The following is a 57,671-nucleotide window of genomic DNA, read 5'->3' as shown; positions in this document are numbered from 1 at the left end:
ATGCGGGCGGCGTGGCAACGCTCGATTGGGACGCGCTCCATGCGCGCGTGTCGGCATGCGAGCGCTGTCGGCTGTGCGAACAGCGCACGAACACCGTGTTCGGCGTCGGCGACCGCGAGGCCGATTGGATGCTGATCGGCGAGGCGCCTGGAGAAAACGAGGACAAGCTGGGCGAGCCGTTCGTCGGCCAGGCGGGCAAACTGCTCGACAGCATGCTGCGCGCGCTCTCGCTCGCGCGGGGCGAGAACGTCTATATCGCGAACGTCGTCAAATGCCGGCCGCCCGGCAATCGGAATCCCGAGCCCGACGAAGTCGCCCGTTGCGAGCCGTATTTGCAGCGGCAGGTGGCGTTGCTCAAGCCGAAGCTCATCGTCGCGCTCGGGCGCGTCGCCGCGCAAAACCTGCTCAAGACCGACGCCAGCATTTCGTCGCTGCGAGGCCGCGTGCATCGCTATGAAGAGGTGCCCGTCATCGTGACCTACCATCCCGCATACTTGTTGCGCAGCTTGCCGGATAAGGCAAAGGCCTGGGTCGATCTGTGCCTGGCCCACGATACGTACCGGCAAGTACTGGCCGAGACCCAGGCATCGCGATGAGCGCGCTCGAGCCGGCCGCCGATCCCGCTGCCGCGCTCGCCGCGCTGCAAGGCGCGCTGCTCGATCCCATCGTTCGCGACTTGGCCTGGCTGCTATTGAGCGTCCCGTTGCTCCGTGCCCAGCTGCCCGGCGGCGAACTTGCGGATCCATTCGAGACGGTGCAGCAAGAGGCCGCCACGTTGGATTGGCTGCGCGAACTCGACCGCGATCCGGCTGCATTGCACCAAGCGATCGCAGCGACGCGCATCGTGCGGCTAGGTCGCTACGCCGAGTGTTTGCTCGGCTTTTTCTTGCAGCACGGCCCGGCCGGTCGGCTTGTCGCCGCGAACGTCGCGCTTCGGCTCGCGGGCCGGACGATCGGCGAGTGCGATTTTCTCATCGAAAGCGCGAGCGGGCGGCGGCTGCATTGGGAACTGGCCGTCAAATGCTATCTGCATGCGGGCGGCGAGCGGGCCGAGTTGGCCGATTATGTCGGCCCCAATCTACAAGATCGTTTCGACTTGAAACTCGCGCATTTGCTCGGGCATCAATTACCGTTGTCGTCGCGCGAGGAGTTCGGCGCCTTGGGGCATGCCGGTCCGTGGCAGCCGCAGATGTTCGTCAAAGGCTGGCTGTTCTACCGGTGGGGCGAAGCCCCGCCGGTCGCACCGTCGATCGAGCCGGCGCATCATCGCGGCTTTTGGGTTACCCGCGGCGATTGGCCCGCCCTGCGCGCGAGTCGCGACGAGGCCCGCTGGGCCGTCTTACCGCGCCTCGCCTGGCTCGCGCCGCGGGCCGGCATTGCGGATCATGAGGTTGACGTGGCCGGCTTGGCGACCGCGCAGGCATTGGCCGAGCGGCTAGAGCAGCTTGGGATCGGGCAGATTGGGCAGCCCACCGGCCCGGCGATGATTGCGGTATTCGAGCGCGATCCGCTAGCGCCTGAGTGCTGGCGCGAGACCGAGCGCGGATTCGTCGTACCCGACGAATGGCCCGAGCAGGCTAGCGCGTATGCATTGGAAACCGCGTGAGCGCGCTTGCGAGCCGTAGCGGGCAATTTATCGGCATGATCGGCCCGACCGGCCTTGCCGGTGCGCTCGTCACCACCACCGATAAAAATGATGGAGCGGGCCGATGCCCGTGCCGACCGCAAGGCGTGGGCTTTCGCGTAATGCGCCGACTAGATACGTTTTCGCATCGGTCACGGCGCCGAGCCAGTCGGGCCGCTGCACGATGAGCGCCGCGATGGCCGCCGAGAGCGTGCAGCCGGTGCCGTGGGTCTGCTTGACCTCGACGCGCGCGGCGCCGAGACGGTAGGCACCCGTTTCGTCGATGAGCCAATCGGGGCTCTCGGCGCCGCCCAGATGCCCCCCCTTGATGAGAACGGCACGCGCGCCGAGCGAGCGCAGCGCTTCCCCTTGTTGCCGCATGGCGGTTTCGTCGGCAGCCGGTGCGTCTGCGCCGACGAGTGCGGCCGCTTCGTCGAGGTTCGGCGTGACGAGCCCCGCCAGCGGCAGCAGTTCCTCGCGCAGCGCCGCGACGGCGTCGGGAGCGAGCAACGCGTGGCCGTTCTTCGAGAGCATGACGGTATCGAGCACGACGCGCGCGGGCCGATAGCGCCGCAGCGCCGCGGCCACCGCGCGCACGATGTCGGCGTTCGCCAGCATCCCGATCTTCACGGCGTCGATACGGACATCGTCGAATACGGCATCGAGCTGCGCCGCGACGAACGCGCCGTCGGGCGCGTGCACGGCGCGCACGCCATGCGTGTTTTGTGCCGTCAACGCCGTGACGACGCTCGCTCCATAGACGCCGAGCGCCGAGAACGTCTTCAGATCCGCCTGAATCCCGGCGCCGCCGCTGGAATCGGAGCCGGCGATCGTCAAAACGTTATGGATGGGGCTTTGCATGGCGAGCGGCCGCGCAGCGGCCGTGGGATTCAGTGTTTGACTTCGCCGATCAGCGCGACGGAATCGAACGCGCGTTGATTGGCTTGGTGGCGCCGCATGACGAGCCACATCATGAGGCAAACGAAGGTGCCGAATAGGACGATGACGATGGAAACGGGCACGTCCAACCAGACCAGTACGGCATACAGACACAGCATGACGAGCACTGACAGGTTCTCGTTGAAATTTTGCACGGCGATCGAATGGCCGGCCGAGAGCAAGACGTGCCCGCGATGCTGCAGCAGCGCGTTCATCGGCACGACGAAGAAACCCGATAGGGCGCCCACGAACATCAAGAACAAGTAGGCAATGATCAGATAGCCGGGCACGTGCAAGCGACCGAAGTAAAAGCCCCAGTTGGCGGGCACGAGCTGGCGCGAATAAAACGCCATGGCCATGACGGCCAATCCCATGACGATGCCGACGGGCAGGACCGACAGCGATTTCTTGAGCGGCACGCGCGCCGCCGCGAACATCGCCCCGCCGGCCACGCCGACCGCGACGATCGCCTGCAGGATCGCGCCTTCGGACAACGACATGCCGAGCGACACCTCGGCCCATTTGAGCACGATGAACTGCAACGTGGCGCCGGCGCCCCAGAACAACGTCGTGACGGCGAGCGAAATCTGGCCGAGCTTGTCGCGCCACAAGGTCACGAAGCAATCGGCGAAATCGGTGATGAGCCTGATCGGCCCGTGTTGCTGCTTCGGGTAGCGGGCGCCCGTATCCGGAATGCTCAGGTTGAACAGCGCGGCGGCGACATAGATGCCCATGATGACGAGCATCGCCGCTTCGGCCGGGGTATGGACGAGGGGCACGTGGTGCTTGAGCACGTGCGCGGCGATATGAGGGCTGATCAAGGCGCCGCCGAGCACCGTCCCCAAGATGATCGATGCGACGGTCGTGCCTTCGATCCAGCCGTTGGCCGCCACGAGCCGCTCCGGCGGTAGAAGTTCGGTCAAGATGCCGTATTTGGCGGGCGAGTAAGCGGCAGCGCCGAAGCCCACGACCCCATACGCGGCAAGCGGGTGCGCGCCGACCATCATGAAGAAGCAGCCCACGATCTTGATCGTATTCGTTGCGAACATGACGCGCCCTTTGGGCCGCGAATCCGCGAACGCGCCGACGAAAGCGGCCAGCACGACGTACGACAGGACGAAGAACAGCTTGAGCAGCGGTGTCATCCAGTTCGGGGCATGGAGATCTTTGAGCAGTGCAATGGCGGCAATCAGAAGGGCGCTATCGGCCAGCGACGAGAAAAACTGCGCGGCCATGATGGAGTAAAAACCTTTTTTCATCTGATGCGGTGCGGTCCTTTGCGGCGCGTCCTCCCCGGGCGCGAGTGACGCGTTAGGACTTAGGCCGTTCGAAATGGGTTGTGCGCACGGCTTTATATCACGAAAATAGGTGGCTTCGGACGGCTGGCGCGCCGGCCGAACGGCGCACGGCTACCCGCCGCGCGTTGGATCATGCGCCATCCCATCCCGATATGGCCCTGTGCCTCTAAAGAAAACGTCATGCCGCGCCCGCTTCTCGCCACCATTCATACCGCCGCCCTGGCCAACAATCTCGCTGTTGCCCGGCGCCACGCCCCGAAGGCCAAAGTATGGGCCGTCGTCAAGGCCAACGCCTATGGGCACGGGCTTGCCCGCGCGTTTCCCGGCTTGCGGGCGACGGACGGCTTCGGCTTGCTCGACCTCGAAGAGGCCGTCAAATTGCGGGAGCTGGGATGGGCCGGCCCGATTCTTCTGCTGGAAGGTTTTTTCCGTCCCACCGATATCGACGTCATCGACCGCTACAGCCTGACCACCACCGTGCACAGCGACGAGCAACTGCGCATGCTGGAAATGGCGCGCTTGTCCAAGCCCGTCAACGTTCAGTTGAAGATGAACAGCGGCATGAACCGGCTCGGCTACACGCCCGAGAAGTTCCGCGCGGCGTGGGAACGGGCCCGCGCGTGCCCCGGTGTCGGGCAGATCGTGCTCATGACCCATTTTTCGGATGCCGACGGCGAACGGGGGATCGAGCACCAGATCGACGCCTTCGAGCGGGGCGCCGAGGGCATCGCCGGTGCGCGCAGCCTATCGAACTCGGCGGCCACGCTGTGGCATCCCCGAGCGCATTTCGATTGGGTACGGCCGGGGATCATTCTCTACGGCGCATCGCCCACCGGGGTGACGGCCGACGTCGACGGGGTCGGGTTGCAGCCCGCCATGACGCTCGCATCCGAGCTGATTGCCGTGCAAACGCTCGCAAAGGGACAGACCGTTGGCTACGGATCGGCCTTCACGGCGCCGGGGCCGATGCGGATCGGCGTCGTGGCGTGCGGCTATGCGGACGGCTATCTGCGCTGTGCGCCCGAGGGCACGCCCATCATCGTCGACGGCGTCCGTACGCGTCTGATCGGGCGCGTGTCGATGGATATGCTCACGGTCGATCTCACGCCTTGCCCGGCCGCGAATGTCGGCTCGCGCGTTGAACTGTGGGGAGCGCAGTTGCCGGTCGACGACGTGGCCCGCGCGTGCGGCACGATCGGCTACGAGCTGACCTGCGCGGTGGCGCAGCGTGTGCCCGTGCTGGCCGAATGAGCGATCCGGCGTCTCGCTTTTCCTCCTCTCTTCGCGATCGATGAAAAAGAACGGCTAAGGACCGCGCGTGGCAAAACAGAAGACGACGTACACCTGTACCGAATGCGGCGGTCAATCGCCGAAGTGGCAAGGGCAATGCCCTGCTTGCAGCGCTTGGAATACCCTCGTCGAGACGGTCGCGCCGAGCCCCGGCGCGCATCGCTTTCAGTCGCTTGCCAAGAGCGCTCCCGTGCAGCGGCTTGCCGACATCGAAGCGGCCGACGTGCCGCGCTTCTCGACGGGCATCGGCGAGTTCGACCGCGTGCTCGGCGGCGGCTTCGTCGCGGGCGGCGTGGTGCTGATCGGTGGCGATCCGGGCATCGGCAAGTCCACCTTGCTGCTGCAATCGCTGGCGTCGCTGTCGGAGGAGCGCAGCGCGCTCTACATCAGCGGCGAGGAATCGGCGGCCCAAATCGGGTTGCGCGCGCAGCGCCTGGCGCTGCTCGAGCCGGGCTCGCGGGCGGCCGATCTGAAATTGCTGGCCGAGATTCAGCTCGAAAAGATTCAAGCGGCAATCGAAGCCGAACAACCCGACGTCGCCGTCGTCGATTCGATCCAAACGATCTATTCGGAAGCGCTCACCTCGGCACCCGGGTCGGTGGCACAGGTGCGCGAATGCGCGGCGCAGCTCACGCGCATCGCGAAACAGTCGGGTACCACCATTGTCATGGTCGGGCATGTGACGAAGGAAGGCAGCCTGGCGGGGCCGCGCGTGCTCGAACACATCGTGGATACGGTGCTGTATTTCGAGGGCGATACGCACTCGTCGTTCCGGCTCGTGCGCGCGTTCAAGAACCGGTTCGGCGCCGTGAACGAACTCGGCGTATTCGCGATGACCGAACGCGGGCTGCGAGGCGTCGCCAATCCATCGGCCTTGTTCTTGTCGCAACACGAGCAGATCGTCCCCGGCTCTTGCGTGCTCGTCACGCAAGAAGGTTCACGTCCGTTGCTCGTGGAGATCCAAGCGCTGGTGGATACGGCGCAAGTGCCCAATCCGCGCAGGCTGGCAGTCGGGCTCGAGCAGAACCGGCTGGCGATGCTGCTGGCCGTGCTGCATCGCCACGCCGGCATCGCGTGTTTCGACCAAGACGTGTTCCTCAATGCGGTGGGCGGCGTGAAGATCGCGGAGCCCGCTGCCGATCTGGCCGTATTGCTCGCGATTCATTCGTCGATGCGCAATAAGCCGCTGCCGAAAGGCTTGATCGTGTTCGGCGAAGTGGGTCTTGCCGGCGAAATCCGGCCGTCGCCGCGCGGTCAGGAGCGGTTGAAAGAGGCGGCCAAGCTTGGCTTCACGGCGGCATTGATTCCGAAGGCGAATGCGCCGAAGCAAGCAATCGATGGGTTGCAGGTGTTGGCCGTCGATCGAATCGAGCAGGCGATCGACCGGATCAAGGAACTCGAATAAGCCGCGCAGCGCCGGGCTTGGGCTCCGAGTCCGGCGCACGTTTCACCGATCGTCGTCAGGCTTGCTCGGTCGCGCGGACGTCGCCGGTCGGGCCGGAGGGGCCGCTTGAGCCGCTTGAGCCGCTTGAGCCGCTTGGGCCGGTTGGAACAGCACATGTGCGCGGGCTTCCTCGACCGTCAGCACGGGCGACACGCAGCAATCGCGCGGCTCGAGCAATTCGATCCACGTCTTGAGCCTATGCGTGGCGATGTGGCGGGCCAATTCCTGCGTCAGCGCAATGGCATCGGGGCCGCCGATGACCTGGCCCAAGCTCCAATGCCGCGAGGCCCAATCGGGCCGGCCCAAGGCGCGGCACAGCCGCTCCCAGAACTTCAATTCGAGTGCGCCCACGGCGAGCCACCGGTCGTCGGCCGTCCGGTAGACGTTGTAGCAGGGCACGCCGCCGTTGAGTAGCCCGTGGCCCGCCTGCAATTCGTCGAGGCTGGACGGGGCGGCCCGATCGGCATTCTCGAGCGTGGCCCTGGCGGCGATGTTGTGGGCATGGATCGAATGCGTCATCGAGACATCGACGAACGCGCCGTCGCCGCCGCGCGAAACGCGCCACAGCGCCGCAAGGATACGCGTGACGGCCGGCAGCGCGCCGCCGAGCAAATCGGCGATCTGAATGTTCGGAACGATGGGGGTGCCGTCCGGCGCCGATAGTTGGTCGAGCACCCCGGCGTAGGCCAGATAGTTCAGGTCGTGCCCGGGCCGCTGCGAGAACGGGCCGGCCGCCCCGTAGCCGGTGATCGAGCAATAGACGAGCTTGGGGTTGACCTTGGCCAGACTCCGGTAATCGAGCCCGAGTTTGTCCATGACCCCAGGCCGGAAGCTTTCCACGAGCACGTGCGATTCGCGCACGAGCGCGCGTAAGACCGTGCGGCCCGTTTCGGACTTCAAGTCGAGCCGCGTCTCGCGCTTGCCTCGATTGACGAGACGATAAAACGCGCTCGGCACGCCGCTCGCACGGTCGGCCGGCGCTTGCATCATGGCGCGCGCCGGATCGCCGGTGCCGGGTTCCTCGATCTTGAGGACGTCGGCGCCAAGTTCCGCTAGCCGCAGCGTGGCAAGCGGGCCAGGCAGCAGGCGGGTGAGATCGAGTACACGCAAACCTTGCAGCGGAGCATCGGTCGTCAACGTAGACCTCCTGTCGGTTCTTGCCCGGCCCGATTCTCGGGCGAACGGGCCGAGCACGCCGCCGGCCGCGGCGGGCCTCAGCCGATTTGTTCGAGTTCCTCCTGCGCCTCGAGCCATTCGGCTTCCAGCGCTTCTAGGCGAGCATGGACTTCGCCTTGGCGCTTGAGCGCGTCGGTCAACTTGGCTTTCATGGCAGGCTCGTAGCTCTCGGGCGCGGCGACGAACGCATCGAGCGTCGCCTTTTCCGTCCCCAGCGCATCCATCTCCTTTTCGAGCTTCGCGATACGCGTTTGCAGCGGCTTTTTCAGGTGAGCGAGCTTCTGGCGCGCTTCGGCTTCCTGCCGGCGCTGGTCCTTGCGGTTGCCGGCAGCCGTCTCGCTCGTGCGAGCGCTTTCGCCGGATCCGCTCGCTTGGCTTGCGGCCTTGGCCGCCGCACGCGTGTCGGCCGCGTGTTGCAGCAGCCAGTCGCGGTAGTCGTCGAGGTCGCCGTCGAACGGTTGCAAACGGTGCTTCGCCACGAGCATGAACTGATCCGTGCTCGCGCGCAGCAGATGTCGATCGTGCGAAACGAGGATCAGCGTGCCTTCGAATTGCGCGAGCGCCATGGTCAGTGCATGCCGCGTTTCGAGATCGAGGTGGTTCGTCGGTTCGTCGAGCAAGAGCAGATTCGGCTTTTGCCAGATGATCAGCGCCAGCGCAAGCCGCGCTTTCTCGCCGCCCGAAAACGGAGCGATCGGAGAGGAGGCCATATCGCCCGAGAAATTGAAGCCGCCGAGGAAATCGCGCAGCTCCTGCTCGCGCGTGTCGGGCGCGATGCGGGCCAGATGCGCGAGGGGGGAATCGTCGGGCCGCAAGGTTTCCAACTGGTGCTGAGCGAAGTAGCCGATCGCCAGGCCGCGGCCCGCGCGCATCGTGCCGCCGAGCGCGTCGAGCGTCCCCGCAAGCGTCTTGACGAGCGTCGACTTGCCCTGGCCGTTCGCGCCGAGCAGGCCGATACGCTGACCGTTCTGAACCGACAATGTCACGCCGTCGAGAATCGGAATGTCGAGGCCATCGTCCGTGCGATAGCCGCAGCGCACATCTTCCATGACCAGCATCGGATTGGGCGCGGAATCGGGCGTGCGGAACTCGAAGGTGAACGCAGAAGCCGCATGCGCGGGGGCGATCCGCTCCATCTTTTCGAGCGCCTTCATCCGGCTCTGCGCTTGGCGAGCTTTGGTCGCCTTCGCTTTGAAGCGATCGATGAAGCTTTGCAGGTGGGCGATCGTCTTTTGCTGCTTCTCGTAGGCGTTTTGCTGCAGAGCAAGCTGCTGCGCGCGCAGGATCTCGAACTGCGAGTAGTTGCCGCCGTAGCGCTTCACCTGGCGGTTCTCGAGATGCAGCGTGACGTTGCAGACCGAATCGAGGAATTCGCGATCGTGCGAAATGATCACGAGCGTGCCCGGGTAGCGGGCGAGCCAGTCTTCGAGCCAGACGATGGCGTCGAGATCCAAGTGGTTCGTGGGTTCGTCGAGCAGCAGCAGATCGGACCGGCACATGAGTGCTTGCGCCAGATTCAAGCGCATGCGCCACCCGCCCGAAAAGCTGGCCACCTGTTCTCGCGTTTGCGCAAGCGTGAAACCGAGGCCGAGCAACAACGCCTCGGCGCGGGCCGGGGCGGTGTAGCCGTCGGCGTCGGCGAAGGCCGCGTGCGCGTGTCCGAGCGCGTCGCCGTCGTGGTCGGCCTCGGCTTGGGCGATACGTGCTTCGATTTCGCGCAAGGCCGCATCGCCGTCGAGCGTGTACTCGAGCGCGGTTTTCTCGGCGGCGGGCGTCTCCTGGGCGACGTGCGCGATGCGCCAGGCGGGCGGCAGCGAGAAGTCGCCCGCGTCGGGATGGAGTTCGCCTCGCAGGACCGAGAACAAAGTGGACTTGCCCGCGCCGTTGGCGCCGACGAGTCCGGCCTTTTCGCCGGGATTCAGCGTGAACGAGGTGGCATCGAAAAGCGGCTTGACGCCGCGGGCGAGGCTGAATTGATTGAAACGGATCACGACGGGGCCGGCAGCTCGAAAAGCGCTATTTTAGACGCTCGCGCGCATCGTCTGTGCCAACCTTGCTTCGGGCGGCCGCGGGCGCTTTCGCATAGACTTGCGTTTTTCCTTTGGAGGCGACCTGGTGAGTACGCTTTATACGTTTTCCGCCCGGACGCTGGGCGGCGAGCCGGTTGGGCTGGACCGCTACCGCGGCAAGGTGCTGCTGATCGTCAATACGGCCAGCGAATGCGGGTTCACGCCGCAGTATGCTGGCTTGCAGCGGCTGCAGGAACGGTTCGGCGGACGCGGGTTCGAGGTGCTTGGGTTCCCGTGCAACCAATTCGGCAAGCAGGAGCCGGGCGATGCGGCCCAAATCGGCAGCTTCTGCGAAAAGAATTTCGGCGTGACGTTTCCGTTGTTCGAGAAGGTCGATGTGAAAGGGCCCGACGCGCACCCGTTGTTTCGCTACCTGACCGGCGAAGCGCGAGGGCTGCTGGGGACGAGGTGGATCAAGTGGAACTTCACGAAGTTTCTCGTCGACCGTCAAGGCAAGGTGCTGAAGCGATATGCGCCGAAAACGACGCCGGAGACGATCGCGGCGGATATCGAGGCGTTGCTTTGAGGGGGTGCCATTGCTGGCTGATTGGACCGTTTCGATTCTTCGAGTTCATCGGTGTTCGGTTGTATGCCTCGGCACCGGACGGACACGGGCAGAGTGGCATGCTGCCCGTGTTGGATATCTTGCCCCGTGCGTACTCGAGTAGGCGCGTGTGCGCTGCTTCGGCAGATGAGGCGCCGCGTTGCGCGGTCAAAGGTGCTGTCTTTCGTGAATATGTCGAAAAATAAACATTAAGACCACATAAATTGCAAACGCAGCGACTGCGCTCGTACATGAGCCGAAGGCAACATCGAAAAGCTCGATGTCACGAAAGCCAAGCGCCTCTGCGACGGTAAGGGAGTAATCCTGGTTCCATTTCTGCTTGAGCGACAATGGGCCATAAATATATCTTATCGATATAAATAGTAGCGAAGCAAAGAGAGCGGTTTTGGCAAATTTACGGGCAAGCATTGCCATAAGCCGTCACCTCGATCCAGCCGTACGCTTTTATTCCGGAGTTTCCCGCCGGGGTGGTGGTCGTGCTTAGCAGTGCTCGCCGAATGCTCTGGTAGTCGACATAGCTCGCCAAGGTAATACATCCTAGCGAGCGCCCTTGGCCTCCAGTTGGGTGTAGTCGGAAATTGCCACGTTTGACGAGATCCACCCAAGTGTGATCATCGACCAGGCCATCGTCGCGATACAACGCAAACCATTCGTCGCGATAGGAGGGAGTGCCACGCACTGAATTGAAGGCATCGCTTAACCAAGCCTGTGTTCTCGATCGGAGGCCACCTCTTGGACGATCGACAATCCAGTATTTCCCTGCGGGGATGGGGCCGTTGTTAGGGATCGCAGTGCAGCCGCCGCGATTTCGGTACGGGCCGTTCCCTGAAAAAGCCATGAAGGCGCCTACGCCAAACATCATGAGTGGTGCGAGGTGCTCGCTATTGACGATGAATTTTCCGTGTATCGGCATGGAGCTCGCCGCCATTTATCGATCAAGCCATGAATCGGTGAACCTAATATTGCCGTCCTTATAATGCCAGGTGATGCGTTCATAGAGCAGCGATATCGATTCGATGTGGTTGATCTGAGACGCACCGGCGGTCTTGATATTGGGCATCACCGGATTGATGCCGGTGATCCTAACGTCTTCAAGCGACATCGAAAAGTACTCCTCCTCGCGCCCGGCGTCGTTGATTCGGTACCAGCGTACATTTGCCGATTCGAGCGTCTGGCCGGTCGCGACAGCCTTATACAGGTAGGGCGTGGCAGCATCGAACGCTTTTTCGATGTGCATCGGCGAATGCATGCGCGGGCCCGTGATTTTGCCGCTCTGGCCGTCGACTGGCAGATTGAGACCATGGCCGAACCCGATGATTTCGATGCTGCCTTCGCGTCCATCGACGGTGGATGAGCCGCGGATCGTAGAGCCGCCGTCGTCTCTGAGCCACATGTATGCTGGAATTCCCATTTGCTGTTCCTCATCGGTTAGCGCTTTAAAGCCTTAGCGCGTTGGCTGACGAGACAGGCTAATCGGAAGGCGAACGAAGAAAGCTAGGTTTCGCAAAAAATCGGACGGTTTGAACGTGACATGGCTGCCGAGGCATATCACGAGCTTATCGGCGGGCGCTGATGGCGTGCTTCCCAGCCGTATCGCCATCGCGGTTGGGAACGACCAGCCCCGAGGCGCTGTCCTGTTATTCGAAGTGGCTTAGCGCCGTGCCCCTACAAAATCGGCGAGAACAACCGCGCCACATGCATGACGATGCGCCGCAGCGCCGACGCGTTGCGGTATTCGTGGCGGCTCACTTCCCACGCTTGCCCGAAATCTTGCGTGAGCATCGCTTCGACCTCCGCGGCGAAAGCATGGTCGATCGTCAGCACCATGATTTCGAAGTTGAGCCGGAACGAACGGTTGTCGAGATTGGCGCTGCCGATCGCCGCGGCCACGTCGTCGATCAGGACGACCTTTTGGTGCAAGAACCCCGGCCCGTAGCGGAAGATCCGCACGCCGGCGCGAATCAAATCGTGCGCATAAAGCTTCGACGCCTCGAACACAACGTAATGGTCGCGCCGGCTCGGGATCAGAATGCGCACGTCGACATCGCGCATGACGGCGAGCCGCAAGGCCGAGAACACGGCCTCGTCGGGCACGAGATACGGCGTCGTGATCCAAATTCGCTTTTGCGCCGCGTTGATCGCCTCGACGAAAAACAATGAACCCGTTTCCTCTTTGTCGGCCGGCCCCGGCGCGACGACGAGGCAATGCATGTCGGCATCGTCCGCGGCATGCGGTGCTTCGGCCTGCGACGGTTCGAGCCGCGGCAGCTGTTGCGTCGCCCAATGCCAATCCTCGATAAACACGAACTGCACGCTCGCAACCACCGGACCGCGCAGCTCGATATGCGTGTCGCGCCAGGGCGATAGGCGCGGATTGCCGCCGAGATATTCGACGCCGACGTTGTGGCCGCCGACGAACGCTCGCTCGCCGTCGACGACGACGATTTTCCGATGATTGCGGAAGTTCAGTTGGAAACGATTGACGAAGCGCCGATTCGTCGCGAACGGATGCATCTGCACGCCGCCTTCGAGCAACGCCGAGACATACCGCTGCGGCAAATCGAAGCTGCCGATGCTGTCGTAAAGGAAGCAGACGCGCACGCCTTGCGCCGCTTTCGCAAGCAGCAGCGTCTTGAGCTTTTCGCCGAGGGCGTCGTCGCGAACGATGAAAAATTGAATCAGCACGTAATGGCGGGCTTGTTCGATCGCATCGAGGATCGCCGCGAACGTCGCTTCGCCGTTCACGAGCGTGCGCACGTGGTTGCCGGGCAGGAACGGCATGCCGGACAGACGCGTCAGCGCACGCACGACGGCATGGCCGAGTGCGTCGGCCGGGCGTCCCATCGACGACGCACGGGTATCCCAAGCGCTCGGATGGGCCCGGGTACGCAGCAGTTCGCTCTCGATGCGACGCTTGTCGACATAGCCGGAGAACTTGCTCCGCCCCAAGAAGAGATAGGGGATGAGCGTGACGTAGGGCACGGCGACGAGCGAGACGGCCCAAGCGATCGCACCTTGCGACGTGCGCGTGTTGAGAATGGCGTGGCCAGCGGCAATGAGGCCGAGCACGTGTGCGGCGAAGATCAGGCTGCCTAAAGAAAGCCAGTCGAATTGCATGAGCGGTTGTTCAGAGATCGGTGCGCGTGTCCGATACACCGCGTGCCGCGGCGTACGATCCCTGTGCATCTTACCGAAGCGCCGGATTTAGGGCAGGGTTATTCGCTATGGCCGTAGGCGATTCGCCGCTGCGGGGCGCGTCGGTCGTCAACGCGCGTCGGAATGTAGGACGCGCAGGACGCCGGCAACGATCGACACCTGTGCCAGCGCATACGTGAACCAGATCGCGTAGCCGCTGCCTGGGAACGCGCCGAGGAAGCGGTCGATGCCGATCATGGCGTCGGAGGCGACGAATGCGAGACCGCCAAGGGGCAGGGCCAGACCGCCAGGCCTTGCCAACACGGCGAAGCTCGCCATGGCGCACAGCGCGAGCATATAGAGCGCGACGGGAAGGGCTAGCGGTCCTAGATGCGGCAGGAAGACGAAGTACATCGCGACGGCAATCGCCCAGAGCAAGGCGACGATTGCGCGCCGCCAAAGCGCGACGCCGCGCCAGCGTCCAGCGCCCACGGCAGACGGCGCGAGCAAGGCGCAATACGCCAAATGCGCAACCAGAAACGCGCCGAGGCCTCCGACAAACGAAAACGTCAGTTGCGGCAGGGCGAGCAGGGCGTCGCCCACAGCCGATGCCGCCAAGGCCGCCATCAACCGCAGCCGTTCGGTCAACGGCTCATGGCGCGCACAAGCGAGGAACAACAATGCGCACATCAACACCTTGGCCGCCGCCTGGTCCGGATACGGGGCGTCGCGCAGCGACACGCCATAGGCCAGGCCCGCGCCGGCCGCGATCAGCCATAGGCGGCGCGTTTGCGACTCAGCGCTCTCGGCCGGGTTGGCAGACTCGCCGAGGCCGCCGCGATCGCGATCGCGGTCGTCCGCGTCGCGGTCGTGTTCGCCGACAGGCGTCGGTTCGGGAGGGGACATAGGCGCGGGGGCCGCCGATGAAAGGCGATCAGGCGTCGAACGCGCGCTAAACGGCCGGCAAATCGCCGGCTTGGATCAGGAACACCGTATCGTCGCCAGCGCTCGTCGAGAGCCACACGAGATCGAGACCGCCGAATGCCGCCTCGACATTGGCGCGCTCGTTGCCGATTTCCACGACGAGCAGGCCGTCGTCAGTCAGCCAGTTGCGCGCTTCCTTGATGATGCGGCGCACGACATCCATGCCGTCCTCGCCGCCCGCCAGCGCGAGTTCCGGCTCGTGCCGGTACTCGGCCGGCAGCGCATCCATCGATGTGCTGTTGACGTAGGGCGGGTTGGCGATGATGACGTTGTACCGGCGTTCGGGCAGCGGCGCGAACAAATCGCCTTCGAACAGGGCGATGCGATCGCTCAGCGCGTAATCGTTCACGTTGATATGCGCGACTTCCAGCGCGTTATGCGAAATATCGACGGCGTCGATGTCGGCATTCGGGAACGCCTGCGCGGCAAGGATCGCAAGACAGCCCGAGCCCGTGCACAGCTCGAGCACGGCACCGACCTCGTCGGGATCGGCCACGTACGGTTGCAGGCCGTCCTCGAGCAGCTCGCCGATGAACGAACGCGGCACGATCACGCGCTCGTCCACGTAAAAGCGCAGGCCGTGCATCCAGGCCTCTTGCGTGATGTAGGCCGCGGGGACGTGCTGCGTCGCGCGGCGCTCGATCACCTTGAGCACGGCATCGATTTCGTCGTCGAGCAGGCGCGCGTCCAGGAACGGATCGAGCGTGTCGAGCGGCAGACGCAGCGTATGCAAAATCAGATAGGCGGCTTCGTCGTAGGCGTTCGCGCTGCCATGCCCGAAGGCGAGTTCGGCTTGATTGAAGCGCGACACTGCATAGCGCAGCAAGTCGCGCAAGGTGCGAAACGGCGTGGTCATCTCGGCTTCTCCTCGTACGGTCCGGGGCTCGTCATGCGATCAGCGCTTCGAGTACGCGCCGGTAGATGTTTTTCAACGGATCGACGAAAGCGAGTTCGATATGCTCGTCGATCTTGTGGATGCTGCCGTTCGGCGGACCGAATTCGACGACTTGCTTGCAGATGCGTGCGATGAAGCGCCCGTCGGAGGTGCCGCCCGTTGTCGACAGCTCCGTCGCGACACCGGTTTCGTCCTTGATCGCTTGCGCCAGCGCGTCCGACAGTTCGCCTCGCGGGGTGAGGAACGGCAAGCCGCTCACGGTCCAATCGAGATCGTAATCGAGCCCATGCTTGTCCAAAATCGCATGGACCCGCTGCTGCAGCCCTTGCACGGTGCTCGCCGTCGAAAAGCGGAAGTTGAACGAGAGTTCCGCGCGGCCCGGAATCACGTTGCTTGCGCCGGTGCCGCTGTGCAGATTCGAGACTTGCCACGTGGTGGGCGGGAAATATTCGTTGCCTTCGTCCCAGTGCTCGGCCACGAGTTCGGCCAGCGCCGGTGCCAGCAGATGAATCGGATTGCGTGCCAAGTGCGGATAGGCGATGTGACCTTGCACGCCTTTGACGACGAGCTTGCCCGACATCGACCCGCGCCGGCCGTTCTTCACGACGTCGCCCAGCGTATGCGTGGACGTCGGCTCGCCGACGATGCAGTAATCGAGCGTTTCGCCGCGAGCCTTCAGGGCCTCGACGACCTTCACGGTGCCGTCGGTGGCCGGGCCTTCCTCGTCGCTCGTGATCAAAAACGCAATCGAGCCGCGATGGTTCGGATGCGCGGCCACGAACTCCTCGCTCGCGACGATGAAGCCGGCGATCGACGTTTTCATATCGGCCGCGCCGCGGCCGAATAGCTTGCCGTCGCGGTGCGTCGGCACGAACGGCGGCGAACTCCACTGCTCGAGCGGGCCCGTGGGTACCACATCGGTATGGCCGGCGAACGCGAGCAGTTTGCCGCTCGCGCCCTGCGTGCCGCGCTTGACGGCCCATAGGTTCGTGACGCCGTGCGATTCGATCGTCTCGCAGGTAAAGCCGGCTGCTTCCAGCCGCTCGATCAGCAGCTTTTGGCAGTGTTGATCGTCAGGGGTGACCGACGCGCGCGCGATCAGTTGTTCGGTGAGGGCAAGGGTGCCGGACATGGGTTCAAAGACCGTTTCGTTCTCGATAAAAAAATGCCGGCGGTCGGCGCCGGCAGGCAATGCTCGTATTGTCTCGCGACACCCCGTGCGAATCGAACTCGGCCGACCGGCTAACGTCGAGTTCGCACGCGGCGCCTTGCGGTGCGGCGCTTAAGCGAACAGCGCCGCGTATTCGTCAGCGGAAAAGCCGACCGATTTCACGCGGCCGTCCATGACGACAACGGGCCGCTTCACCACCGACGGTTTCTCGACCATCAATGCGATCGCGCCTTGTTCGGTTTCCGCCGCGGATTTCGCGTCGTCGGGCAAGCCGCGCCAGGTCGTGCCGCGGCGGTTCAGCAAGATCTCGAGCGGTACGTCGCCGAGCCACGCCTTGACGAGCGAGGCGGTCAGCCCCGCCTTCTTGAAGTCGTGGAACTCGAAGGCGACGCCGTGCGATTCCAGCCAAGTCCGTGCCTTCTTGACGGTGTCGCAGTTCGGAATGCCATAGACGACGGTGCGCGGCGCGCTCATCAATCACCCCGCAGCAGTTCGTTCAGACCGACCTTGGCGCGCGTCTTGGCGTCGACCTTCTTGACGATCACCGCGCAGTACAGGCTGTGCGAGCCGTCCTTCGAGGGCAAGTTGCCGGCGACGACGACCGAACCCGGCGGCACATAACCGTAGGTGACTTCGCCCGTTTCGCGATCGTAGATCTTCGTGCTTTGGCCCAGATAGACGCCCATCGAGATGACCGAGTTTTCACCGACGATCACGCCTTCGACCACTTCCGAGCGCGCGCCGATGAAGCAGTTGTCTTCGATGATGACGGGGTTCGCCTGCAGCGGCTCGAGCACGCCGCCGATGCCGACGCCGCCCGACAGGTGCACGTTCTTGCCGATCTGTGCGCACGAGCCCACGGTGGCCCAGGTGTCGACCATCGTGCCTTCGTCGACATACGCGCCGATGTTCGTGTACGACGGCATCAACACGACGTTCTTGGCGATGAACGAACCGCGGCGCGCGATCGCGGGCGGCACGACGCGGAAACCGCCGGCCGCGAAATCCTCAGCCGTGTAGTTCGCGAACTTCGAGGGCACCTTGTCGTAGAACTGGGAATAGCCGCCGGCGGGCATCGGGACGTTATCCTCGAGCCGGAACGAGAGCAGCACGGCCTTCTTCAGCCATTGGTTGACGACCCACTGGCCGTCCTTCTTTTCGGCGACGCGCAAAAGCCCCTTGTCGAGCTGTTCGATCGCGTGCGCGACGGCGTCGCGTACTTCGGCCGGCGCTGCCTTCGGCGACAGCTCGGCACGGTTTTCCCAGGCGTTGTCGATGATGCTCTGAATGTGTTGCGACATGGCGGTAGTTTGGCTAAATGAAATCGGAAGATGACGGGTGTGGCGCAAGGGCTAGGGGAGGCATCGCGCCGGCTGCACGCCGGCGCTTGCCGCTGCCGCGCGCTTCGGCGCGGATCAGCGCGCGAGGCCGCGGCAAAAATCGACGATGCGTTTGGCGCCATCGACGCATTCGTTCGCATCGGCCACGAGCGCCATGCGAACGAATTGACGGCCTGGATTCACGCCGTGCGCGGTGCGCGCCAGATATGAGCCGGGCAGAACCGTGACATTATAGTCGGCGTACAGGCGCTGGGCGAACTCGGTGTCGGTGAGGCCCGTGCGCTCGACGTTCGCCCACAGATAGAACGCGGCGTCGGGCAGCCGGACGTCGAGCACCTCGGCCAGCATCGGCGTGACCGTCGAAAACTTGGCGACGTACTTGGCGCGATTGTCGCGCACGTGCGCCTCGTCGCCCCAGGCCGCGACGCTGGCCGCTTGATAGACGGGCGAGAGCGCCGCGCCGTGATACGTGCGATAGAGCAGAAAGCGCTTCAAGAGGGCCGCGTCGCCCGCGACGAAGCCCGAGCGCATGCCGGGCACGTTCGAGCGCTTGGACAAGCTCGACAGCATGATCAGCCGTTCGAAGCCGCGGCCGAGCGCGTGCGCCGCTTGCAGGCCGCCGAGCGGCGGCGCGGCTTCTTCGAAATAGATCTCGGAATAGCATTCGTCCGACGCAATCACGAACCCGTGTTTGTCGGACAACGCGAACAGCTCGCGCCAATCGTCCAGCGTGAGCACCGCGCCGGTCGGATTGCCCGGCGAGCAGACATACAGCAATTGCGTGCGTGCCCAGATGTCGTCGGGCACTTGCGCGTAATCGCACGCGAAGTTGCGCGCCGGATCGCTGTTGACGAAATACGGCTCGGCGCCCGCGAGCAGCGCCGCGCCTTCGTAGATCTGATAGAACGGATTCGGGCACAGCACGATGGCGCCGGGGCGAGTGCCGTCCACGACCGTCTGGGCGAGGGCGAACAGCGCCTCGCGCGAGCCCGAAACGGGCAGCACCTCGGTAGTCGGATCGAGCGCGGGCAGGCCGTAGCGACGCATCGCCCAAGCCGCGATGGACTCGCGCAGGGCGTTCGTGCCGATCGTGGCGGGATAGCTCGAGAGCGTATCGAGCGAGGCGACCACGGCCTCGCGGATCAAGGCGGGCGTGGCGTGTTTCGGCTCGCCGATGCCGAAGCTGATAGGCGGCAAATGGGCGGGCGGCGTGGCGCCATTCAGCAGGGCGCGCAGCTTTTCGAACGGATAGGGCTGGAGGCGGTCGAGTAGCGGGTTCACGTCGGGCTCGGCGGGCATGTTGGCGAGGACGCGCTTGAGTGGCGCTAGGTGCGCGGGTATCGCGCGCCGTCCTCTGCGGAAAAGGGCGTCATTATAGCGTGGCCGACGCCGTCGGGCCGGGCCTTCCACGGGCGCGGCGGCCGCGCTCGCGAGGGCGCGGCGAGCCCGCGATGGTATGATTGCCACTCGTTCGCGGAGCACGCGCCCGGTATGGTCAGCGCTCGGCTTCGCGACCCAAAAGCATCGCGGCGGCGGCTCGCCGCGCATGCGCCGCGGCGGCCCGTGTTCGCCGGCCGCGGTGTCGTGCGCGGGCGTGGCCGGCCGCGTTTTTGTTCGACCCACCCTCAAAACAGCGATATCGCCGTGCGTCTGACCTCGATCAAACTCGCTGGCTTCAAATCCTTCGTCGATCCCACGCATTTCCAGGTCCCGGGCCAGCTCGTCGGCGTGGTCGGCCCGAACGGATGCGGCAAGTCCAACATCATCGACGCCGTGCGATGGGTGCTCGGCGAATCGCGCGCCTCGGAGCTGCGCGGCGAATCGATGCAGGACGTCATCTTCAACGGCTCGACCGCGCGCAAGCCGGGTAGCCGCGCGAGCGTTGAACTCGTCTTCGACAACTCCGAAGGGCGCGCGGCCGGCCAGTGGGGCCAGTACGGCGAGATCGCCGTGAAGCGCGTGCTCACGCGCGACGGCACTTCCAGTTACTACATCAACAACCTGCCCGCGCGCCGGCGCGACATCCAAGACATCTTCCTCGGCACGGGTCTTGGCCCGCGCGCCTACGCGATCATCGGGCAGGGCATGATCGCGCGCATCATCGAGGCGAAGCCGGAAGAGCTGCGCGTGTTCTTGGAAGAGGCCGCGGGCGTGTCGAAGTACAAGGAGCGCCGCCGCGAAACCGAGAACCGCCTGCACGACACGCGCGAAAATCTGACGCGGGTCGAAGACATCGTGCGCGAACTCGGTACCAACCTTGAAAAGCTCGAGGCGCAGGCCGTCGTCGCCACCCGATTCAAGGAACTGCAAACCGACGGCGAAGAAAAGCAACGGTTGCTGTGGCTCTTGCGCAAGAACGAGGCGGCCGGCGAACAGGGCCGTCAGCAACGCGCCATCGCCGAAGCGCAAATCGATCTCGAAGCGCAAACGGCCAAGCTGCGCGAAGTCGAAGCCGATCTCGAAACGCTGCGCGTGGCGCACTACGCGGCCAGCGATGCGATGCAAGGCGCGCAAGGCTCGCTTTACGAGGCCAATGCCGAAGTGAGCCGGCTCGAGGCCGAGATCAAGTTCGTGATCGAATCGCGCAACCGCGTGCAAGCGCAAATCGCCGCGCTGACGGCGCAGCGCGAGCAGTGGCAGGCGCAGGCGGAAAAAGCGCGCGACGATCTCGAACAGGCCGAGGAGCAGCTTGCCGTCGCCGAAGAAAAGGCGGCGCTGGCGGAAGACGAGGCGGCGGCGAAACACGATGAGCTGCCCGCACTCGAAGCGCGCTGGCGCGACGCGCAAACGCAACTGAACGAGGAGCGCGCGGGCATTGCGCAAACGGAGCAGGCGCTCAAGCTGGAGGCGGCGCATCAACGCAACGCCGATCAGCAGTTGCAGCAATTGCAACAGCGCCACGAACGGTTCAAATCGGAGGCGGGCGGTCTCGACGTTCCCGACGAAGCGCAGCTCGAAGAGCAGCGCATGCAGCTCGCCGAGCAGGAAGAGATTCTGAACGACGCGCAGGCGCGTCTCGGCGAGGCGCAGGAGACGCTGCCCCGCGCCGAGGCGGAGCGTCGCGCAGCGCACGATCGCGTGCAGAGCGAGGGCGCTCAGATTCATCAACTGGAAGCGCGGCTCGTCGCGCTCAAGCAGTTGCAGGAAAACGTGCAGACCGAGGGCAAGATTCAGCCCTGGCTGGACAAGCACGAACTCGCCGGGTTGCCGCGTCTGTGGAAGAAGCTGCACGTCGAGGCGGGCTGGGAAGCGGCGCTCGAGTCGATTCTGCGCGAGCGCTTGGCGGCGCTCGAGATCTCGAATCTCGATTGGGTGCGGGCATTCGCGAGCGACGCACCGCCGGCCAAACTGGCCTTTTATGCGCCGCCTTCCGCCGGCGCGCCGCGCGATACGCCGGCAGGCCTCACGCCGCTGCTCTCGCTGATCCGCATCGACGACGCCGGCCTGCGTGCCGTGCTGAGCGATTGGCTGGGCGCGGCCTATGTCGCCGACGATCTGACTCAAGCGCTGGCCATGCGCGCGCAATTGCCCGAGGGGGCGATGCTCGTCGTCAAGGCGGGCCACGTCGTGACGCGCGTGGGCGTGCAACTGTACGCGGCCGATTCCGAACAAGCGGGCATGCTGGCCCGCCAGCAGGAAATCGAGAACCTCACGCGCCAACTGCGCGCCCAAACGCTGCTCGCCGACGAGGCCAAGACGGCCGCGATCCGTGCGGAAGCGGCCCATACGCAGGCCTCGCAGGCCGTGACCGAGGCGCGGGCGCAAGTCGAGCGCGCCACGCAGCGGGTGCACGCGCTGCAACTGGACGTGCTCAAGCTCACGCAAGCGCACGAACGTTACACGCAACGCAGCACGCAAATCCGCGAGGAACTCGAAGAGATCGTCGCGCAAATCGAAGAGCAGCGGGCGCAGCGCGCGGAATCCGAGGCGAACTTCGAACGTCACGACGGCGAGCTGGCACAACTGCAGGCTCGCTTCGAAGAGAACCAGCTCGCCTTCGAATCGCTCGACGAAACCCTATCGGCGGCGCGCACGCACGCGCGCGATCTCGAACGCGCGGCCTCCGATGCGCGCTTCGCGGCACGCAACATGGCGGCGCGGATCGACGAACTGAAGCGCAGCATTCAAGTCGCGCACGAACAAAGCGAACGCGTGGCGGGCACGCTCGAAGATGCGCGCGCCGAACTGGAAACGATCAACGAGCAAACCACCCACACGGGCTTGCAAGAAGCGTTGGAGGTTCGTTCGCATAAGGAGGCCGCGCTCTCGGCCGCGCGCCACGAACTCGACGATCTGACGGCGAAGCTGCGCCAAGCCGATGAAACGCGCTTGAGCGTGGAGCGATCGCTGCAGCCGTTGCGCGATCGGATCACCGAACTGCAGCTCAAGGAACAGGCGGCCCGGATCGCGGGCGAGCAATTCGTCGAGCAGCTTCAGGCCGCTGGCGTCGACGAGGCGCAGTTGCAAGCGAAGCTCACGCCCGATATGAAACCGTCGTATCTGCAAGGCGAAGTCACGCGCATCAACAATGCGATTACGGCGCTGGGGCCGGTGAACATGGCCGCGCTCGACGAACTCGCGGCCGCCAAGGAGCGCAAGACGTTCCTCGATGCGCAGTCGGAGGATTTGACGCGCGCGATCGAAACGCTCGAAGACGCGATCCGCAAGATCGACCAGGAAACGCGTACCTTGTTGCAAGGCACGTTCGACGAAGTCAACCGGCATTTCGGCGAATTGTTCCCGCGCCTGTTCGGCGGCGGTCAGGCCAAGCTGATCATGACGGGCGACGAAATCCTGGATGCCGGCGTTCAGGTGATGGCGCAGCCGCCGGGCAAGAAGAATTCGACGATTCACCTGCTTTCGGGCGGCGAGAAGGCCCTCACGGCTACCGCGCTCGTGTTCGCGATGTTCCAGCTCAACCCCGCGCCGTTTTGCTTGCTCGACGAAGTCGATGCACCGCTCGACGACGCCAACACCGAACGCTTCGCGAACCTCGTGCGGGCGATGTCGGACAAAACGCAGTTCCTGTTCATTTCGCACAACAAGATCGCGATGGAGATGGCGCAGCAGCTGATCGGCGTGACGATGCAAGAGCAAGGCGTGTCGCGCATCGTGGCCGTGGACATGGAAACGGCTGCCGGTTTCGCCCAGAATACCGTCTAACGAGCGGATCCGCGCCGGCGGGACAAAAAGCCGGGTGCGGCCGCGACACAGGAATGCTTCATGGAGCGTGCATGGACGAGTTGACACTCGGATTGATCGGCGCAGGCGCCGTCGTGGTGGGAGGGGTGGTCGTATACAACGCATGGCAAGGCGCCAAGGTGCGCCGCCGGATGCCGCGGCCGATGCCGGCCGACACGGAGCCCGGCCCCGCGCGCCACGATCAAGAGGAAGAACGGCCGTTCATCGAACCGGCGCGTGGCGCACGACGCGACGGGACGGGAGCGGATGGCGCGCACGAAGGCGAGGCCGCACGGATCGAGCCGAGCTTCGGCGGCATCTCGGCGCCGCTCGACATTCCGGCCGACATCCAAGCCGAGACGACCACGCCTAATGGTTTTACGGCCGAACCGTCGCCGGAGGCGGCCACCGCCGAGGCGACGTCAAGCGACGGGCAGACCGTGACGCCGGCCGCGACGACCATTTCGGCCGCGCCGCCGCATATCGTCGACCGTCGGATCGATTGCGTCGTGCCGATTCGCTTGTCCGGGTCCATTGCCGGCGAGAAAGCGGCGCCGCTGGCGCAGCGGTTGCGCCGCGCGGGCAGCAAGCCGGTTTATATCGAAGGCAAGCCGGAAGGCGGCAGTGCGTGGGAGTTGCTGCAGAACGCGCAGCGCTACGAGGAACTGCGCGCGGCGGTGCAACTGGCCAACCGCAGTGGCGCGCTCAACGAGCTGGAGTTCTCGGAGTTCGTCTCGGGCGTGCAGCAATTCGCCGATGCGATCGACGGTGCGCCCGAATTTCCGGACATGCTCGAAACCGTATCGATGGCGCGCGAACTCGATGCGTTCGCGGCGCAATGCGACGCGCAGCTGTCCATCAACGTGCTGTCCGACGGCGCGCCGTGGTCGGCCAACTACGTGCAGGCCGTGGCCTCGCAAGACGCTCTGCTGCTTTCGCGCGACGGCACGCGCTTCGTCAAGCTCGACGCCAAGCAAAGCCCCGTGTTCATGCTGCAATTCGGCGACACGAATTTCCTGCGAGACGACCTGACCTACAAGGGCGGGCAGATGATTACGCTCATCCTCGACGTGCCCGTCGCGGATGAAGACATCCTGCCGTTCAGGCTCATGTGCGATTACGCCAAATCGCTGGCGGAGCGCATCGGCGGGCGGGTCGTCGACGATCAGCGTCGGCCCTTGCCGGAGCAGGCGCTGCTCGCGATCGAAAAACAATTGATGACGCTGTACGCGCGGCTCGAGGAGGCTGGCATTCCCGCCGGCTCCGCCGCCACGCGTCGCCTGTTCAGCCAGTAAACAGCCCGGCGAAGCGGCCCGCCGCGCGGGCTCGTTTTCGCACGCATCGAGAACAAGATCAACGACATGGCACGCAAGCAAGCCGAATCGCCTCCGCCCCTCGATCAGCCGGCCGAACGCGCCGCCTGGCTGCGCAGCGAACTCGAGCGGGCGAACTATCAGTACTACGTGCTCGATCAGCCGCAAATCCCGGATGCCGAGTACGACCGCTTGTATTCGGAATTGCAGTCGATCGAGTCGGCGCACCCCGATCTGATTACGCCCGAATCGCCGACGCAGCGCGTAGGCGGCGAAGTCGCCAGCGGCTTCGCGCCGGTCGTGCATGCGCTGCCGATGCTGTCGCTGAACAACGGCTTCACCGATGAGGACGTCACGGCGTTCGACAAGCGCGTGAGCGATCGGCTAGACCGGGCGCCTGTCGAGTATTCCTGCGAACTGAAATTCGATGGCTTGGCGATTGCGCTGCGTTACGAAGACGGCCGCCTGGTGCAGGCGGCGACACGCGGCGACGGCTCGACCGGCGAGGACGTGACCCGCAACGTGCGTACGGTGCGATCGATTCCGCTGCGCTTGAAGGGCGATCGGATCCCGAAGGTGCTCGAAATACGCGGCGAAGTCTTGATGTTCAGACGCGATTTCGATCGTTTGAACGCGCAGCAGCGAGAGGCCGGCCAGCGCGAATTCGCCAATCCGCGCAATGCGGCGGCAGGCAGCCTGCGTCAGCTCGATTCGAGCATCACGGCGCGGCGGCCGTTGTCGTTCTTCGCCTACGGTATCGGGGTGCTCGAAGGCGTTCCGATGCCCGACACGCACGATGCGCTGCTCGATTGGTATGCCGAGCTGGGCGTGCCCGTGTGCGGCGAGCGCGCCGTCGTCCAAGGCGCGGACGCGCTACTGACGTTTTATCGGCGGATCGGAGAAAAGCGCAAGACGTTGCCCTACGATATCGACGGCGTCGTCTACAAGGTCAATCGCAAAGACGAGCAAGACGTGCTCGGTTTCGTCTCGCGCGCGCCGCGTTTCGCGCTCGCTCATAAGTTTCCGCCCGAGGAAGCGCTGACGGAATTGCTGGAGATCGGCGTGAACGTGGGGCGCACTGGTGCGATCACGCCGGTGGCGCGTCTGGCGCCCGTCTTCGTCGGCGGCGTGACCGTGACGAACGCGACGCTGCATAACGAAGACGAAGTCCATCGCAAGGATTTGCGCGCGGGCGACACCGTTATCGTGCGCCGCGCCGGCGACGTGATTCCCGAGGTGGTGGGCCCGGTGATGGAGCGGCGCCCGCCCGATGCCCGAGCGTTCGTCATGCCGACCGAATGCCCGGCTTGCGGCTCGGCCATCGAGCGTTTGCCTGGCGAGGCCGTGGCGCGCTGCACGGGCGGGCTGGTGTGTCCGGCGCAGCGCAAGCGCGCGCTCGAGCATTTCGCGCAACGCCGAGCGCTCGATATCGACGGGTTGGGCGAAAAGATCATCGATCAGCTCGTGGAGCAAAATCTCGTCCGTACGCCGGCCGATTTGTTCAATCTGGGCTTCTCGACGCTGGTCGCGCTCGAGCGCTTCGCCGATAAATCGGCGCAAAATCTGATCGATTCGCTCGAGAAAGCCAAGCATACGACGCTCGCGCGTTTTATCTTCGCGCTGGGTATCCCTGACGTCGGCGAGTCGACGGCGAAAGATCTTGCTCGCCATTTCGGCTCGCTCGCGCCCGTGCTGGATGCAACGGTCGAAACGTTGATGGAAGTCGCGGGCGTGGGTCCCGTGGTGGCCGAGTCGATCCATCAGTTTTTTGCCGAGGCGCACAATCGCACGGTGATCGATCAACTGCGGGCGAACGTGACGTGGCCCGAAGGGCCGCCGGCGCCGCGCGCGCCGCAGGGCGTGTTGGCCGGCAAGACGATCGTGCTGACCGGTACGTTGCCCACGCTCGCACGCGAGCAAGCGAAGGAAATGCTCGAAGCGGCCGGTGCGAAGGTGGCCGGCTCGGTATCGAAGAAGACCGATTACGTGGTGGCGGGGGCCGAAGCCGGGAGTAAGCTGGCCAAGGCCGAGGAACTCGGCATCAAGATTCTCGACGAAGACGGTATGCGCAAGCTCCTGGAGGGCGACAATCCATGATCCGTGACATTTTGAAGATGGGCGATCCGGGCCTGCTGCGCATCGCTCAGAACGTCGAACATTTCGATACGCCCGAATTGCATACGCTGATCGCCGATATGTTCGAGACGATGCACGCCGCGAACGGCGCGGGGCTGGCTGCGCCGCAAATCGGAGTCGATCTGCAGGTGGTGATTTTCGGGTTCGGTCACAACGAGCGTTACCCCGAAGCGCCGCCCGTGCCGGAGACGGTCCTCATCAATCCCACCATTACGCCCGTGTCGCAAGATATGGAGGAGGGCTGGGAAGGGTGTTTGTCCGTGCCCGGTATGCGTGGCGTGGTCAATCGGTTTTCGATGATCCGCTATCACGGCTTCGATCAATACGGCCAACCGATCGATCGTGTCGCCGAAGGGTTCCATGCGCGCGTCGTGCAGCACGAGTGCGATCACTTGATCGGCAAGCTCTATCCGATGCGAATTACCGATTTCTCGAAATTCGGGTTCACCGAGGTCTTGTTCCCGGATCTCGATCCGAATTCGGACGATTGAACCAGCGCGCCACCGGGCGCAGCCCGGGCTGGCGTGCAGCGGCCCGCAAACGGTTCGACACGGCTGTTGACGCAAGAGGGGGCGATCGGCGCCCCCTCGTCGCTTGGCTTGGGCTCAAAACGCCTCGTTCGGCAGCAAATATCGCCATTTACCCTGCGGCAGCGGGCCAAGCGCCACGCTGCCCATGCGGACACGCTTGAGCCCAACCACCTGTAGCCCGACCAATTCGCACATCCGGCGGATTTGCCGCTTCTTCCCTTCGCGAAGCACGAACCGAAGCTGTTCGCCGTTTTGCCAACTCACTTTCGCGGCTTTGAGCGCGGCGCCGTCGAGCGACAGGCCGAACCGAAGTAGCGCGAGTTTTTCCGCGGGGAAGTGCTCGGCGACATCGGTCTCGATATCGCCGAACGTCACGCGCACGAGATATTCCTTTTCGACGCTCGAATGCTCGCCGATGAGCTGCTTGGCAATGCGGCCGTCCTGCGTCAGCACGAGCAAGCCGGTGGAATCGATGTCGAGCCGGCCGGCCGGCGCGAGTGCGCGCAGATGGCTCGGAACGAAACGCGTATCGGCCCGATCGCCTTCCCAGCGATTGGCCGCCGTAATCAACGTGACGGCGGGTTCGTAACCGTCTTCCGCTTGACCCGACACATAGCCGACGGGCTTGTGCAGCAAGATCGTCACTTGCTTCGATTGCGCGGCTTGGGCGTCGCGCGTGATTTCGATGTGCTGATCGGGACGGATACGCGTGCCGAGCGTATCGATGCGTTCTCCGTCTACGCGCACCCAGCCGTTTTCGATCCACTCGTCGGCCTCCCGGCGCGAGCACAAGCCGAGTTCCGACATGCGCTTCGAGAGACGGACGAGCCCGTCTTCGTCGGCGGCGATCGCGCGATGGGCTGTTTGGCTAGCGCCCGTTGAGGCTTTGACCGGTTTGGCGACGCGCAACGAACCGGTTTTCGCGGCCGGCGTGTCCATGCGTTTGGCCGGCGTCGGCCGCGAGCGCGTTTCCGAGGCAGCTCGCCCCTCGCGATTCGCGCTTCTCCCACCCGTGCTCGTGCTCGAGCCAGAGCCCGACCGGGAGAAACCCGTCTCGCGGCGCGGCGCGGCGGCGCCGGTCGACGCAGCGCCCGGCTTGGCGGGGCGGGCGAATTTGCGTGGCTGGTCGCCCGTTTCCGCGCGCGGCTCGCGAACCGGACGGGCGGCAGCGCCTCGCGCGGGACGCCCGCCGCCGGCCGCGCGCTCGTCACGCGGCGCGCGCTCGCCGCGAGCCGAGCGAGCGTCGCCAAAGGAGCGCTCGGCACGCTCGCCGCGATCGCCGCGATCGGCACGCTCGCCCGGGCCGCCGCGGCTGCGATAGCCGGCGCTGCCGCCAGCGGCTTCGCCGGGGCGTGCGCGCGTCGCAGCACGCGGGCCGCGCGCGTTATCGTCGCGCTCGCCCCGGGGACGACGCTCGTCCGGCGTGCGCGGCGCGCGCCGCGGCGCTTCGTCGGAACGGCGGTCGGCGCCGATGCGCTTGTTTCCTGCGGGCCGCGTGTCGTGCTGACCTTGGCGCCCGCCTTCTTCGCGCGAAGTCCGCGTCTCGCGCGCTTGGGCGGGCCGAGGGGCGCGCCGCGCCGTATCGTCCGCGGCCCCTCGCTCGGCGCGCGCTCGCGGCGCTTTGTACGCTGCGCCTTCGCGGGGCTTCATGCTCGAACCGTCGCGACGCTTTCCGGCCGCGGCGGCTGGCCCGCCCGCTTTAGCGGCGCCACGGGGCGCGCTCGTTTTAGCGGCGGGGGCGGATATCGGGGCGGGCGCCGCACGCGGCGTCTTGCGAGCCGACGGGCTACCGGCACGAACGGGGGCGCGGCTCGGCGATGCCGGGCGCGGATGCTTGGCTGTCAGTTTGACGCGCATAAATTCTCACACTGCGATCGCGCGCAGCAGCTCGGTTTCCAGCTGGATCTGCAAGCGGTTATCGGAAAGGCCGCGCCCGTCGAGGAGGAACACGTCCTCGACGCGCTCGCCGAGCGTATTGATCCGCGCCGCGTGGACGCCGACCCGATGCACCGCCAACACGCGCGCGATCGAATAAAGGAGCCCTGGCCGGTCGTTGGCCGACACGGACAGGATGTAGTACTGCCCTCGCTCGTCGGCTCGCAAGTCGACGCGCGGGGTAATCGGGAAAGTTCGCGACAGCCGCGACAAGCGGCCCTTGGACGGCTCAGGCAACGGCGCGTCCGACGAGAGCCGGGCGGCGAGTTGCTGCTCGACGAGGTTCGCGATGTCGCGATACTGCACGTCGTCTTCGGTGCGCGCAACGATGAAGTTATCGAGCGCGTAGCCGTGGCGAGTCGTGTTGATGCGGGCATCGAGCACCGACAGGCTGTTGCGGTCGAAATAGGCGCAGATGCCGGCGAACAGATCGGAGCGGTCCTGCACGTAGACGAGCACTTGCAGCGCCTCGCCGATCGGGGACGGGCGCGCCCGCACGATCGGCGCATCGGTACGCACGTGCCGGTACAGCACACGCGTTTGCCAGGCGATATCGGCGGCGTCGTGGCGCAGGAAATAGCCGACGTCGAGTTCGTCCCACAAGGCGCGATGGGCGTTGTCGGGCACCGTCTCGAGCCGCAGCAGCGCGAGCGCTTCTTCTTGGCGCGTTTTCAGTTCGGAATGCTCGTCGGGACGGGCACCTCCGAGCACGGCGAGCGTCATCCGGTACAGATCCTCGAGCAGCTTGCCTTTCCAGGTATTCCACACCTTCGGGCTCGTGCCGCGTATATCGGCGACGGTCAGCAGGTAAAGCGCCGTGAGCCGGCGTTCGTTGCCGACCAGTTCGGCGAATTGCTTGATGACTTGCGGGTCGCTCGTGTCTTGCTTCTGTGCAACTTGGCTCATCGTCAAATGATGCTGCACGAGCCAAACCACGAGCGACGTGTCGTCGCCGGTCATGCCATGATCGCGGCAGAAGCGACGCGCATCGGCCATCCCGAGCGTGGAGTGATCCCCGCCGCGCCCTTTGGCGATGTCGTGAAACAGCGCCGCCACGTACAGCACCCATTGCCGCTCGAAGTTCGCCATCAATTGGCTGCAGAACGGGTATTCGTGGGCATGCTCGGCCAAGGCGAAGCGGCGCAGATTGCGCAGCACCATCAGGATGTGCTGATCGACGGTATAGACGTGGTAAAGGTCGTGCTGCATCTGCCCGACGATGCGCCGAAAGTTCAGCAGGTAGCGGCCGAGTACGCTCGTCTGGTTCATGAGCCGCAGCGCATGCGTAATGCCCCGCGGCTGCTTCAAGATTTCGATGAAGAGCCGGCGATTCTCCGAATCGCGCCGCCAGCGCGAATCCATGATCTCGCGCGCGTTATAGAGCGCCCGCAGCGTGCGGGCCGAGAGCCCCTTCGTGCCGTGCGTCGTTTCGTAGAGCAAGAAGGCCTCGAGAATCGCCGTGGGCGTGCGTTCGAACACGTCGTCGCTGGCGATTTCGATCATCCCTTGCTTTTCGACGAAGCGCTCCGACAGCACGCGCGTGATCCCGCTCGTACGCGGAAACAGTTGCGCCTCGATGTTCTGGATCAGAATCGTCGCGAGCTGCGTCACCGCCTTGGCGGCCCAATAGTAGCGGCGCATGAGCTGCTCGCTGGCGCGCCGCGCTTGCGTGGCGCTGTAGCCGAAGCTTTCGGCCGCCGCCGTTTGCAGGTCGAACACGAGCACGTCTTGCCGACGGCCGGCAATCACGTGCAGCCGTGAGCGCAACGTCTTCAAAAACGCCTCGTTGCGGCGCAGCTCGCGCGCCTCGCGCGCCGTAATGAGGCCGCGCTCGTCGAGTTCGCGCCAACTGCGCCCGAACCCTGCCGCGCGCGCGATCCAGAGGATCAATTGCAGATCGCGCAGCCCGCCGGGGCTTTCCTTGACGTTCGGTTCGAGGCTGTACGGCGTGTCTTGGAACTTCGCGTGGCGCTGGCGCATTTCGAGCACCTTCGCCTGAAAGAAGGCGCGCGCGTCGAGCGCGTCGTTCAAGCGCAGGACCACGCGCTGAAAGAGTGCGGTGCTGCCGGTAATGCGCCTCGCCTCGAGCAGCGAAGTACGAACGGTGATGTCGTTAGCCGCTTCCTCGACGCATTGCGCGACCGTGCGCACGCTGCTGCCGATCTCGAGACCGAGGTCCCACGCCATGCCGATAAAGCGTTCGATACGCGCGTCGAGTTCGGGCGGCACGGTATCGGGCAGCAGGACGAGGATGTCGATATCGGAGTAGGGCGCGAGTTCGCCCCGACCGTAGCCGCCCACGGCCACGAGCGCGCTCGACGCCGGCAGCTCGCACACGTCCCAGGCACGGCGCAGGGCGTCGTCCGTGGTGCGCGACAGCGTCTGCATGAGCGCATCGACGCGGCTAGCTGTTTTGAAGCGCGCGAGCAGTTCGGCCTTGGCGGCGCGGTAGTCGGCTTTGACCGACGCGGGGTCCGTGATGACGGCGGGGGCGCTCATAGGCTAGGGCGAACGGCGAAATACCGATGGATACGTGAAAGGGCGAGCGCGCATCGCCAGACGCAGCCGGCGATGCGCGGATTTGCGGCCGCGCCGGGCCGCCGGGCTGCCGGTTAGGCCGCGACGGCGATCGACGGCTTGGCCGGCGTGCCGGCCGAGACGGTCAGCACGTCGTAGCCCGTGTCGGTCACGAGCACCGTGTGCTCCCATTGCGCGGACAGGCTGCGATCCTTCGTCTTGACCGTCCATTGGTCGGGCATCGTGCGAATTTCGCGCCGACCGGCGTTGATCATCGGCTCGATCGTGAAAATCATGCCCTTTTGCAGCTCCAGCCCCGTACCGGGGCGGCCGTAATGCAAGATTTGCGGATCTTCGTGAAACACGGTGCCGATGCCGTGGCCGCAGTATTCGCGCACGACGCTATAGCCGCTCGCCTCGGCATGCCGTTGGATGGCATGGCCGATATCGCCGAGCCGGGCGCCCGGGCGCACCTGCTCGATGCCGAGCCACATGCATTCGTAGGTGGTCTGTGCCAGGCGCTTGGCGAGGATGGAGCCTTCGCCCGCGATGAACATTCGGCTCGTGTCGCCGAAGTAGCCGTCTTTGATGACGGTGATGTCGATGTTCAGCGCGTCGCCGTTCTTGACCACTTTATCGCCGGGGATCCCGTGGCAGATGACGTCGTTGACCGAGATGCAGGTGGCCTTCGGGTAGGGCGGATAGCCGGGCGGCTGATAATTGAGCGGCGCGGGGACCGTGCCTTGCACGTCGAGCATGTAGTTGTGGCAGAGCCGGTCGAGTTCGGCCGTGGTCACTCCGGGCTTGACGAACGGGGTGATGTAATCGAGCACTTCACTCGCCAGACGGCATGCGACGCGCATTTTCGCGATGTCGTCTTCGTTTTTGATCGTGATAGCCATGGATACGGGCCTGAGAACGGTAGGTACGTGGATTTCGCGATTATCGCACCATATGGGCCCCGTGGCAGCCGCCACCGTCGCGACACAGGGTCAGCGCGACGCGGATCGCGCGCTCGCACGCCTTGGTGCGATGAATGCCTACCGCCGCTCTTCCCACGATAGGGCGGCATGGCGTCCGACCAAAGCGCGAGCGGCAGCGTAATAGCTTGCGGCTGGGCCACGCAGGGATCGGTGCGGCATTGCCTCGGCGGTCTATCGCTGAGCCGCGCCAATGCGGCTCGCCGTGAAAATCCCACGAATTGACACATAAAGCGAGGTAGTTCATTCGATGTACTTCGCGCATGCGTTCGGCTTTGCGTAAACGCCCACTTGTGAATATATTGCGTTTCGGCATTGCTAAGAATTGAATGCTAACGCGCGATTATCGCATTCGTCCGTGCTAACGCGACCGGTGCGCGCCCGAACGACATCGCGTGATTTTAATCGAGCCCCCGGGCGGAATCGTTTGCGGCGCATCGCGGCTTAATCGAAGAATTCGAGTAATAAGGGGGGTGCATGCAATTCGAGACCGACGATTGGCAAATCAAGCGGCAGCAGATGTTCAAGACCGTTCCGGCAGAAGGAACGTGGATCGAATATTTGGGGAGGGATTATTTCGTTTACCCCAACACTTTTTGGCCGTACGACGATAGCAAGGTATTGGTAAGTAATTGCGCGATCAAACCGGGAGAGAGTGTACTCGACCTCTGCACGGGTTCGGGCGTGATTGCAATTTCCTCTTGCTACAAGGGGGCGTCCCGCGTGCTTGCGGTCGATCTCAATGCCGATGCCGTAAAAAGCGCGAAATTCAACGCGCATCATCATGGATTCTCGACAGTCATGGAGGTGCGGCAGTCTGACTTGTTTTCAGCCGTCGGGGAGGAGCGTTTCGATTGCATCACCATTAATCCGCCGTTTCGCAACAAATCCGCGCCTGATATGGTCGCTAGATCCCAATGGGATGAGGGTTTTTCGTTGCATATCCGGTTCTTCAGGGAGGTTAGGCGATATTTGAAGCCGGATGGCCGCATCTATTTTGTGCAGGCCGATTTTGGCGACCCGGGTCGGGTCTATGAGTTGGCCTCGTCGGCGGGCATGACCTGCGAGAAGTTGGCGCAGGCGCGGTTCGATACTCGGGGTGAAGCGAGTAAGACCTTCTATTGCTTGATAATGCGAGCGGCGAAGGAGTAGCCGTATGCTCGCTGGGTTGATCGAACGCTTGCATCGGCTCCGAACGGTGCCGCATGCGGCGTGGGCTCATAAGGTGACGCGCGTTGCCGTCATATTATCCGGGCCACGCTCTGGGTCCAGTTTGCTGACTTCCCTTCTGTCTGATCATCCAGCCGTTGCATCAATGGACGGAGAAATCAATCCGTTGTTGACGCTATCGGGAAATGGGTTTGGGTTGACATCGGATAGCGACAGTATCCACCACGTCGTCAATCAAGCGTTGTTGACCGATTTGATATTCGATGCGCTGGGCGTTCCCGCGAAAGAGGTGGACGTCGAATGGCTTCGAGCACGATGGGTCAAGCGGCTGGTTTTTCATTTTCCGGCCTCGTTTTCAGACCGAACGGTATACGAGGAAATGGCGGGCGCCGTGCGGCGCGGTATTACCCGCGACATGGTCCGGCGTAGCGGCACGCCGCGCGCATTGCGCGATGCCGTGCTGTTCGAAGTGTACCGGCGGACCCCCGAGCGTCTATGGTTCTACGACGGGGTGATGTCCGGGGCCGCGCCGAAAGGCCTATGGTTCGACGAGAAGAGCAATCTCGAGGAGCCGCCGTTCGTGGTGCCGGCTTCGTACCGACGCGGTTTCGTTGAGGACGATTGCGCGGACAAGTGTTTGCTGTTCAAAACGCCGCCCGATGTTTACCGGCCAGGATTATACGAAAAGCTGTTTCCTAATGCGCTCATTCGGTACGTCCATTTGTCGCGCGGGTTCGCGCAGACCGTAAACGGATTGATGGACGGTTGGCTGTCTCCGGTCGGATTTCTCTCGCACCGGATGGATAAATCGCTCGCGATCAAGGGATATTCCGACGTCGTGCCGTTCGGCCGGCATTGGTGGAACTTCGAGGTCCCGCCCAACTGGAGACTGTACACGGAGGAGCCACTGGAGGAGGTGTGCTTGAATCAATGGAGATCCGCGCACCTCGCCACCCTTCATCGCGATCTCAAACCGTTGCGCGTCAAATTTGAACATTTTTTGCTAGACCCGCAGCGGACGTTCGATCGGATCACGGGTTATTTGGATTTGCCGAATATCCGGGCGCCGAGACAATTGCCCATCGTAATGTCGACGGAAAAACCGGCTGGACAACGATGGCGCGCGCGCGAAGCGACGATGATGAAGCTTGCGCAAAGATGCGATGTTGTCGAGTTGATGGACGAACTCGATTATCGGATGGAATCCGCTGAATGGATATAGAGCGATATGTCGTGCCTTTCTGGGTGGGGCAGCGCAGGCAGGGGCTGCTTCGCGTGCAAAGCCTGGATCGAAGGTGGAGCAAGGTCGACTTGCCTTGGGAACGAGCAACCCGGGTGGAATCGGTCGACGGCCAGTTACTGCGAATGCGAAGCCTATACCGGCGATTCGCGCAGGCGATTCGGCAGTGCGCCGTTCGTGGGGCGATGCCGATGGCGATCAGTGGGGATTGCCTGGTGACGGCGGGCATGTTGGCCGGCCTGCAGCAAGCCGGGCGGGAACCCGACCGGATCTTGTGGCTGGACGCGCATGGCGACTTCCACACCTGGCGCACGACGGGCACGGGCTATATTGGCGGCATGCCGCTCGCGATCCTTACCGGGCACATCCGCGCGCGACATGCGCGGGACTACGCACTTGCCCAGTATGTCCGGGCGGTGGGATTCAAGTCCTATCCCGCGCGCCGGATCGTGCTTTCCGACGCGAGAGATCTAGATGGCGGGGAGCGGGAAGCGTTGTTCGGCTCGGGCGTGGTCCTTTGCGAATTCGGTTCGCTGCAAGCCCGACTGCGGGCGTGCATCGGGGCGTGCGATACGCTTTACGTCCACCTCGATACCGACTCCATTTTCGATCCGCGGCGGCTGCCCGCGCTCAAATACCAGGTGCCGGGCGGGCCGACGGTGGAACGCATGCGGGATCTTTTCGTGCGTCTGACTTCGTATAACGTCGTCGCCGTTTCGGTCTCGGGGTGGCATGAACAATTGGATCCCTGCAATGTGACGGCGAAGACCATACTCGAGCTGCTGTCTATTTTCGAAAAGGGCCGTCGTGCGGCCGCTGGCCGTCGACCTATCGCGCCCTAGCCCCTGCTATGCCGCGCGATGATCGAGCCCTAAATTTCATCGCCACAGGAAAGGGTGTGCGCTAATCCCGCCCGCGAGACCGACCTTCCTTCCTTCCTTCCTTCCTTCCTTCCTTCCTTCCTTCCTTCCTTCCTTCCGCTGCATCCTTGCGCCAAGGGCGCGGCTTGAGAGGGTGCGTGCTCATGTGATATAGTTTTGGGCTAGTCGCTTTCGGGGAATCGAACTTACGTGTGTGCGGTGCATCGGGTGCATCGGGTGCATCGCGGGTTCGGTGCCGAGGGGCGGCTGGAATTGTATCGAGTTGTCCATTCGCAAGCCGGCGCACCCAGGGTGCCGAGCCGCGGTCCGTGAACGAATACGGGGCGCGGGCGGTACGGCAGCCGGCTTAAGACCCAACCCTTGCGGAGAATTACATGGCAGTTACTATGCGTCAGATGCTGGAAGCCGGCGTCCACTTCGGTCACCAAACGCGCTTCTGGAATCCCAAGATGGCTCCGTTCATCTTCGGTCATCGCAACAAGATCCACATCATCAACCTCGAAAAGACGCTGCCGATGTACAACGACGCGCTGAAGTACGTGCGTCAATTGGCAGCCAATCGCGGCACGATCCTTTTCGTCGGCACGAAGCGCCAGTCGCGCGACACGATCGCGCAAGAAGCGCAGCGCGCTGGCATGCCCTACGTCAACGCCCGCTGGCTCGGCGGCATGCTGACGAACTTCAAGACGCTGAAAGTGTCGATCAAGCGCTTGAAGGACATGGAAGCCGCGGTCGAGGCGGGTGAACTCGAAAAGATGAGCAAGAAGGAAGCGCTCCTGTTCGAACGCGAAATCGCCAAGCTGCAAAAGTCGATCGGCGGCGTGAAGGACATGGGCGGCATTCCCGACGCGATCTTCGTCGTCGACGTCGGCTACCACAAGATCGCCGTGACCGAAGCGAACAAGCTCGGCGTGCCGGTGATCGCCGTGGTCGATACGAACCACTCGCCGGAAGGCATCGACTACGTGATCCCGGGTAACGACGACGCGAGCAAGGCCGTTGCGCTGTACGCGGAAGGCGTGGCCGACGCGATCCTGGAAGGTCGTGCGAACGCGGTCAACGAAGTCGTGCAAGCTGCGCGCGGCACCGACGGCGACGAGTTCGTCGAGGTGGGCGGGGAGCAGTAAAGCCACCCCATCGCCGGCAAAAAAGGGGGCTCTCGATAGGCCCCCTTTTTTTAAGTGTCGGCGCAATGCGCGGCGCGATCGATGCGCCGCGAACGAATGCGTGCCGTTCGCATCGAAAGCGAGCGGCGTATGAAAGACAGACTCAAGGAGCGAATGATGGCGGCAATTACCGCAAGCATGGTGGCTGAACTGCGCGCGAAGACCGACGCGCCCATGATGGAATGCAAGAAGGCGCTCACGGAAGCCGACGGCGACATGGCCCGCGCCGAAGAGCTGCTGCGTGTCAAGCTCGGTAACAAGGCCAGCAAGGCCGCTTCGCGCGTCACGGCCGAAGGCGTGATCGCTTCGCACATCGCCGGCAACGCCGGTGCGCTCGTCGAATTGAACTGCGAAACCGACTTCGTCGCGAAGAACGACGATTTCCTCGCGTTCGCCAAGCAAGTGGCCGAACTCGTCGTGGCGCACAATCCGGCCGACGTGGCCGCGCTGTCGGCACTCTCGCTGAACGGCCAGCCGGTCGACGCCGTGCGCCTCGCGCTCGTCGGCAAGATCGGCGAAAACCTGTCGATCCGCCGCTTCTCGCGTTTCGAAACGTCGAACAAGCTCGCCGCTTACCTGCACGGCACGCGCATCGGCGTGCTCGTCGATTACGCGGGTGCCGACGAGCAAGTCGGTAAGGACGTTGCGATGCACATCGCGGCAATGAAGCCGGTCTCGCTGTCGTCGGACGACGTTCCGGCCGATCTGATCGCCAAGGAGCGCAGCATCGCCGAACAGAAGGCGGCCGAATCGGGCAAGCCGGCTGAAATCGTCGCGAAGATGGTCGAAGGCAGCGTCCAGAAGTATCTGAAGGAAGTGTCGCTGCTGAACCAGCCGTTCGTGAAGAACGACAAGCAAACGATCGAACAAATGCTGAAGGCCGCCGGCTCGTCGGTGAGCAAGTTCGCGTTGTTCGTCGTGGGCGAAGGCATCGAAAAGCGTCAAGACGACTTCGCCGCGGAAGTGGCAGCGCAAGTCGCCGCCGCCAAGCAACAGTAAAGCAGCAAGTTAGGCAGTTCGTAGTTTGCCGTACCCGCGGCGGGCGCCAGGCCCGTCGCGGCGGGTTCGCTCGGCGAACCGCTCGGGGTTAACCCGGCCTGCCGCGGCGAGCGTCGCCCGACACCGGCCGAGCTTGCTCCGGGCGATGTTTCACCCCTACAGTTCCACATTGTCGTGATCTCTTCGGCGCGATCGGATACCGCTATGCCCACAGCCTACAAACGCGTTCTTCTCAAACTCTCCGGTGAAGCTCTGATGGGCGACGATGCGTTCGGCATCAATCGCGCGACGATCGAACGCATGGTTGCCGACGTTGCCGAAGTCGTTCGACTCGGCACTCAGCTCGCTGTCGTGATCGGCGGCGGCAATATTTTCCGCGGCGTCGCGGGCGGAGCGGCGGGCATGGACCGCGCCACGGCCGATTACATGGGCATGCTCGCGACGATGATGAACGCGCTCGCCTTGCAAGACGCCATGCGCCACGCCGGCATCGAGGCCCGGGTTCAGTCGGCGCTGCGGATGGACCAGGTCGTCGAGCCGTACATCCGGCCCCGCGCGATTCGTCAGCTCGAAGAGGGCAAGGTCGTGATTTTCGCGGCCGGTACGGGCAACCCCTTCTTCACGACCGATACGGCAGCGGCGCTGCGCGGCTCCGAAGTGGGCGCGGAGGTCGTCTTGAAGGCGACGAAGGTCGACGGCGTATACTCCGCGGATCCGAAGAAGGATCCCACCGCGACGCGTTACGCCACGATCAGCTTCGACGAAGCGATCGGTCGCAACCTGCAAGTGATGGATGCCACCGCGTTCGCGCTGTGCCGCGACCAGAAGCTGCCGATCCGGGTGTTCTCGATCGTCAAGCCCGGCGCGCTCAAGCGGATCGTACTGGGTGAGGACGAGGGCACGCTCGTCCACGTGTAAACTCCCGAGAGAAACGGGGCGTGACGCGCTCGTGGCGCCAGGCGGCGCCGCGTGGGCAAATCCGCACAACGATGAATGAAGTTTTGGAGGTTTAAATGAGCCTAGCAGAGATCAAAAAAGGCGCCGATCAGAAGATGCAGCGTTCGATCGAAGCGTTCAAGAACGATTTGGCGAAGATCCGCACGGGCCGCGCACACACGGGGCTGCTCGATCACATTCAGGTCGATTATTACGGGTCGGCCGTGCCCATCTCGCAAGTGGCCAACCTGACGCTCATCGACGCGCGCACGATCGGCGTGCAGCCGTGGGAAAAGAAGATGGTCCCCGTCGTCGAGAAGGCGATTCGCGAGTCCGATCTGGGCTTGAACCCCGCCACGCAAGGCGATCTGATTCGCGTGCCGATGCCGGCTTTGACGGAAGAACGCCGTCGCGAACTCACGAAGGTCGTCAAGAGCGAAGGCGAAACGGCGAAAGTGGCCGTGCGCAATTTGCGCCGCGATGCGAACGAACAATTGAAAAAGCTCGTCAAAGACAAAGAAATCTCGGAAGACGACGAGCGTCGCGCGGGCGACGAGGTGCAAAAGCTCACGGACAAATACGTCGCCGAGATCGACAAGCTCGTCCACTCGAAAGAAGCCGAGATCATGACCGTCTGAGGCGGATTCGTCTCGACGCGTCCTTCATTTTTTGCAGTTTGAGTCTCGGCGGCCATGACCTATACCAGCTCTACCGTTCGCGTGCCCGATGTCGCGGCTGTGCCGCGGCATATCGCGATCATCATGGACGGCAACGGCCGTTGGGCCACGCAGCGCCGTCTGCCCCGCGTAGCCGGTCATACGCGCGGCGTCGAAGCGGTCCGCACGGCGGTCGAAGCGTGTGCCCGCGCCGGCGTCGAATACTTGACGCTGTTCGCGTTCAGCTCCGAGAATTGGCGCCGTCCCATCGACGAAGTGTCGTTCCTCATGCGCCTGTTCGTCACCGCGCTCGAACGCGAGGTGGGCAAGCTTCACGCTAATGGCATTCGGCTGCGTGTCGTGGGCGATTTGTCCCTATTCGATACGCGCGTGCAGGATCTGATCCGCCGCGCCGAAACGAAAACGGCCCGTAATACGAGGCTGACGTTGACGATCGCGGCGAACTACGGCGGCCGCTGGGACATCATGCAGGCGGCGCGCAAGCTGGCGGAGCAATCGGTTAGCGAGGGGCGGGTGGTGCCGATCGACGAGGCGTCGCTCGCACAGCACCTCGCACTTGCCTATGCGCCGGAGCCCGATCTGTTTATCCGAACGGGCGGCGAAACGCGCATCAGCAATTTCCTGCTCTGGCAACTCGCCTATACCGAACTCTACTTCACCGACGCGTACTGGCCCGATTTCGACGCCAAGACGCTTTCCGATGCGATCGCGTCGTACGCCCGCCGGGAGCGCCGTTTCGGCCGCACCAGCGCGCAGCTCGAGCCGCAGTCGCAAGACGCCGATTCTCTTCCATGCTGAAAACCCGGGTCATCACCGCCGTGGTGCTGCTGGCGGTGCTGCTGCCGGTTACGCTGTTCGCACCGGTAGCCGCTTTCGGCGCACTGATCGCGGTCGCGCTCGTTTTGGGCGCCTGGGAATGGGCGCGCCTGCTCGCGCTGCCGGGCCGCGCACCGGTGATCTACGCCATCGTCGCGGGGCTTGCGTTGGTCGCCAGCACCCGTCTGGGGCTGGGCCAGCACGCGGCGCGGCCGCTGCTCGAGGCGGCGGCTGTCTTCTGGGTGCTGGCTGGCCCTTACGTGCTCGTGCGCAAGCCGACGCTCGCCCACGGCGCCTGGCGGCTGTTCCTCGTCGTCGCCGGGCTCGTCGTCTTGGTGGCCTGCTGGCACGCGCTCGTCGCCGCGCGCATTCTGGGCGTATCGTTCGTGTTATCGGTGCTGCTCGTCGTGTGGCTGGCCGATATCGGCGCATACTTTGCCGGCAAAGCGTTCGGCAAGCATAAGCTCGCCGTGACGATCAGCCCGGGCAAGACGTGGGAGGGCGCGATCGGCGGCTGGCTCGGCGTCATGGCCGTTGCGCTCGTCGTCTTGACGTTGCATGCGTTCGAGCCGACGCTCGTATCGGCCCTCGTCGCACGCATCGGCACGCTGCGTACATTGCTCGTGCTGACGGTGTTGGTCGCATTCAGCATCGTCGGCGACCTGTTCGAATCGATGCTCAAGCGTCAAGCGGGCGTGAAGGACTCGAGCGGATTGCTGCCGGGGCACGGCGGCATCCTCGACCGCATCGACGCGCTGTTGCCGGTATTGCCGCTGGCGATGCTGCTCATCCGCTAGGGCATCCAGGATCAGGAATGAGAGATATGAAAAAACGTCTGACATTGCTCGGCTCCACCGGCTCGATCGGCGACAGCACGCTCGACGTCGTCGCCCGTCACCCGGAGCGCTTCTCCGTTTATGCGCTGACGGCGCACCGCAACGGCGAGAAGCTCGTCGCCCAATGCCTGCGCTTCGCGCCCGAGGTGGCCGTCGTGGGCGATGCCGAGACGGCCGCGCGCGTCGAGGCGCAACTGTTGGCGGCGGGCTGCAAGACTCAGGTGGCCTACGGCAAGGACGCGCTCGTTCAAGCGGCGCAAAGCGACGCGTGCGATACGGTCGTCGCCGCGATCGTCGGCGCAGCGGGCCTTGCGCCGACCCTTGCCGCCGCGCGTGCCGGCAAGCGCATCTTGCTGGCGAACAAGGAAGCGCTCGTGATGTCGGGCGCCATCTTCATGGATGCCGTGCGCGATCACGGTGCGACGTTGTTGCCGGTCGACAGCGAGCACAACGCGATTTTCCAATGCTTACCGCGCGATGTCGCCGAACACGGCGGTGTCTCCAAAATCATCTTGACTGCATCGGGCGGCCCGTTCCGCACGCGCGAGCCGGCCACGCTCGTCGACGTCACGCCGGACGAAGCCTGTAAGCATCCTAACTGGGTGATGGGCCGCAAGATCTCGGTCGATTCGGCGACGATGATGAACAAGGGGCTCGAGGTGATCGAAGCCCACTGGTTGTTCGGCCTGGCGGGCGATCGGATCGACGTGCTGATTCATCCGCAAAGCGTGATCCATTCCCTCGTCTCGTATGCCGACGGATCGGTGCTGGCGCAACTCGGCAACCCCGATATGCGTACGCCGATCGCTCATGCGCTCGCATACCCCGACCGTGTCGATTCGGGGGTGGCGCAGCTCGATCTCGCTCAAATCGCCTTGCTGCAATTCGAGAAGCCCGACTACGACCGGTTTCCCTGCCTGGCGCTGGCGATGCAAGCCCTCGCCGCGGGCGGTATCGCAAGTGCTGCGCTCAATGCGGCGAACGAAGTCGCCGTCGACGCGTTCCTCGAGCGGCGCATCGGCTTCATGGACATCGCCCGAACGGTGGGTGCCGTGCTGGAGCGTTTGTCCAATCGTACGCCGGACGGTTTGGCCGACGTGCTGGAGGCCGACGCCGACGCGCGCGGCGCGGCGCGCGAATTCATCGCGACGCGTGCGCTCGCGGCGCAACCGATCCATCGCACGGGCCCCGTCGATCGCGCGGTGCAGTGAGACGCCGATGAACGTGCTGATCGAAGTCGTCGCATTCGCCGTAGCGATCGGCGTGCTCGTGGTGGTGCACGAGTACGGCCACTATAGCGTGGCGCGGCTTTGCGGCGTCAAGGTGCTGCGTTTCTCGATCGGTTTCGGCCGGCCCCTCGCGAGCTGGGTCGGGCGCAAGACGGGCACGCAATGGACGATCTCGGCACTACCGCTCGGCGGTTACGTCAAGATGCTGGACGAGCGCGACACCGAGTCGCGTATCGCGCCCGCCGATCTGCCGCATGCGTTCAACCGGCAACACGTCGCCAAACGCATCGCGATCGTATTGGCGGGGCCGCTGGCCAATTTCCTGTTGGCGATCGCGCTCTTTTCCGTAGTCTTCGCGACGGGCGTGACCGAACCGGTCGCCACGCTCGCGACGCCGCCCGCCGGCAGCATCGCGGCGCGCGCGGGTTTCGAGGGCGGCGAAACGGTCGTGACGATCGGCGACGAAAGCGGTGCCGACGTCGAGGCCGTGCGTTCCTGGTCCGATCTGCGTTGGAAGCTGCTCGACGCGGCCTTCGATCATCGGCGCGTTGTGCTCCGGGCGCACGACGGGCGAGGGACGTTCGACTTCCAGGTCGACTTGCGCAACGTGCCCGAGCGCGATCTCGACGACGATTTCCTCTCCAAGCTGGGGTTCGACGAAGGCGGGACGCTGACGGTCGCCGCGGTGGAAGCCGGTAGCGCCGCGGCGCGCGCCGGTCTCGAAACGGGCGATACGTTGCTGACAGCAGGCGGTTCGCCGATCGACGGCGCGCAAGCGTTCATCGCCTACGTGAAGGCTCACGCGGGACGCCCGGTGACGCTCGGCATCGAGCGCGGTGCGCCCGGCGAGCGCCGCACGCTGACGGTGGTGCCCGATGCGCACGAGGACGTCCAAACGGGCGCAACCTCCGGCCGCATCGGCGCGGCGCTCGAGACGCACGTCCAAACGGTGCGGGTGCGTTACGGCCTAGTGGACAGCGTCGTGCGCAGCGGGCGGCGCACCTGGGACATCGCCGTCTACTCGTTGCGGATGTTCGGCCGCATGCTGACGGGCCAGGCATCGCTCAAGAATTTGTCGGGGCCGGTGACGATCGCGGATTACGCGGGTAAGAGCGCGCAACTCGGCTGGGCGCCGTTTCTCTCCTTCCTTTCGCTCGTCAGCATCAGCCTCGGGGTGCTGAACTTATTGCCGATTCCGGTATTGGACGGGGGGCATCTGTTATATTATTTGGTTGAAGCCGCAACCGGCAAAGCCGTGTCGGACCGCTGGCAGCTCGTTTTGCAAAGGGCAGGTCTCGTGTGCATCGTCGTGTTGTCGGCGATCGCGCTCTTCAACGATCTGGCTCGTTTAATCCATTTTTAAAGTGTTCGACGGTCCGCGCCTCGCGCGGCCGCGACGGACAGATGCAGCTAAAAACTCTGGGGATGCACGTTGTTCAAACCTCATCGCTTTGTTCCTAAGACGGTTGCGGTCGCGGCGCTTGCCGCTCAAGGGCTCGTCGCTCACGCGGCAACGGCGCCTTTCGTGGTGCAAGACATCCGGATCCAAGGCTTGCAGCGGGTCGAGCCCGGTACGGTGTTCTCGTACCTGCCGATCAAACGGGGCGATACGTTCACGGACGACAAGGCATCGGAAGCGATCCGTGCGCTCTATGCCACGGGCTTCTTCAGCGATGTGCGCATCGCGACGGAAGGCAACGTCGTCATCGTCGACGTGGCCGAACGTCCAGCCATCGGCGAGATCGATTTCTCGGGCTTGCACGAATTCGACAAGGACGCGCTGACGAAGGCGCTGAAGGGCGTAGGCTTGTCGCCCGGTCGCTACTACGACAAATCGCTCGTCGATCGCTCGGAGCAAGAGCTTAAACGGCAGTATCTGACGCGGGGCTTCTATGCCGCGGAAGTCACGACCACGGTCACGCCGATCGATAGCAGCCGCGTGTCGATCCTGTTCTCGGTCAACGAAGGTCCGAGCGCGAAGATTCGCCAGGTCAACTTCATCGGCAACAAGGCGTTCAGCACGAGCACGTTGCGCAACGAGATGCAGCTGTCCACGCCGAACTGGTTCTCCTGGTACACGAAGAACGACCTGTATTCGAAGGACAAGCTGACGACCGACCTCGAAAATGTCCGGTCGTACTATTTGAACCGAGGCTATCTCGAGTTCAATATCGAGTCCACGCAGGTCTCGATTTCGCCCGATAAGAAGGACATGTACCTGACGTTGACGGTGCATGAAGGCGAACCGTACACGGTGTCGAGCATCAAGCTCGCGGGCAATTTGCTCGATCGCGGTCCCGAGCTGCAAAAGCTCATCACGATCAAACCCGGTCAACGTTTCTCGGCGGAAAAGCTGCAAGCGACGACGAAGGCGATCGTCGACAAGCTCGGCGAGTACGGCTACGCCTTCGCCACGGTCAATGCGCAGCCCGAGATCGACCAGGTGCACCACAAGGTGGCACTGACGCTGCAGGTCGATCCGAGCCGGCGCGTCTATGTTCGCCACATCAACGTCACGGGCAATACGCGTACGCGCGACGAGGTCGTTCGTCGCGAAATGCGCCAGCTCGAAAGCTCCTGGTTCGATTCGAGCCGCCTCGCGCTGTCGAAAGATCGCGTGAACCGCCTGGGCTATTTCACGGATGTCGACGTGACGACGGTGCCGGTGCCCGGCACGTCCGATCAGGTCGACGTCGACGTGAAGGTCAAGGAAAAGCCCACGGGCGCCATCACGCTCGGCGCCGGTTTTTCGTCGACGGACAAGGTCGTGCTGTCGGCGGGCGTGTCGCAAGACAACGTGTTCGGCTCGGGCACGAGCCTTTCGGTGAACGTGAACACGGCGCGTTCGTACCGGACGCTGACGGTCACCCAGGTCGATCCGTACTTCACCGTCGACGGCATCAAGCGCATCACGGACGTCTACTACCGGACGACGCAGCCGCTGTACTACTCGACCAATTCGAGCTTCCGCATCATCACGGCCGGTGGCGACTTGAAGTTCGGCATTCCGTTCTCGGAAGTCGATACGGTGTATTTCGGCGCGGGCCTCGAGCAGAACCGCCTCGACGTCGATAGTTCGACGCCGCAGGTCTACCAACAGTACGTGCACGATTTCGGCCGCGTCTCCAACAACGTGCCGTTGACGGTCGGCTGGTCGCGCGACGCGCGCGATAGCGCGCTCGTGCCGAGCCGCGGCTACTTCACGCAAGCGAACGCCGAATACGGTTCGCCGATCGGCGCGACGCAGTACTACAAGGCCGATTTGCAAGCGCAGTATTACTATTCGTTCGCACGTGGCTTCGTGCTGGGGCTGAACTTCCAGGGTGGCTACGGCAACGGGATGAGCGGCAAGCCGTTCCCGATCTTCAAGAACTACTTCGCCGGCGGTATCGGGTCCGTGCGGGGCTACGAGCCTAGTTCGCTCGGCCCGCGCGATACCTCGACGGGCGACCCGATCGGCGGCTCGAAGATGGTCGTCGGCAACATCGAAGTCACGTTCCCGCTGCCGGGTACCGGTTACGACCGTACGCTGCGCGTGTTCACGTTCTTCGACGGCGGTAACGTGTGGGGCACGGGTACGAACGGTGCAACGACCACGGGTGCGAACGGCTTGCGCTACGGCTACGGTGTGGGCCTCGCGTGGATTTCGCCGATCGGCCCGCTCAAGCTGAGCTTGGGCTTCCCGCTGCAAAAGCATACGGGCGACCAATACCAGAAATTCCAATTCCAGATCGGGACGGCGTTCTAACGGCACGCCGCACCCAGTCCAGCATCGAGAGGAAGATTTTGCAAACCGGTACGTTTTTCAGACGTGTGATGGGTGCGGTGGCGCTGACGGGGGCGCTCGTGGCCGGCGTCGCGCAAGCCCAAGAGGCCCGCATCGCGGCGGTCAACTCGGATCGTATTCTGCGCGAATCGGCGGCGGCCAAAGCCGCTCAGGTCAAGCTCGAAGCGGAGTTCGCGAAGCGCGACAAAGATTTGCAAGACATGGCGAGCCGTCTTAAAACCTTGTCCGATCAACTGGACAAGAACGGCACGTCGATGTCGCAGGCCGATCGCGCGGCCAAACAAAGCCAGTTGTCGAATCTCGACACCGAATTCCAGCGCAAGCAACGCGAGTTCCGCGAAGACCTGAACCAGCGCCGCAATGAAGAGCTGGCGGCCGTGCTCGATCGCGCCAACAAGGTGATCAAGCAGATCGCGGAGCAGCAGCACTACGATTTGATCGTGCAGGAAGCCGTCTACGTGAGTCCGCGCATCGATATCACGGACCAGGTGCTGAAGGCATTGGCTGCCTCTAGCCCGAGCGCGACCAATTGAACGACGGAGCCGGACGCGAATGGCATTGACGCTCGAGCAAATCGCGCAGCGCTTCGGCGGCGAAATCGTCGGCGACGCGACCGTAAAGGTCGCGGGTTTGGCGCCGCTCGACCAAGCACAACCGCATCAATTGGCGTTTCTGGCCAATCCCAAGTATCTGTCGCAAGTCGAATCGACCCGCGCCGGTGCAGTCCTGATCGCGCCGAGCGATCTGGCTAAGCTGACCTCGGGGGCGGAGCGTAATTTCATCGTCACGCCGAACCCGTACGCTTATTTCGCGCGCGTGGCGCAATGGTTCATCGACCTGGCGGCGCCGAAAGCGCCCGCAGGTGTGCATCCGAGCGCCGTGATCGATTCGGCCGCGCAGGTGGCGCCGGATGCGGTCATTGGGCCGCACGTGGTCGTCGAAGCGGGCGCTGTTGTCGGCGCGCGGGCGCGGATCGACGCCCATGTCACGATTGGGCGCGGCACGCAGGTCGGCGAGGACTCCCATCTGTACCCGAAGGTCACCGTCTATCACGGCTGCAAGATCGGGCCGCGTGCCATTGTGCATGCGGGCGCGGTCATCGGATCCGACGGCTTCGGCTTCGCGCCGGATTTCGTCGGCGAGGGCGACGCGCGCACGGGTAGCTGGGTCAAGATTCCGCAAGTGGGCGGCGTCACGATTGGCGCGGACGTCGAAATCGGCGCCAACACCACGATCGATCGCGGCGCGATGGCCGATACGATCATCGAGGATTGCGTGAAAATCGACAATCTCGTGCAGATCGGCCACAACTGCAAGATCGGCGCGTACACCGTGATTGCCGGCTGCGCCGGTATCGCGGGCAGCACGACGATCGGCCGCCATTGCATGATCGGCGGGGCGGTCGGCGTCGCCGGGCACGTGACGCTTGCCGATTACGTTATCGTCACGGCGAAGTCGGGCGTCTCGAAGTCGCTGCTCAAACCGGGCATCTACACGAGCGCGTTCCCTGCCGTCGGCCATGCCGAATGGAACAAGAGCGCCGCGCTCGTGCGCAATCTGGACAAGATGCGCGAGCGCATCAAGACACTCGAAGCAACGCTTGCCGAGCGAGGTAGCAACGCTTGAGCAGGGGCGGGGACCGCACGGCAAAGCGGTGCCCCGGCAGGCGGCTTAGACGCCACCGCGATCAGCATCCGCAGTCATTTACCCGCGCAAGACCATTGCGTGGAGCAGACACACCATGAGCACTGAAAAAATCAATCTCGACATCCATAAGATCCTCACGCTGCTGCCGCATCGCTATCCGATCCTGCTCGTGGACAGGGTGCTCGAACTCGAGCCGCACAAAAGCATCAAGGCATTGAAGAACGTGTCGATCAACGAACCGTACTTCATGGGGCATTTCCCGCAGCGTCCCGTGATGCCGGGCGTGCTGATCCTCGAAGCGCTCGCGCAGACGGCGGCGTTGCTCACGTTCGCCGAGGAACCGCACGATCCCGAAACGACGCTGTACTACTTCGTCGGGATCGATGGGGCACGCTTCAAGCGCGTTGTCGAACCGGGCGATCAACTGATTCTCAACGTGACGTTCGAACGCTATATGCGCGGCATCTGGAAGTTCAAGGCGCGCGCGGAAGTCGACGGCGCGACCGCCGCCGAGGCCGAATTGATGTGCACGGTCAAGCACACGAACGAGTAATCGGGCTGCGCCGGCGCCACCTGCCACGCATGACGTGCCGCACCGCACCGGCTGCGTGGCGGCGAAAGGTGAGCCTTAAGCGGCCGATACGTTCCAACTGAGCATAGAGAAGGGCCACAAGCGCATGAGCAGGATTCATTCCACCGCGATCATCGAGCCGGGCGCGCAGCTCGGCGAAGACGTCGAGATCGGGCCGTACGCGATCGTCGGCGCGAACGTGAAGATCGGCGATCGTACGAACATCGGTTCGCACAGCGTGATCGAAGGCCATACGACGATCGGCGTCGATAACCGGATCGGGCACTATGCCAACGTCGGCGGCCGTCCGCAGGACATGAAGTACCAAGGCGAGCCGACGCGGCTCGTGATCGGCGATCGCAACACGATCCGCGAATTCACGACGATCCATACGGGCACCGTGCAAGACAGCGGCACGACCACGATCGGCGACGACAACTGGATCATGGCCTACGTCCACGTCGGCCACGATTGCCATGTCGGCAGCCACGTGATCTTGTCGAGCAACGCGCAGATGGCAGGGCACGTCATCGTCGGCGATTGGGCGATCGTGGGCGGCATGTCGGGCGTGCACCAGTTCGTGAAAATCGGCGAGCATTCGATGCTCGGCGGCGCATCGGCGCTCGTGCAGGACATTCCGCCGTTCGTCATTGCGGCGGGCAACAAGGCCGAGCCGCATGGTATCAACGTGGAAGGGCTGCGCCGGCGCGGTTTTTCGGCCGACGCGATCTCCGCGTTGCGCAGTGCCTACCGCCTGCTGTACAAGAACGGCTTGTCGCTCGAGGAGGCGAAGCTCCAACTGGCGGATCTGGCGTCCGCGGGCGGCGACGGTGACGAGCACGTGCGCAAGCTCATTGCCTTCATCGAAACGTCGCAGCGCGGCATCATCCGCTAAGCGATGACGCTGCAATCGAATGCGTTGCGCATCGCAATGGTCGCGGGCGAGCCCTCGGGCGATCTGCTTGCGGCGTCGCTGCTCGGTGGTCTTGCGCGCACCTTGCCGGCCGGCACGCATTATTACGGCATCGGCGGCCCGCGGATGGCGGCTCAGGGCTTCGAAGCGCATTGGCCGATGGACAAGCTCGCCGTGCGCGGGTATGTCGAGGCGCTACGTCATATCCCCGAGATTCTCGGCATCCGCAACGAGCTGAAACGCCAGTTGCTCGCGGAGCCGCCGCACGCCTTCATCGGCGTCGATGCGCCCGATTTCAATTTCGGACTAGAGCAAGCGTTGCGTGGAGCAGGCATTGCGACGATCCACTTCGTCTGCCCATCGATTTGGGCGTGGCGCGGCGGCCGCATCAAGACGATCGCGAAGTCGGTCGATCACATGCTTTGCGTGTTTCCGTTCGAGACGGCATTGCTCGAAAAAGCCGGCGTTCCCGCCACCTACGTGGGTCATCCGCTCGCGGACGAGATCCCGCTCGAGCCGGACGCCGCGGGTGCCCGCGCGGCGTTGGGGCTGCCCGCAACAGGCCCGATCGTCGCCGTGCTGCCCGGCAGCCGGCGTTCCGAGATCGGCCTGATCGGTCCGACTTTCTTCGCCGCGATGGCGATCATGCAGCGCAGAGAGCCCGGTTTGACATTCGTGATGCCGGCTGCGACGCCGGCTTTGCGCGAACTGCTGCGGCCGCTTGTGGCAGCGCATCCCGAATTGGCCCTCACGCTCACCGACGGCGATGCGCAGCGCGCGATGACGGCGGCCGACGCGGTGCTCGTGAAGAGCGGCACGGTCACACTCGAGGCCGCGCTGCTCAAAAAACCGATGGTGATTTCGTACAAGGTGCCTTGGCTGACGGGCCAGATCATGCGCCGGCAGGGGTACCTGCCGTACGTCGGCTTGCCCAATATTTTGGCCGGACGCTTTGTCGTTCCCGAGCTGCTGCAGCATTTCGCGACGCCCGAAGCGTTGGCGGACGCGACCCTCGTCCAGTTGCACGACGAGGCGAATCGGCGCACGCTGACCGACGTCTTCACGCAGATGCATCTGACGCTGCGCAAGAACACGGCCGAGCGTGCCGCCGAGGCGGTGGCACGCGTCATCGAAGCGAGGAAGCCGCGCCTATGACGAACCCGCACCCCTCGGGAGCCAAACGCGCATCCGGCGCTTCCGCTCGGGCGGCAGGCGCAACCGGCCGTGCTCGAAGCGGGGGTGCCTCGCCATCGTCATCGCTATCGTCGCAGAGCGCGCTCGATTTCAATTCGCCGCTCGATATCGTGTGCGGCGTCGATGAGGCAGGGCGCGGGCCGCTGGCAGGGCCCGTCGTCGCGGCCGCCGTGATCTTGGATCCGAAGCGCCGCATTCGCGGGTTGGACGATTCGAAGGCGTTGAGCGCGAAGACGCGCGAAGCCCTGTACGAAAAGATCGTCGAGCGATCGGTGGCTTATTGCGTGGCTCAAGCGAGCGTCGAAGAGATCGATCGGCTCAACATTTTGCATGCGACCATGCTTGCCATGAAGCGCGCGGTCGAAGGGCTTGCGGTCACCCCCACGTTGGCGCGCATCGACGGCAACCGATGCCCGCAGTTGGCCGTGCGCAGCGAGGCGGTGATTGGCGGCGACGCACTTGTACCGGCGATTTCCGCCGCGTCGATTCTCGCGAAGGTGACGCGCGACCGCATGCTGCTCGAGCTGCACGAGCGTTATCCCGTTTATGGTTTCGATGCGCACGCCGGCTACGGCACCCCGCAACATCTGGCCGCGCTGGCCGCGCATGGGCCGTGCGAGCATCACCGCCGCTCGTTTGCCCCCGTGCGGGCGGCGTACGAGCGGCTTGGCATCGCGGTGACGTTGGCTCGCACCGCCAGCACGAGCGTGGCGCAGGTCGAAATCGGCGACGATCCATTCGGCGAGGCCCTGTTTGACGACGACGCGTTCGCGGCGGGCGCCGCCGGTGCGAAAGCCGACTCATAACCCTGTAGGCGCGTTCGCGGCCCATTCGATGGAACGCGTTTCGGCTTTCGCCTAACCGGCCTTCGGGCCGCCCCTTTTTCAGCGTACTTTCGTGAAAGCGATCACGTCCCGCGACAACCCTTTGTACAAGCGCCTGAAGGCGCTGGCCGCTTCCACCCATCAACAGAAGAAGGGAGGGCAGGCGCTACTGGAAGGATTTCATCTGGCGAGCGCCTACCTCGACGTGGCGGGCCAGCCCGAAACGTGCGTCGTGACCGAAGGCGCGCTGCAGCATGGCGAGGCACAGGTTATCGTCGCGCGCATCGAAGCCGAGCGTATCGTCGTCTTACCCGATGCGCTGTTCGGGCAGTTGTCGAACGTGGTTCATGGCGTCGGCATGCTGTTGGTGGTTCGCAAACTCGGGGCGGTGCTGCCCGAGCGCGTGGACGCGAGCTGCGTCGTGCTCGATGGCGTCCAAGACGCAGGCAACGTGGGATCGATCCTGCGCAGCGCTGCCGCCGCGGGGGTGAAGCAGGTGTTCTGTGCGCCGGGCACGGCGTACGCGTGGTCGTCGAAGGTGCTGCGCTCGGCCATGGGCGCCCATTTTCTGCTCGACGTAGTCGAAGATGTCCCGGCAACGGCCTTGATCGAGCGCTTGGCTATACCGGCCGCCATGACCGATTCGCATGCATCGCAGGCGATCTACGACTGCGATTTGTCGGGGCCGGTCGCGTGGGTGTTCGGGAACGAAGGTGCGGGCGTGTCGGAGCCTTGGCGCGCGGCTGTGGCGCATCGTCTGACGATTCCCCAGCCCGGGGGCATGGAATCGCTGAACGTGGCGGCGGCCGCTGCGATCTGCTTGTTCGAACAGTGCCGCCAACAGCGGGGGCCGCGCTGAGCGCAGGCTGTTCGGGCGCATTCGTTCGGGCGCACTCCGTTACGCGCCCGCTGCGCGCGCGGCGCCGACTCGCCTGACGTTGGCTTGGCTCAGTATGTCGGCCGATCGAGCTTGATTTCCTGCAGGATCGTGGTCGCGATTTCTTCGATCGACTTATGCGTGGACGATAGCCACTTGATGCCTTCCCGCCGCATCAACGCTTCCGCTTCGTTGATTTCGTAGCGGCAGTTTTCCGGCGCGGCGTACTTGCTGCCGGGCCGCCGTTCGTTGCGAATTTCCGAGAGCCGCTGCGGATCGATCGACAACCCGAACAGCTTCTCGCGATGGGCGATCAGCGGCGTGGGGAGCTTGCCACGCTCGAAGTCCTCGGGAATCAATGGGTAATTGGCCGCCTTCACGCCGTATTGCATGGCCAGATACAGGCTGGTCGGCGTCTTGCCGCTGCGCGAGACCCCCACCAAGATCACGTCCGCATCGGCCAAATTGCGGTTCGACTGACCGTCGTCGTGCGCGAGGGAAAAGTTGATCGCTTCGATCCGCGTCTTGTATTCCTCGGTGTCGGCGTTTTGGTGCCCACGGCCGATCGCGTGGGTCGACTTCATTTCGAGTTCTTGCTCTAGCGGCTCGACGAACTGTTGAAAGATGTCGAGCACGAGCGCGTTCGAGTTCTTGACGATTGCGTTCGACGCGCTGTCGACGAGCGTCGTGAAGACGATCGGGCGGCGCCCGTCGAGTTCGGCGGATTCGGAGATTTTTTCGATCGTCGCATAGGCTTTGTCGACCGAATCGACGAAGGGAACGCGGACGAGGCGAAATTTTTGGTCGAATTGCGACAGGATCGAATGCGCGAACGTTTCGGCAGTGATCCCTGTTCCGTCGGAGACGATGAATACAGTAGGCGGCATCGGCAAACGCTTCGAAAGCAGCGGAAGGACACGCGATTTTCGCGTGTTTTCGCGGGCAGGGGTGCCGGCGAGGTCATTTTGTCATCCCGACGTCGTAGGACAGCAAGCGCCAGGATAGAAGCAGGTTAGAATAGCGGCAACCTGTTGGATAAGCAATTGCAATCGGCGGTGGTTGGCGATTGCTTCTCCAACAGGTTGCATGTGCTGCGCACCGGGTCCCAATGGCCCGTGCGCACCGAGCCCACACGTGCAGCCGAGCATTTTTTTCACACTTAGGGGCTTGTATGACTAACGCAGCAAATGTCACGAAGGATCAGGCGTATGTAATTCCGTTCGAACAGCTACGGATGACCGATGTAGAGATCGTGGGCGGCAAGAATGCGTCGCTCGGCGAAATGATCAGCCAACTGGCTGAGGCGGGTGTACGCGTGCCGACCGGTTTCGCTACCACCGCGCTGGCGTTCCGCGATTTCCTCAAGCACAACAATCTGACCGAACGGATCGCCGCTCGGCTCGAAACGCTCGACGTCGACGACGTCAAGGCGCTCGCGGCCGCCGGTAAGGAAATCCGCGAATGGATCGTCGAGGCCCCGATGCAGGCCCGCCTCGAGGCCGAGATTCGCGCGCAATTCGAGACGCTCCAAGCCAGCTCGCCCGAAGAGCTGTCGTTTGCCGTGCGTTCGTCGGCAACGGCTGAAGATTTGCCCGACGCTTCGTTCGCGGGGCAGCAGGAAAGCTATCTGAATGTCGTTGGGATCGAAGACGTTCTCGATCGCATGAAGCATGTCTTCGCGTCGCTCTATAACGACCGCGCCATTTCCTATCGCGTCCACAAAGGCTTTACGCACGCGGAAGTCGCATTGTCGGCCGGCGTTCAGCGCATGGTGCGTTCCGACGTCGGCGCGGCCGGCGTCATGTTCACGCTCGATACCGAATCGGGCTTCAAGGACGCCGTGTTCATCACGTCGAGCTACGGTCTGGGCGAAACCGTCGTGCAAGGCGCGGTGAATCCGGACGAGTTCTACGTTTTCAAGACGACGCTCGAACAAGGCAAGTACCCAATCATCCGTCGTTCGATCGGCTCGAAGCTGATCAAGATGGAGTTCACGAAGCCGGGGGAGCCGGGCCGCGTGAAGACGATCGACGTCTCGCACGAGCAGCGCAACCGCTTTTCGATCACCGACGAAGACGTGATCGAACTCGCGAAATACGCCGTCATCATCGAAAAGCACTACCAGCGTCCGATGGACATCGAGTGGGGCAAGGACGGCCGCGACGGCAAGATCTTCATCCTGCAAGCGCGTCCCGAAACGGTGAAGAGCCAGGGCGCCGGCAAGGTCGAGCAACGCTTCAAGCTGCGCGGCCAGTCGCAGGTGCTGGCAACGGGCCGGGCGATCGGGCAGAAGATCGGCGCGGGGCGTGTGCGTGTGATCCACGATCCGTCGGAAATGGAACGGGTGCAGCCGGGCGACGTGCTCGTCGCCGACATGACGGACCCGAACTGGGAGCCGGTGATGAAGCGCGCCTCCGCGATCGTGACGAACCGCGGCGGCCGGACCTGCCATGCGGCCATCATCGCGCGCGAACTCGGCGTGCCGGCGGTGGTCGGTTGCGGCGATGCGACGGACGTGCTGAAGGATGGTTCGCTCGTGACGGTATCGTGTGCGGAAGGCGACGAAGGCAAGATTTACGACGGCCTGCTCGAAACCGAAGTGACGGAAGTGTCGCGCGGCGAGCTGCCGCCGATCCCGGTCAAGATCATGATGAACGTCGGCAATCCGCAGCTTGCGTTCGATTTCTCGCAACTGCCGAACGCGGGTGTCGGCCTCGCCCGGCTCGAGTTCATCATCAACAACAACATCGGCGTTCACCCGAAGGCGATTCTCGAATATCCGAACGTCGATCAGGATTTGAAGAAGGCGGTCGAAAGCGTCGCTCGCGGCCATGCGTCGCCGCGCGCGTTCTACGTCGACAAGCTGACCGAAGGGATCGCGACGATCGCGGCGGCGTTCTATCCGCGGCCCGTGATCGTGCGTCTGTCGGATTTCAAGTCGAACGAGTACAAGAAGCTGATCGGCGGTTCGCGCTACGAACCGGACGAAGAGAACCCGATGCTCGGTTTCCGCGGCGCCTCGCGTTATATTGCGCAGGATTTCGCGCAAGCGTTCGAGATGGAGTGCACGGCGCTCAAGCGCGTACGCGAGGACATGGGCTTGTCGAACGTCGAGATCATGGTGCCTTTCGTGCGGACGGTGAAGCAAGCCGAACGCGTGGTCGGGTTGCTCGAGAAGTTCGGCTTGAAGCGCGGCGAGAAGGGCCTGCGCCTCATCATGATGTGCGAGGTGCCGTCCAATGCGATTCTGGCCGAGCAGTTCCTGCAACACTTCGACGGCTTCTCGATCGGGTCCAACGACTTGACGCAGCTTACGCTGGGTCTCGATCGCGATTCCGGGATGGAATTGCTGGCGGTCGATTTCGACGAACGCGACGAAGCCGTCAAGTTCCTGCTCAAGCGTGCGATCGAAACGTGCCGCCGCATGAACAAGTACGTCGGCATTTGCGGCCAAGGCCCGTCGGATCACCCCGATTTCGCGCAGTGGCTGGCCGACGAAGGCATCGCGTCGATCTCGCTGAACCCCGACACGATCATCGAAACGTGGCAGGCGCTGGCCAAGGCTGCTAAGTAACGTGTCTTAGTAACGTGTTCTAGCGATGGGGCCGCCACTTTAGCGGGCCCCGCTTCGTGTTATAACGCCCCGGTATGATCCGGGGCGTTTTTCTTAGGAGACCGCAAATGGCGCCGAGCGACTTTCTTTGGTGGATCGGTGCGGGCATGCTGGTCGTGGCGGAATTGCTGACGGGCACGTTCTACTTGCTCATGATCGCGCTCGGTTTTCTCGCCGGGGCGATCGCGAAGCTGGAAGGGGCGAGCCTCGCGGCGCAATGCGTCTGGGCGGCGCTCGTTGCGCTGGCTGCCGTGGTTGCCTTGCGACGCTCCGCGTTCGGCCGGCGCCGGCAGCGGCGCGATGCGTCGGCGAATCCCGACGTCGTCTTGGATGTCGGTGCGCCCGTTGAAGTGCAGGCGTGGCACGATGGGCGGGCACGCGTGCCGTACCGGGGTGCGCAATGGGACGTCGAACTCGCGCCCGGCGAGCGCGAGGACGCGCGCTTTTACGAGATCGCGGCTGTTCGGGCCAATCGGCTGATCTTGGTCGAGAAGGGGCGTGGATCGGCTCGCTCGCCTCATCGAGTGTCAACAACGAAGGAGTGAATATGGACATGACGATCGTCGGGGTCGTGCTGCTCATCGTCGTGATCGTGATCGCCGCTCAGACGATCAAGATCGTTCCGCAACAACATGCGTGGGTCGTCGAACGATTCGGCCGTTTTCACGCGACGCTTGTACCCGGCCTGAACATCGTGCTGCCGTTCGTCGATCGTGTTGCCTACCGCCACGTGCTGAAAGAAATTCCGCTCGATGTGCCCGGCCAAATCTGCATCACGCGCGACAACACGCAGTTGCAAGTCGACGGTGTGCTGTATTTCCAAGTGACCGATGCGATGAAAGCCTCATACGGCTCGAGCAATTATGTGCAAGCGATCACGCAGTTGTCGCAAACGACACTGCGCTCCGTCATCGGCAAGCTCGAACTCGACAAGACGTTCGAGGAGCGCGATCTGATCAACCATAGCGTGGTGTCGGCGTTGGACGAGGCTGCTTCGAGCTGGGGCGTGAAGGTGCTGCGCTACGAAATCAAGGATTTGACGCCGCCGAAAGAGATCTTGCATGCCATGCAGGCGCAGATTACGGCCGAGCGCGAAAAGCGCGCGTTGATCGCGGCATCGGAAGGGCGCAAGCAGGAGCAGATCAACATCGCCTCGGGCGGGCGCGAAGCGGCGATTCAAAAGTCCGAGGGCGAAAAGCAAGCCGCGATCAACCAGGCGCAAGGCCAAGCCGCGGCGATCTTGGCGGTGGCCGAGGCCAATGCGCAGGCTATTCAAAAGATCGCGCAGGCGATCCAATCGACGGGCGGCATGGATGCCGTCAACCTGAAAGTGGCCGAGCAATACGTGAACGCGTTCGGCAATCTGGCGAAAGCCGGCAATACGTTGATCGTGCCTGGCAATCTGTCGGATTTGGGTTCGATGGTGGCGTCGGCGCTCGCGATCGTCAATCGCGGCAAGAGCACCGCGGTACCGGACGGGCGCTGAGCGGGACGCGCGGCGTTGCTATGCCTCGTTGGCGCGGGTAACGGATGGATGCCGCGTCGCGGCCCGGGGGGCGGAGACACCGTAGCGATCGGTAGGGGGTAACTGGAGAGCCGGTAGCGGTCGGTGCGGCGGTTACCGGATACGCTTTAGCTGGCGGTGGGCCGCTAATCGGATAGGCCGTAACGGTCGGCGGGGCGGGGGGGGGCGGGGGGCGCTGCGCCGCCCCCATTTAAAGAAAGCCCCCCCCCCACCCCCCCCCCCCCCCCCACCAAACCACCACACCAGCA

Annotated in this window: 49 protein-coding genes (1 of these 49 running past the window's edge); 31 read left to right on the top strand and 18 right to left on the bottom strand. The window is 63.9% G+C overall.

The features are described from left to right. Window positions 1–596: the 3' portion of a uracil-DNA glycosylase family protein gene (locus ACTHN9_RS03630; RefSeq protein ID WP_440535383.1), read on the top strand. The gene continues 394 nt to the left of window position 1, outside the view; only the last 596 of its 990 coding nucleotides appear in the window; the start codon falls outside the window, past its left edge; it ends in the stop codon at window positions 594–596. Beyond that, window positions 593–1,606 carry a DUF1853 family protein gene (locus ACTHN9_RS03625; RefSeq protein WP_440535382.1) on the top strand — a complete coding sequence of 338 codons (1,014 nt, stop codon included), beginning with the start codon at window positions 593–595 and terminating at the stop codon, window positions 1,604–1,606. Before ACTHN9_RS03630 ends, ACTHN9_RS03625 begins: the two co-directional genes overlap by 4 nt. A 69-nt stretch (window positions 1,607–1,675) precedes the next feature. On the opposite strand, the gene thiD is transcribed toward ACTHN9_RS03625, so the two are convergent. Then, on the bottom strand, window positions 1,676–2,485 hold the full coding sequence (gene thiD / locus ACTHN9_RS03620) for a bifunctional hydroxymethylpyrimidine kinase/phosphomethylpyrimidine kinase (protein ID WP_440535381.1): 810 nt from the start codon (window positions 2,483–2,485) through the stop codon (window positions 1,676–1,678). Between the two features lie 29 nt (window positions 2,486–2,514). Next, the gene (gene lplT / locus ACTHN9_RS03615; RefSeq protein ID WP_440535380.1) at window positions 2,515–3,822 is read right to left on the bottom strand and encodes a lysophospholipid transporter LplT; all 1,308 of its coding nucleotides are present in this window, start codon (window positions 3,820–3,822) and stop codon (window positions 2,515–2,517) included. A gap of 219 nt (window positions 3,823–4,041) precedes the next feature. Between lplT and alr the strand changes: the two genes are divergently transcribed. Together alr and radA are read left to right on the top strand one after the other, a co-directional pair. Further along, window positions 4,042–5,112, top strand: coding sequence for an alanine racemase (alr, locus tag ACTHN9_RS03610; protein WP_440535379.1), 1,071 nt, complete (start codon window positions 4,042–4,044; stop codon window positions 5,110–5,112). Between the two features lie 67 nt (window positions 5,113–5,179). Further along, window positions 5,180–6,556 carry a DNA repair protein RadA gene (gene radA / locus ACTHN9_RS03605; protein WP_440535378.1) on the top strand — a complete coding sequence of 459 codons (1,377 nt, stop codon included), beginning with the start codon at window positions 5,180–5,182 and terminating at the stop codon, window positions 6,554–6,556. 42 nt (window positions 6,557–6,598) lie between these two features. Here radA and ACTHN9_RS03600 read toward each other — a convergent pair whose 3' ends face one another. Continuing rightward, window positions 6,599–7,714, bottom strand: coding sequence for a CaiB/BaiF CoA transferase family protein (locus ACTHN9_RS03600; protein WP_440535431.1), 1,116 nt, complete (start codon window positions 7,712–7,714; stop codon window positions 6,599–6,601). Window positions 7,715–7,809: 95 nt separating this feature from the next. Continuing rightward, on the bottom strand, window positions 7,810–9,762 hold the full coding sequence (locus tag ACTHN9_RS03595) for an ATP-binding cassette domain-containing protein (protein ID WP_440535377.1): 1,953 nt from the start codon (window positions 9,760–9,762) through the stop codon (window positions 7,810–7,812). A gap of 124 nt (window positions 9,763–9,886) precedes the next feature. On the opposite strand from ACTHN9_RS03595, the gene ACTHN9_RS03590 reads away from it, so the two are divergent. After that, a complete protein-coding gene (locus tag ACTHN9_RS03590) occupies window positions 9,887–10,366 on the top strand; it encodes a glutathione peroxidase (protein WP_440535376.1) in 480 nt (159 codons plus the stop codon). 186 nt (window positions 10,367–10,552) lie between these two features. On the opposite strand, the gene ACTHN9_RS03585 is transcribed toward ACTHN9_RS03590, so the two are convergent. The 10 genes from ACTHN9_RS03585 to dapC all read right to left on the bottom strand — a co-directional run bounded on the left by ACTHN9_RS03585 (window position 10,553) and on the right by dapC (window position 19,229). Continuing rightward, window positions 10,553–10,819: a hypothetical protein gene (locus tag ACTHN9_RS03585; RefSeq protein ID WP_440535375.1), complete on the bottom strand. Its 267-nt coding sequence runs from the start codon at window positions 10,817–10,819 to the stop codon at window positions 10,553–10,555. Further along, window positions 10,800–11,318 (bottom strand): DUF2778 domain-containing protein, encoded by a 519-nt coding sequence (locus tag ACTHN9_RS03580; RefSeq protein WP_440535374.1) that lies wholly within the window; start codon window positions 11,316–11,318, stop codon window positions 10,800–10,802. Before ACTHN9_RS03580 ends, ACTHN9_RS03585 begins: the two co-directional genes overlap by 20 nt. Window positions 11,319–11,333: 15 nt before the next feature. Continuing rightward, the gene (tssD, locus tag ACTHN9_RS03575) at window positions 11,334–11,816 is read right to left on the bottom strand and encodes a type VI secretion system tube protein TssD (RefSeq protein ID WP_440535373.1); all 483 of its coding nucleotides are present in this window, start codon (window positions 11,814–11,816) and stop codon (window positions 11,334–11,336) included. A gap of 254 nt (window positions 11,817–12,070) precedes the next feature. Next, window positions 12,071–13,522: a cardiolipin synthase gene (gene cls / locus ACTHN9_RS03570; protein ID WP_440535372.1), complete on the bottom strand. Its 1,452-nt coding sequence runs from the start codon at window positions 13,520–13,522 to the stop codon at window positions 12,071–12,073. A gap of 147 nt (window positions 13,523–13,669) precedes the next feature. Beyond that, window positions 13,670–14,446 carry a lysoplasmalogenase gene (locus ACTHN9_RS03565; protein ID WP_440535371.1) on the bottom strand — a complete coding sequence of 259 codons (777 nt, stop codon included), beginning with the start codon at window positions 14,444–14,446 and terminating at the stop codon, window positions 13,670–13,672. Between the two features lie 46 nt (window positions 14,447–14,492). Next, window positions 14,493–15,380: a 50S ribosomal protein L3 N(5)-glutamine methyltransferase gene (gene prmB / locus ACTHN9_RS03560; protein WP_440535370.1), complete on the bottom strand. Its 888-nt coding sequence runs from the start codon at window positions 15,378–15,380 to the stop codon at window positions 14,493–14,495. Between the two features lie 31 nt (window positions 15,381–15,411). Beyond that, window positions 15,412–16,551 carry a succinyl-diaminopimelate desuccinylase gene (gene dapE / locus ACTHN9_RS03555; protein ID WP_440535369.1) on the bottom strand — a complete coding sequence of 380 codons (1,140 nt, stop codon included), beginning with the start codon at window positions 16,549–16,551 and terminating at the stop codon, window positions 15,412–15,414. Between the two features lie 150 nt (window positions 16,552–16,701). Further along, window positions 16,702–17,064: an arsenate reductase gene (locus tag ACTHN9_RS03550; protein ID WP_440535368.1), complete on the bottom strand. Its 363-nt coding sequence runs from the start codon at window positions 17,062–17,064 to the stop codon at window positions 16,702–16,704. Next, window positions 17,064–17,891: a 2,3,4,5-tetrahydropyridine-2,6-dicarboxylate N-succinyltransferase gene (gene dapD, locus ACTHN9_RS03545; RefSeq protein ID WP_440535367.1), complete on the bottom strand. Its 828-nt coding sequence runs from the start codon at window positions 17,889–17,891 to the stop codon at window positions 17,064–17,066. The genes ACTHN9_RS03550 and dapD overlap by 1 nt, the downstream gene beginning before the upstream one ends. Window positions 17,892–18,005: 114 nt before the next feature. Beyond that, window positions 18,006–19,229 (bottom strand): succinyldiaminopimelate transaminase, encoded by a 1,224-nt coding sequence (dapC, locus tag ACTHN9_RS03540; protein WP_440535366.1) that lies wholly within the window; start codon window positions 19,227–19,229, stop codon window positions 18,006–18,008. 345 nt (window positions 19,230–19,574) lie between these two features. Between dapC and smc the strand changes: the two genes are divergently transcribed. From smc to def, 4 genes are all read left to right on the top strand, one after another. Further along, on the top strand, window positions 19,575–23,093 hold the full coding sequence (smc, locus tag ACTHN9_RS03535; RefSeq protein WP_440535365.1) for a chromosome segregation protein SMC: 3,519 nt from the start codon (window positions 19,575–19,577) through the stop codon (window positions 23,091–23,093). 71 nt (window positions 23,094–23,164) lie between these two features. Beyond that, window positions 23,165–24,406 (top strand): cell division protein ZipA C-terminal FtsZ-binding domain-containing protein, encoded by a 1,242-nt coding sequence (locus tag ACTHN9_RS03530; protein ID WP_440535364.1) that lies wholly within the window; start codon window positions 23,165–23,167, stop codon window positions 24,404–24,406. Window positions 24,407–24,472: 66 nt separating this feature from the next. Next, window positions 24,473–26,521, top strand: coding sequence for an NAD-dependent DNA ligase LigA (gene ligA / locus ACTHN9_RS03525; RefSeq protein ID WP_440535363.1), 2,049 nt, complete (start codon window positions 24,473–24,475; stop codon window positions 26,519–26,521). Continuing rightward, on the top strand, window positions 26,518–27,051 hold the full coding sequence (gene def / locus ACTHN9_RS03520; RefSeq protein WP_440535362.1) for a peptide deformylase: 534 nt from the start codon (window positions 26,518–26,520) through the stop codon (window positions 27,049–27,051). Before ligA ends, def begins: the two co-directional genes overlap by 4 nt. 114 nt (window positions 27,052–27,165) lie before the next feature. Here the strand turns inward: def and ACTHN9_RS03515 are convergent, their stop codons facing one another. The 3 genes from ACTHN9_RS03515 to map form a co-directional block, all read right to left on the bottom strand. After that, a complete protein-coding gene (locus ACTHN9_RS03515) occupies window positions 27,166–28,740 on the bottom strand; it encodes a pseudouridine synthase (protein WP_440535361.1) in 1,575 nt (524 codons plus the stop codon). 213 nt (window positions 28,741–28,953) lie between these two features. Beyond that, the gene (locus ACTHN9_RS03510) at window positions 28,954–31,524 is read right to left on the bottom strand and encodes a [protein-PII] uridylyltransferase (protein ID WP_440535360.1); all 2,571 of its coding nucleotides are present in this window, start codon (window positions 31,522–31,524) and stop codon (window positions 28,954–28,956) included. A 113-nt stretch (window positions 31,525–31,637) separates the two neighbouring features. Beyond that, window positions 31,638–32,444, bottom strand: a complete 807-nt coding sequence (map, locus tag ACTHN9_RS03505) for a type I methionyl aminopeptidase (RefSeq protein ID WP_102643454.1) — start codon at window positions 32,442–32,444, stop codon at window positions 31,638–31,640. 555 nt (window positions 32,445–32,999) lie between these two features. Here map and ACTHN9_RS03500 point away from each other — a divergent pair. The 19 genes from ACTHN9_RS03500 (at window position 33,000) to ACTHN9_RS03410 (ending at window position 52,267) form a co-directional block, all read left to right on the top strand. Beyond that, on the top strand, window positions 33,000–33,674 hold the full coding sequence (locus ACTHN9_RS03500; RefSeq protein WP_440535359.1) for a methyltransferase: 675 nt from the start codon (window positions 33,000–33,002) through the stop codon (window positions 33,672–33,674). A gap of 163 nt (window positions 33,675–33,837) precedes the next feature. Continuing rightward, window positions 33,838–34,914 carry a hypothetical protein gene (locus tag ACTHN9_RS03495; protein WP_440535358.1) on the top strand — a complete coding sequence of 359 codons (1,077 nt, stop codon included), beginning with the start codon at window positions 33,838–33,840 and terminating at the stop codon, window positions 34,912–34,914. Further along, a complete protein-coding gene (locus ACTHN9_RS03490; protein ID WP_440535357.1) occupies window positions 34,905–35,774 on the top strand; it encodes an arginase family protein in 870 nt (289 codons plus the stop codon). Before ACTHN9_RS03495 ends, ACTHN9_RS03490 begins: the two co-directional genes overlap by 10 nt. Before the next feature lie 413 nt (window positions 35,775–36,187). Continuing rightward, on the top strand, window positions 36,188–36,940 hold the full coding sequence (rpsB, locus tag ACTHN9_RS03485) for a 30S ribosomal protein S2 (protein ID WP_440535356.1): 753 nt from the start codon (window positions 36,188–36,190) through the stop codon (window positions 36,938–36,940). 156 nt (window positions 36,941–37,096) lie between these two features. After that, window positions 37,097–37,978: a translation elongation factor Ts gene (gene tsf / locus ACTHN9_RS03480; RefSeq protein WP_440535430.1), complete on the top strand. Its 882-nt coding sequence runs from the start codon at window positions 37,097–37,099 to the stop codon at window positions 37,976–37,978. 204 nt (window positions 37,979–38,182) lie between these two features. After that, window positions 38,183–38,896 (top strand): UMP kinase, encoded by a 714-nt coding sequence (gene pyrH / locus ACTHN9_RS03475; RefSeq protein ID WP_440535355.1) that lies wholly within the window; start codon window positions 38,183–38,185, stop codon window positions 38,894–38,896. A 95-nt stretch (window positions 38,897–38,991) separates the two neighbouring features. Further along, a complete protein-coding gene (gene frr / locus ACTHN9_RS03470; protein WP_440535354.1) occupies window positions 38,992–39,552 on the top strand; it encodes a ribosome recycling factor in 561 nt (186 codons plus the stop codon). Window positions 39,553–39,606: 54 nt separating this feature from the next. Next, window positions 39,607–40,389 (top strand): polyprenyl diphosphate synthase, encoded by a 783-nt coding sequence (gene uppS, locus ACTHN9_RS03465; RefSeq protein ID WP_440535353.1) that lies wholly within the window; start codon window positions 39,607–39,609, stop codon window positions 40,387–40,389. Next, a complete protein-coding gene (locus tag ACTHN9_RS03460) occupies window positions 40,383–41,204 on the top strand; it encodes a phosphatidate cytidylyltransferase (RefSeq protein WP_440535352.1) in 822 nt (273 codons plus the stop codon). The genes uppS and ACTHN9_RS03460 overlap by 7 nt, the downstream gene beginning before the upstream one ends. A gap of 26 nt (window positions 41,205–41,230) precedes the next feature. After that, complete coding sequence (locus ACTHN9_RS03455) at window positions 41,231–42,454, top strand: 1-deoxy-D-xylulose-5-phosphate reductoisomerase (RefSeq protein ID WP_440535351.1); 1,224 nt, start codon at window positions 41,231–41,233, stop codon at window positions 42,452–42,454. Window positions 42,455–42,461: 7 nt separating this feature from the next. Then, window positions 42,462–43,835 carry an RIP metalloprotease RseP gene (gene rseP, locus ACTHN9_RS03450; RefSeq protein WP_440535350.1) on the top strand — a complete coding sequence of 458 codons (1,374 nt, stop codon included), beginning with the start codon at window positions 42,462–42,464 and terminating at the stop codon, window positions 43,833–43,835. Between the two features lie 69 nt (window positions 43,836–43,904). Continuing rightward, window positions 43,905–46,220: an outer membrane protein assembly factor BamA gene (bamA, locus tag ACTHN9_RS03445; protein ID WP_440535349.1), complete on the top strand. Its 2,316-nt coding sequence runs from the start codon at window positions 43,905–43,907 to the stop codon at window positions 46,218–46,220. 68 nt (window positions 46,221–46,288) lie between these two features. Continuing rightward, the gene (locus tag ACTHN9_RS03440; protein ID WP_440535429.1) at window positions 46,289–46,792 is read left to right on the top strand and encodes an OmpH family outer membrane protein; all 504 of its coding nucleotides are present in this window, start codon (window positions 46,289–46,291) and stop codon (window positions 46,790–46,792) included. A 19-nt stretch (window positions 46,793–46,811) separates the two neighbouring features. After that, complete coding sequence (lpxD, locus tag ACTHN9_RS03435) at window positions 46,812–47,885, top strand: UDP-3-O-(3-hydroxymyristoyl)glucosamine N-acyltransferase (protein WP_440535348.1); 1,074 nt, start codon at window positions 46,812–46,814, stop codon at window positions 47,883–47,885. A 115-nt stretch (window positions 47,886–48,000) separates the two neighbouring features. Next, a complete protein-coding gene (gene fabZ, locus ACTHN9_RS03430) occupies window positions 48,001–48,459 on the top strand; it encodes a 3-hydroxyacyl-ACP dehydratase FabZ (protein ID WP_440535347.1) in 459 nt (152 codons plus the stop codon). A 124-nt stretch (window positions 48,460–48,583) separates the two neighbouring features. Beyond that, window positions 48,584–49,372 (top strand): acyl-ACP--UDP-N-acetylglucosamine O-acyltransferase, encoded by a 789-nt coding sequence (gene lpxA, locus ACTHN9_RS03425; protein ID WP_440535346.1) that lies wholly within the window; start codon window positions 48,584–48,586, stop codon window positions 49,370–49,372. A 3-nt stretch (window positions 49,373–49,375) separates the two neighbouring features. Beyond that, window positions 49,376–50,545 carry a lipid-A-disaccharide synthase gene (gene lpxB, locus ACTHN9_RS03420; RefSeq protein WP_440535345.1) on the top strand — a complete coding sequence of 390 codons (1,170 nt, stop codon included), beginning with the start codon at window positions 49,376–49,378 and terminating at the stop codon, window positions 50,543–50,545. Next, a complete protein-coding gene (gene rnhB, locus ACTHN9_RS03415) occupies window positions 50,542–51,390 on the top strand; it encodes a ribonuclease HII (protein WP_440535344.1) in 849 nt (282 codons plus the stop codon). The genes lpxB and rnhB overlap by 4 nt, the downstream gene beginning before the upstream one ends. A 91-nt stretch (window positions 51,391–51,481) precedes the next feature. Then, on the top strand, window positions 51,482–52,267 hold the full coding sequence (locus tag ACTHN9_RS03410; protein ID WP_440535343.1) for a TrmH family RNA methyltransferase: 786 nt from the start codon (window positions 51,482–51,484) through the stop codon (window positions 52,265–52,267). A gap of 89 nt (window positions 52,268–52,356) precedes the next feature. Here the strand turns inward: ACTHN9_RS03410 and ppsR are convergent, their stop codons facing one another. Continuing rightward, complete coding sequence (ppsR, locus tag ACTHN9_RS03405) at window positions 52,357–53,172, bottom strand: posphoenolpyruvate synthetase regulatory kinase/phosphorylase PpsR (RefSeq protein ID WP_440535342.1); 816 nt, start codon at window positions 53,170–53,172, stop codon at window positions 52,357–52,359. Window positions 53,173–53,456: 284 nt separating this feature from the next. Here ppsR and ppsA point away from each other — a divergent pair, with 284 nt between their 5' ends. The 3 genes from ppsA (at window position 53,457) to ACTHN9_RS03390 (ending at window position 57,384) form a co-directional block, all read left to right on the top strand. After that, entirely contained in the window at window positions 53,457–55,859 is a 2,403-nt protein-coding gene (gene ppsA / locus ACTHN9_RS03400) for a phosphoenolpyruvate synthase (RefSeq protein ID WP_440535341.1), read from the top strand. A 107-nt stretch (window positions 55,860–55,966) separates the two neighbouring features. Next, the gene (locus ACTHN9_RS03395; RefSeq protein ID WP_440535340.1) at window positions 55,967–56,443 is read left to right on the top strand and encodes an NfeD family protein; all 477 of its coding nucleotides are present in this window, start codon (window positions 55,967–55,969) and stop codon (window positions 56,441–56,443) included. Window positions 56,444–56,445: 2 nt separating this feature from the next. After that, a complete protein-coding gene (locus ACTHN9_RS03390; RefSeq protein ID WP_440535339.1) occupies window positions 56,446–57,384 on the top strand; it encodes an SPFH domain-containing protein in 939 nt (312 codons plus the stop codon). The last annotated feature ends 287 nt before the right edge of the window (window positions 57,385–57,671 follow it).

This window comes from Trinickia sp., from assembly GCF_051953405.1.
Taxonomy (GTDB): Bacteria; Pseudomonadota; Gammaproteobacteria; order Burkholderiales; family Burkholderiaceae; genus Trinickia.
The sequence above is the reverse complement of the archived record's forward strand: the minus strand, read 5'-3'. Positions and strand labels throughout refer to the sequence as shown.

Bases quoted from the DNA above. Each gene is read 5' to 3' on its own strand.
- ACTHN9_RS03625 (WP_440535382.1), top strand. From the start codon at position 593: ATGAGCGCGCTCGAGCCGGCCGCCGATCCCGCTGCCGCGCTCGCCGCG.
- thiD (WP_440535381.1), bottom strand. From the start codon at position 2,485: ATGCAAAGCCCCATCCATAACGTTTTGACGATCGCCGGCTCCGATTCC.
- lplT (WP_440535380.1), bottom strand. From the start codon at position 3,822: ATGAAAAAAGGTTTTTACTCCATCATGGCCGCGCAGTTTTTCTCGTCG.
- alr (WP_440535379.1), top strand. From the start codon at position 4,042: ATGCCGCGCCCGCTTCTCGCCACCATTCATACCGCCGCCCTGGCCAAC.
- ACTHN9_RS03585 (WP_440535375.1), bottom strand. From the start codon at position 10,819: ATGGCAATGCTTGCCCGTAAATTTGCCAAAACCGCTCTCTTTGCTTCG.
- ACTHN9_RS03580 (WP_440535374.1), bottom strand. From the start codon at position 11,318: ATGCCGATACACGGAAAATTCATCGTCAATAGCGAGCACCTCGCACCA.
- tssD (WP_440535373.1), bottom strand. From the start codon at position 11,816: ATGGGAATTCCAGCATACATGTGGCTCAGAGACGACGGCGGCTCTACG.
- cls (WP_440535372.1), bottom strand. From the start codon at position 13,522: ATGCAATTCGACTGGCTTTCTTTAGGCAGCCTGATCTTCGCCGCACAC.
- ACTHN9_RS03565 (WP_440535371.1), bottom strand. From the start codon at position 14,446: ATGTCCCCTCCCGAACCGACGCCTGTCGGCGAACACGACCGCGACGCG.
- prmB (WP_440535370.1), bottom strand. From the start codon at position 15,380: ATGACCACGCCGTTTCGCACCTTGCGCGACTTGCTGCGCTATGCAGTG.
- dapE (WP_440535369.1), bottom strand. From the start codon at position 16,551: ATGTCCGGCACCCTTGCCCTCACCGAACAACTGATCGCGCGCGCGTCG.
- ACTHN9_RS03550 (WP_440535368.1), bottom strand. From the start codon at position 17,064: ATGAGCGCGCCGCGCACCGTCGTCTATGGCATTCCGAACTGCGACACC.
- dapD (WP_440535367.1), bottom strand. From the start codon at position 17,891: ATGTCGCAACACATTCAGAGCATCATCGACAACGCCTGGGAAAACCGT.
- dapC (WP_440535366.1), bottom strand. From the start codon at position 19,229: ATGCCCGCCGAGCCCGACGTGAACCCGCTACTCGACCGCCTCCAGCCC.
- ACTHN9_RS03530 (WP_440535364.1), top strand. From the start codon at position 23,165: ATGGACGAGTTGACACTCGGATTGATCGGCGCAGGCGCCGTCGTGGTG.
- ligA (WP_440535363.1), top strand. From the start codon at position 24,473: ATGGCACGCAAGCAAGCCGAATCGCCTCCGCCCCTCGATCAGCCGGCC.
- def (WP_440535362.1), top strand. From the start codon at position 26,518: ATGATCCGTGACATTTTGAAGATGGGCGATCCGGGCCTGCTGCGCATC.
- ACTHN9_RS03515 (WP_440535361.1), bottom strand. From the start codon at position 28,740: ATGAAGCCCCGCGAAGGCGCAGCGTACAAAGCGCCGCGAGCGCGCGCC.
- ACTHN9_RS03510 (WP_440535360.1), bottom strand. From the start codon at position 31,524: ATGAGCGCCCCCGCCGTCATCACGGACCCCGCGTCGGTCAAAGCCGAC.
- map (WP_102643454.1), bottom strand. From the start codon at position 32,444: ATGGCTATCACGATCAAAAACGAAGACGACATCGCGAAAATGCGCGTC.
- ACTHN9_RS03500 (WP_440535359.1), top strand. From the start codon at position 33,000: ATGCAATTCGAGACCGACGATTGGCAAATCAAGCGGCAGCAGATGTTC.
- ACTHN9_RS03495 (WP_440535358.1), top strand. From the start codon at position 33,838: ATGGACGGAGAAATCAATCCGTTGTTGACGCTATCGGGAAATGGGTTT.
- ACTHN9_RS03490 (WP_440535357.1), top strand. From the start codon at position 34,905: ATGGATATAGAGCGATATGTCGTGCCTTTCTGGGTGGGGCAGCGCAGG.
- rpsB (WP_440535356.1), top strand. From the start codon at position 36,188: ATGGCAGTTACTATGCGTCAGATGCTGGAAGCCGGCGTCCACTTCGGT.
- tsf (WP_440535430.1), top strand. From the start codon at position 37,097: ATGGCGGCAATTACCGCAAGCATGGTGGCTGAACTGCGCGCGAAGACC.
- pyrH (WP_440535355.1), top strand. From the start codon at position 38,183: ATGCCCACAGCCTACAAACGCGTTCTTCTCAAACTCTCCGGTGAAGCT.
- frr (WP_440535354.1), top strand. From the start codon at position 38,992: ATGAGCCTAGCAGAGATCAAAAAAGGCGCCGATCAGAAGATGCAGCGT.
- uppS (WP_440535353.1), top strand. From the start codon at position 39,607: ATGACCTATACCAGCTCTACCGTTCGCGTGCCCGATGTCGCGGCTGTG.
- ACTHN9_RS03460 (WP_440535352.1), top strand. From the start codon at position 40,383: ATGCTGAAAACCCGGGTCATCACCGCCGTGGTGCTGCTGGCGGTGCTG.
- ACTHN9_RS03455 (WP_440535351.1), top strand. From the start codon at position 41,231: ATGAAAAAACGTCTGACATTGCTCGGCTCCACCGGCTCGATCGGCGAC.
- rseP (WP_440535350.1), top strand. From the start codon at position 42,462: ATGAACGTGCTGATCGAAGTCGTCGCATTCGCCGTAGCGATCGGCGTG.
- ACTHN9_RS03440 (WP_440535429.1), top strand. From the start codon at position 46,289: ATGGGTGCGGTGGCGCTGACGGGGGCGCTCGTGGCCGGCGTCGCGCAA.
- lpxD (WP_440535348.1), top strand. From the start codon at position 46,812: ATGGCATTGACGCTCGAGCAAATCGCGCAGCGCTTCGGCGGCGAAATC.
- fabZ (WP_440535347.1), top strand. From the start codon at position 48,001: ATGAGCACTGAAAAAATCAATCTCGACATCCATAAGATCCTCACGCTG.
- lpxA (WP_440535346.1), top strand. From the start codon at position 48,584: ATGAGCAGGATTCATTCCACCGCGATCATCGAGCCGGGCGCGCAGCTC.
- lpxB (WP_440535345.1), top strand. From the start codon at position 49,376: ATGACGCTGCAATCGAATGCGTTGCGCATCGCAATGGTCGCGGGCGAG.
- rnhB (WP_440535344.1), top strand. From the start codon at position 50,542: ATGACGAACCCGCACCCCTCGGGAGCCAAACGCGCATCCGGCGCTTCC.
- ppsR (WP_440535342.1), bottom strand. From the start codon at position 53,172: ATGCCGCCTACTGTATTCATCGTCTCCGACGGAACAGGGATCACTGCC.
- ppsA (WP_440535341.1), top strand. From the start codon at position 53,457: ATGACTAACGCAGCAAATGTCACGAAGGATCAGGCGTATGTAATTCCG.
- ACTHN9_RS03395 (WP_440535340.1), top strand. From the start codon at position 55,967: ATGGCGCCGAGCGACTTTCTTTGGTGGATCGGTGCGGGCATGCTGGTC.
- ACTHN9_RS03390 (WP_440535339.1), top strand. From the start codon at position 56,446: ATGGACATGACGATCGTCGGGGTCGTGCTGCTCATCGTCGTGATCGTG.